This is a genomic window from Microbacterium sp. LWS13-1.2, assembly GCF_040144835.1.
Classification (GTDB): domain Bacteria; phylum Actinomycetota; class Actinomycetes; order Actinomycetales; family Microbacteriaceae; genus Microbacterium.
This window is the reverse complement of record NZ_CP151632.1, coordinates 3499250-3554200: the sequence shown is the minus strand read 5'-3', so window position 1 is coordinate 3554200 and position 54951 is coordinate 3499250. Positions and strand designations below refer to the sequence as shown.

Sequence of the window (54951 nt, the reverse complement as noted above, 5' to 3'; positions counted from 1 at the left end):
ACACCGCGCGCCGCTGGCGTGCCGTGAGCTCGCAAGACCTGGCCCCCGTGCCGCTCTGAGCACCGGCATCCGTCGCGATCACCTCTGGGAGGACCCCGTGCAGACCCCGGCCCCCGACGTCACCGTCGTCATCGTCAACTACGAGACCCGCGACGACACGATCGCGTGCGTCGGCTCGGTGCTCGCACACCTGGGCGGCCTCGACGCGCAGGTCGTCGTGGTCGACAACGGATCGGGCGACGGCAGCGCGGCGGCGCTGCGCGCGGCGCACCCCGGCATCGACGTGGTGGAGGCCGGCGAGAACCTCGGGTTCGCCCGCGCAGTCAACCGCGGTGCCGCCCTCGCGCGCGGCGAGTTCGTGCTGCTGCTCAATCCCGACGCCGTCATGCTCGAGCATTCGCTGCCACGGATGATCGGTTTCGCCCGCGAGAATCCGCAGTACCGCCTCATCGGCGGGCGCACGCTGCGGGCCGACCTCACGCTCGAGCCCTCGTCGTGCTGGGGCGCACCGACGCTCTGGTCGCTCAGCATGTACGCGACGATGCTGTCGACCGTCTTCCGGCGCTCCCGCCTGTTCGACCCCGAGTCGCTGGGCACGTGGCCGCGCGACACGATTCGCGAGGTGCCGATCATCACCGGGTGCCTGCTCCTCATCCGCCGGGACGACTTCGTTGAGCTGGGCGGCATGGACGAGGACTTCTTCCTCTACGGCGAGGACGCGGAGTTCAGCATGCGGGCGGCCGCACGGGGCATGGCGCGCGTCGTCTATCCCCCGGCGGCGATCATCCACACCGTGGGAGGGTCGTCGGCGGGCAGCTCGAAGGGCTCGATGGTGCTCGCCGGCAAGGTCACCTACCTCGAGAAGACCTGGCCGCCGCGACGAGCGGCCGTCGGGGTGCTGCTGCTGAAGACGGGCGTCGCCGTGCGCGCCACGCTCGAGACCCTGACCCGCCGTGCGAACCGGCCGTGGACGACGGTGTGGCGGCGTCGCGCCGACTGGGCGTCGGGCTACCCCCACGCCGAGGCCGCGCTGTTCGGCCGCGGGCTGCCCGAGCCCGCCGCCACCCCCGGTCGTTGAGCGGAGGGCGCTCCAGCGCCCGCCCCGGTCGTTGAGCGGAGGGCGCCCCAGCGCCCGCAGTCGAAACGCGCCGGATATGCGGGATCGTCGGGGCCGGGGTCTACGCCAGGTGCGGCGCGTTTCGACTCGCTCGTTCCTCGCTCGCTCAACGACCGGCAGAGGTCGGTCGTTGAGCGGAGGGCGCCCCAGCGCCCGCAGTCGAAACGGGGCCTCCCCCGGTCGTTGAGCGGAGGGCGCTCTGGCGCCCGCAGTCGAAACGGGGCCTCCCCCCGGTCGTTGAGCGGAGGGCGCCCCAGCGCCCGCAGTCGAAACGCGCCGGATATGCGGGAATGCCGGGGTCGGGGTGTGCGCCGGGTGCGGCGCGTTTCGACTCGCTCGTTCCTCGCTCGCTCAACGACCGGCAGAGGTCGGTCGTTGAGCGGAGGGCGCCCTGGCGCCCGCAGTCGAAACGGGGCCTCCCCCGGTCGTTGAGCGGAGGGCGCTCTGGCGCCCGCAGTCGAAACGCGCCGGATATGCGGGATCGTCGGGGCCGGGGTCTACGCCGGGTGCGGCGCGTTTCGACTCGCTCGTACCTCGCTCGCTCAACGACCGGGAGCAAGGGGCCGCGCGGGGCCCGGCGTCAGGTCGAGACCCGCTCGGCGTCGACGTGTTCGGACGCGGGCACCGATAGTGCACGCGGGGACGCAGCATCCGTCGACCCCAGCACCCATGTCCGCACTTGCGTGACGAAGCGCGAGACGTCGAACTCCGCGGCGCGGGCCCGCGCGGCATCCGGATCGATGCGGTCCAGACCCGCCACGGCCGCGGCGAGCTCGACGGGGTCGTCGGGATTCACCGTGAAGCCGGTCACGCCGTCGATCACCGACTCGGCGGCACCGCCCACGCGATTGACGATGACGGGGCATCCCGCCGCCATCGCCTCGACGGGGATGATGCCGAAGTCCTCGACGGGCGGGAACACGAAGGCGAGTGCGCGCTGGAAGAGCGCCCGCATGAGCGCGTCCGACACGAAGCCCAGCATGTGCACGGGCACCGACGCCGATGCGGCGAGCGCCGTGAGGTAGTCGCGTTCGGGCCCGGTGCCGGCCACGACCACGGGCACGCCCAGCCGATCGGCCATCCGGATCACCGCGTCGTGGCGCTTGTACGGCACCAGTCGCGACGCCGCCATGAGATAGCCGCGCTCGGGGAGCGCCTCGAGCACCGCCTGCTCCTCGGCAGTGAGCCGCTCGGCCCAGTCGCCGCCCTCGATGATCTCGCGGGCCTTCACCGGCGGGTGGATCACGCGGGCGTCGCGCTCCCACGAGCGGAGGATGCGTCGGCGCACGAACTCGCTGTTCGCCGCCAGGTCGCCGGCGTGCGCCGCCGCGGCGCGGTCCACGCGCTTGAGGACGCTGCGTGCGGCGGCGAGCGCCGCGGAGCTCCCGCGCCGGTCGAGCTCGGGCTCCCACAGGTACCGCGCCGGCGAGTGGACATACGAGAACTTGGGCACACCATCGCGCCGCGTACCGAAGTCGCAGTGGTGCGCGAAAACATAGCTGCTCGTGAGCACCCAGTCGGGCAGCGAGCCCACCGTCGCCGCCCGCCACGTCGCCGGCATGAGGGGCAGCCCCATCGCCTTGTGGCGGCGCAACGGCGTGCGCGCCATCCACGACTCGTGCACCGAGCTGCGGGGGAACCGCTCGCCGTCATCGCTCCACAGCGCGAACATCCGTGAGTCGGGCAGGGCCATCCGGAAGGCGTCCAGCACCTGTTCGGCGCCGCCCGAGCGTTCTATCCATTCCTGGACGATGAGACCTGACATGTTCCTACGACCTCTCGGGTGGTTCAGTAGGCGCCGTCGCTGTGCAGTACGGCTTTGGCGGTCTTCGCGAGCACGACGATGTCTCCGGTGATCGACCAGTTCTCGACGTAGTACAGATCCAGCCGTACGCTGTCCTCCCACGAGAGGTTCGAGCGGCCGTTGACCTGCCACAGCCCGGTGATCCCCGGGCGGGTGAGCAGCCGGCGACTGACCGGGCCCTCGTACTGCTCCACCTCGCTCGGCAGCGGCGGACGCGGGCCGACCAGGCTCATGTCGCCGCGCAACACGTTCCACAGCTGCGGCAGCTCGTCGAGCGAGTACGCACGGAGGAAGCGGCCGGTGCGGGTGACCCTCGGGTCGTCCTTCAGCTTGAACAGCACGCCGTTGCCCTCGTCGAGCGCGCGCAGCTCCGCGAGGCGCGCCTCGGCGTCGACCACCATCGAGCGGAACTTGAGCATCGTGAACCGCGTGCCGTGGGCGCCGACCCGCTCCTGCCGGAAGATCACCGGACCAGGGCTGCCGAGGCGGACGGCCACCGCGATGGCGGCGAACACGGGCGCGAGCAGCACGAGCGCGACCGTGACGACCGAGATGTCGAACAGGCGCTTCACCACGTGGCTGTACCCCGAGTAGCGCGGCAGGTCGACATGCACCATCGGAAGACCGTTGATGGGCCGCATGTGGATGCGGGGGCCGGCGACGTCGGTGAGCCGCGACATGAGGATCAGCTCGACCTGCGAGTTCTCGAGCTCCCATCCGAGCCGCCGGATCGCCTCGTTGCCGCCGGGCAGGCTGCCCGCCACGATGACCGCGCGCGCCCGGCGATTCTTCGAGACCCGCGCGACGTCGTCGAGCGGCACGAACGGCAGCACCTCCGTCGACTGCTCGACCGGGCCCGCGTGCGGCGAGCCGGGCGTGCTCACCGCGATCGCGCGGTAGCCGATGCGGTAGTGGCTGCGCAGCTGCGACACGACGCGTAGCACGTCGCCCTGCTCCCCGACGACGATCGCGCCCGTCATGCAGCGCCCGGCGCGCCGGAGCGCGTGCAGATACGTGCGCCACACACCGCGACCGACGATCAGCAGCACGAGTCCCAAGGGCAGCGCGATCGCGAGATAGCCGCGAGCCGGCTGCAGCTGGAGCAGGTAGGCGACGACCGCGAAGGCGCCGAAGGTGAACAGCGTCGACTGCAGCACGCGCTGGTACTCCACCATGCCGGTGCCGGTGTTGCGCAGCAGCCGGCTGCGGGTCGCGGCGAGCGCGATCAGCCAGACCACGATGAGCGCGATGCTGATGAGCCCGTACGCCACGTCGGTCGTCGAGACGGAACCGGCGCGCACCGGGTCGCCGAACCTCAGGAGCTGGGCGGTGAACACGGCGACCGCGATGGCCGCGGCATCCGTCGCGATCATCCCCCAGGCGAGACGGCGACGCCAGCCCAGCCTGCGCGGCTGCGGCGCGATCTCGGCGACCGTCGAGAACAGCTCGACGGGAGACGCCGGTCGGGCCGTCGAACGAAGATCGAGAAAAGCAGATGACACGGGCGTACCCCCAAGAACGCAACCGACACGCATGACGGGGCCATCGGCCCCAGTGCCCGTCGATGCGATCCCCGCTCGCGAAGGCCACGCTAGCGGTGCCGCTACGGCGATACCAGCGAGGTCACCACCTGTTTACACAGGCTTCGGGTGCGCGTGACACGCGCGAAACACCGTCGGTATCACGCACCGCGCGCGAGCGTGATGATCCGCTCGTGGCGAGCGGTCCACGAGTTCGCCTCGATGAAGGCGGTCCTCGCGGAATCCTCGGCGGGACCCGCCTGCAGCGCCGCGTCCAGCACGTCGACGAAGTCCGAGACCGCGGGCGTCAGCCACACGCGGTCGCTGATGTCGCGCACCGGCGGAAGGTCGATCGACAGCACGGGCAGGCCGGCCGCCAAGTACTCGTAGAGCTTCAGCGGACTCATCGCCTCGGTCAGCGGCGTGCGCCGGTGCGCGACGAGCGCCAGATCGCAGTTGCGCAGCGTCGCGATGAGCTCCGCGCGGCCGACGCTGCCGTGCACATGCACGTTGGCGAGCGCCCGCAGCGGCGCGATGTACGCCGCATCGGGCAGCGGACCCATCAGCACGGTGTGCACGTCGGGCCGGGCACGCGCGAAGTCGGCGATCCCCTCGACATCGAGCCGGCTGTCGAGCGTGCCGACGTACACGGCCCGCGGTCGCGGCACGCGGGCGAGCCAGGCCGGCTCCGGAGGCGGCGCCGGCAGCCATTCGGCGGGCTCGACGCCGTTGGCGACCACCTCGTGCGGCCCGGTGGGCTCGATGCGCTCGAGAATCTGCGCCGAGACGGCCACGACGCTGCGACCGGACGCCGAGATGCGGCGGTACGCCTCGCGGAAGGCTGGCCAGTACTCGCTGCGCCCGGGAGAGCTCAGCCAGTCGTCGCGCGCGAAGAACGTGGTCTGCCGTGCCCAGTCGAAGGGCGAGAAGCCGGCGACGAGCGGATTGCAGGTCAGCGCCACCGGGTCGCTGAGCCCCCGGCGCTGCGCCTCGCGCCGCAGCGACGCGTCGTACTCCGCGTACTCGGCGGCGACCTCCGCCGGCTCGAGACGGTCCGCGCGCCGGCGGCGGGCGGGCGAGTGGAGCCAGATCCGATCGGATGCCGGAAACCGGGCGTCCCGGTCGAGCACCGGCGACATCGTGACGCGGGGCAGCCAGCGGAACGGGTTCGCCACCACCATGCGGCCGACGTTCGGGCTGCGCATGAGGCTGGAGACGATGCGGTCGGGCGGCCGCATCATGCCGCGGCGCACGGCATCCGCGTACGTCTCGAAGGAGAAGGTGAACACGAAGTCGTCGGTGCCTTCGGCTGTGCGTCCGGCCGCCGTGCGGTGGATGCGCGAGTCCGCTTCCGTCACCCGGACACCAGCTCTCTCACCACGCGCGCCGGCGCGCCGACGGCGACCGTGCGCGGCGGGATGTCGCGCGTGACGACCGCGTTCGCGCCGACGACCGCGCCCTCCCCGACCGTCACGCCGGGCATCACCACGACGTTCTGGCCGAGCCATGCGCCGCGGCAGACCCGCACCGGGCGGGGTTCGGTCAGCGGCTGGTCGCGGATCGGCACGTCGACGAGGTCGAAGCCGTGGCTGTGGTCGGAGATGTACACCCCTGCCGCGATGCCGACCGCCTCTTCGATCACCACGCTGCGCACCGCCGAGATCGACGCGCCGCGCATGCGCACGCGGTCATGGAGCTCGATCACGGGCCCGGGCTCGTCGCGCGAGGGGACCATCAGCCACGAGCCCGCGCCGATGAGCACGCCGGCGCCGACGGCGATCCGGTCGGGGTTCGCGATGCGCGCGGGCAGCATGATGCGCGAGCCCGCGCCGAACGACTGGAAGCCCCCGGCGACGAGACGGCTGTATGCCGAGTCCCGCAGCCGCTGCGCCCCCAGCAGCACCCCATACCCATTGATCCGCCCCACGCCGCTCAGATTAGCCGCCGCGATCGGCGCCACGAGGAGGGTGCCGGAGAGTTAACGCGCGTGTAACAGCGGCGTCGCTTGCGTCGGTCAGTCTGTACCACGAGGGTGCCGCAGTGTCGCCGCTGGATCCGTCGGCTGTTGAGGCTGTGGGGAGTGGACGGAACTCGCGGGGCGCGAAGGCGTCAGGACCGAGGGGAGTCCGTGATGACCGAGAGTGACGTGAACGTGCCACGGGCGGGGGCGCCCGCGAGGGAGGGCGGCGCGGCAGAGAGCGGGACCGAGTTCGTGCGCAGGCTGCGCCGGTCGGCGACGGATGCCGCGGGCCGCGGCATCCGCTTCTATCGCTCGCCCGTCGATGTCGCCGAGGTGTCGTACGTCGACCTCGATGCCGACGCGCGGGCTCGCGCAGTCGAGTTCGCCCGCGCCGGCCTCACGCCCGGCGACGTGGTGATCCTCGCCTTCGAGCCGGGCCTGCCGTTCGTGCGTGCGCTGCTCGCGTGCCTGTATGCGGGTGTCGCGGCGGCCCCGGTGCCGATCACCGCGATGCGGAATCCGGACGCCGTGCGCCAGCGCCTGCTCGCGATCCTCGAGGACGCCGGGGCGAAGGCCGTGCTCACCGAGACCGGGGCCCTGGACGGACTCGGCCTCGCCGGCGAGACGTCGATCGCGGACGCCGCCGTGATCGCCGTCGACGGACCTGCCGCCGCCTCTGCGGAGGACTGGAGGATGCCCGACATCGACGAGTCGGCGCTCGCGATCCTGCAGTACACGTCGGGATCGACCGGGCTTCCCAAGGGCGTCATGGTGTCGCACGCGAACCTGTACGCGAACCAGCAGGCGATCGGTGGCATCGTCGGCATGACGGCGGACTCGGTCACCGTCGGCTGGCTGCCGCACTACCACGACATGGGCCTCATCGGGCAGATCCTGCAGCCCCTCTTCACCGGCGCGATGCTGCACATGACGTCGCCGTCGCAGTTCCTGCGGCGGCCGGTGCTGTGGCTGCGGCTGATCAGCGAGCACCGGGCGACCCACACCGTCGGGCCGGACTTCGCCTTCGCCCTGTGCAGCCGTCTCGTGACCGACGACCAGCTCGCCGAACTCGACCTGTCGTCGCTGCAGACCGTGATCACCGGCGCGGAGCCGGTGCGCATCGACACCCTCGACGCGTTCACCGCGCGGTTCGCGGCGGCGGGGTTCCGCGGCGAAGCGTTCGTGCCGGCGTTCGGCATGGCCGAGACGACACTGCTCATCACCGCGCACCGCGACACCGTGCCGCCGCGGGCGATCGTCGTCAGCGCCGAAGCGCTCGAACGCGACGAGATCGCGGCCGCGGGCCCCGGTGAGCGCACCGCCGAGCTTGTGCCGTGCGGTGCCCCCGGTGCCGGCATGGAGATCGCGATCGTCGATCCGGCCACGGCCATGGAGCTCCGCGACGGACGCATCGGCGAGATCTGGGTGCGCGGCACGAGCGTGACGCAGGGCTACTGGCGCCGGCCCGACGAGACGGCGGCCGAGTTCGGTGCGACCCTCGCCGGCGTCGCCGACGAGGTGTACCTGCGCACCGGGGACCTCGGCGCGATGGTCGACGGCGAACTCGTCATCACCGGCCGCCTCAAGGACCTCATCATCGTCCGCGGGCGCAACATCTATCCCCAGGACCTCGAGCACAGCGCGGCGGAGCTGCTGGGTGCAGGATGCCTCAGCGCCGCGTTCGAGCGCCCGGGCGTGGCGCCCGAAGTCGGCATCGTCGCCGAGGTGGATCCCTCGGCGACCGCCGAAGACCTCGACGCGCTCGCCACGGCGCTGCGCGCGCGGGTCGCGACGGAGTTCACCCTGCCCGCCCTGGGCGTGGCGCTCATCCGCAAGGGCACGCTGCCGCGCACCACCAGCGGCAAGGTGCAGCGCGCACTCACGCGCCGGCTCCTGCACCAGCAGCGACTGCAGCTCGTCCACCTCGACGGGTTCGAAACGGTCTCGGCATGACCGCGGTCGCCACCGGCTCGGATGCCGGCACCCTCGCCCCCGTGCGTGCGTTCGACGCCTTCCTCGGGAACCCCGCCGACGACGAGGCGGTCGTCTCGACGAGGCGATCGGTGCTGCTCGACGAGAGGTCGGCGTTCCCGGAGGACGAGATCGCGGCCGTCACCGCGTTCGGACTGCAGCAGTGGTACGTGCCCGCGGCCCATGGCGGGAATCTCGGCGACGCGCTCGTGCCGCTGCTCATGATCCGTCACCTCGCCCGGCGCGACTTCACCGTCGCCGCCGTGCACGGCAAGACCTTCCTCGGCGCGATCTGCGCCTGGGTCGCGGGCGGCGAGATCGCGACCCGCATGGCGGGCCTCGTCGACACCGGGAGCCCGGTGTCGTGGGGGCTGACCGAACGCGGCCGCGGCTCGGACCTGTCGCGATCGGCGACGTCCGCGCAGATCGGCACCGGCACCGTACGCGTCGACGGCGGGAAGTGGCCGATCAACAACGCCGTGCGCTGCCGGGCGATGACCGTGCTCGCCCGCTCCGACGAACGGCCAGGGCCCCGCTCGCTGTCGCTCGTACTGGTCGACAAGGAAGAGGCCGACCCCGCCACGATCGGGTACGACGCCAAGGTCGCCTCGCATGGCCTGCGCGGCGCCAACCTCGCCGGCATCCGGTTCGAGGGATCCGTGGTCGGTGCGGACGCCGTCGTCGGCCCCGCCGGGCACGGACTCGAGATCGTGCTGAAGAGCCTGCAGCTGACCCGGCCGTTCACGACCGGCCTGTCGCTGGGCGCCGTCGACCGGGCGCTGCAGACCGCACTCGATGCCGCCGCCGTGCCGGATGGCGCGCGCGGCCGCCTGCTCGACTCGCCGACGTCACGGCGTGCGCTGGGCATCGCCGTCGCCGACGCGCTGCTGGTCGAGTGCCTGATGCTGGTGGGCGTGCGTTCGGCGCACGCCGTGCCCGGCGAGATGGCGCTCGTGAGCGCGCTCGTGAAGTTCCTCGGCCCGGACACCGCCGACCTGCTCTTCCGCGACCTCACCCGTCTGCTCGGGCCCCGAGCGCTCATCGTCGGCTCGGAGGGCTCGGGCGGGCTGCATCCGTCCGCCTTCGGCGCGTTCCAGAAGGCGGCGCGCGACAGCCGTGTCGTCGGGATCTTCGACGGCAACTCGGTGGTCAACCTCAACATGATCGTCAACGAGCTGCCCAACCAACTGCGTCCGGCAGCGCCGCCGCCGCTGCCGGAGGTGCTCGCGCCGCTCCGCGCGGACGTGGAGCACGACGCGCTCGACACGGCATCGCTGCGCCTCGTCACCCGGCACGGATCACGGCTGCTGCGTTCGCTGCCGGCGCTCGTCGACGCGGTGGATGACGGTCGCACATCCCGTGCCGCGGTCGACGCGGCGCGCTGGATCCTCGGCGAATACACCGCGCTGCTCGCCGAGGCCGGCGACCTGCCCCGGCAGTCGCAGCCCGATCCGCTCGCCTTCCACCTCGCCGAACGATTCGCGCTCGTCTTCGGGGCCGCGTGCGCCCTCGCCGTCCATCTCGCACGGGCGGGCACCATCCCGGGTCCGCTCGGGGAGAGCAATGCGTGGCTCGCGGCCGTGCTGCAGCGGGTGGCGCACCGGCTCGGGACGGACACCGTCGAGACCGCGGTCGCCGACGCCCTGCTCGACGCCGCGCTGCGCGCGCATGCCGGCGGCGCGGTCACGCTGCTGCCCTCGTGGACGGAGCGATCGTGAGCATCGCCGAGAGTGTGGAGCACGCGCGTCCCGCCTTCCAGCGCGACGTCTCGGCGGGACTCGACGCGCTCGAACCGCTCATCGGACGCCTCACCGTCGGCGGCACCGCCGTCGGCGGTACCGCGCCCGACGGCGACCACCTGGTGACGAGCGCGCTGCGGACCTACCGGTTCGACACGACGGCTCAACCGGCATCCGACATCGTCCCGGTGGCTGCTGTCCCGGTGGCTGGTGTCGCCCGGGCCATCGCGATCCGGGCCGCGGTGCCTGCGGCGGCGCTCGGAGCGCTCGACGCCGCGCTGCGCGAGTCCGTGCACTACTCCCACAGCCGTCATCTGTACGGCGGGACCGTGCTCGACATCCCGCATGCCCGCTCGCTGCTGGCTGCGACTCTGGCCGACGCCCTGACCGCCGATGCGCTCAGCAGCGCCGCCGTGTGCCTGGCGGACGCGCACGCGCCCGCGGCCCCCGTCGCGGTCGCGCTGAGCGCCCACCTGATGTGCCTGCTGCTGGCCGAGGCGGCCCAGCAGGTGTCGGTGCTCGCCGGCTCGACGTTCTACGCGCGGATCGCGCCGTTCGAGCTCATCGAGCAGCATGTGCGCGACCTCGCCGCGCTTTCCACCCTCGTACCGGACCTCGCCGACGCACTGCCGTCGGCGGCCGCCGCGGTGGACGCCTGGTGCGGCGACACGGGTGCCACGGCGCCGCGCGCGCTCCTGCAGCCGGACGTCGCCGCGGCGATCGCTTCCGACGCGCCTGGCGCCGTCGAGGCGCACGCCGATCTCGCGGCCGCTGCCGGGGCTGCTCTCGCCGCGGTGGAAGCGGGCGGGCATGCGACGGCAGACCCGCACCAGGCGCTCGAACTCGCGCATCGGGTCGCGCTGCTCACCGCGGCCGCAGCCGTCATCGACGGCTGGAGGCAGGCGCGCGGCTCGGAGGCTATCGCGGGCGACCCCCTCGCGATGGAGGCGTGTCTCCGACGTATCCGGGGACGCGTGGTGCGACGACAGCCTCCGCTTCCCACCGACCTCGTGGCGCGGCTCGTCGCGCACGCCGAAGCCCGCGCCGCAAGCGGCGAGGAGATGGCGATCGGTCCCGCACGCGCGACCGTGACGCCCCTGTGACCAGCGAAAGGACGACACCATGCCCGCACAGCTGACCGCCACCGAGATCGAGCAGTGGCTCGTCGGACGCGTCGTCGCCTACGGCAAGATGCAGGCCGACGACTTCACCGTCGACACGCCGCTCGCCGAACTCGGGCTCGACTCGGTCTACGCCCTCACGCTCTGCGGAGACATCGAGGATGAGTTCGAGCTCGAGGTCGACCCGACGATCGTGTGGGATCACCCCACCATCCGCGAGCTCGCCGAGGGAATCCGCCAGCGTGTCGACGAGTGACCCCGCGACCGGTGCACGCCGAAGCCTCGTCTCGGCGCGAGGGGTTCACGTCGTGATGGGCCGCATCCCCGCGCGCGACGACATCGACCACGACCTCGTCGACGCTGCGCACCTCCTCGGAGCGGATGCCGCAGCCCTCGGTTCGGTCGACGAGTCACGGCTCCCGTCCTTCCTGACCGCGAGGAGGTGGGTACGCGACATCGTCACCGGACGCCTGGGGCGCGCCTGGCGAGGGTTCGAGGCGACTCCGCGCGGCGTCAAGCCACGACTCGCGGGCTCGACGCTGGACGTCAGCATCGCTCACGCCGGCGACCGGCTCGTGGTCGGGGTCGTCGAGCACGGCCGCATCGGCGTGGACATCGAGCTCGTCGCGCCGGTGTTCGACCAGCCGTCGCTGGCACGTCGCCTGTGCACGCCGGCGGAGCGCCGCCACGCCGACGGCCTGGAGTCCACCGGCCGGAGGGCATGGCTCACCCAGCTGTGGGCCGTCAAGGAGTCCTATGCCAAGGCGGTCGGCGAGGGGCTCGCACTGGATTTCCGGGAGCTCGCGGTCGCCCACCTGCGTAACAACCACACTGTCCGCGGTGTGCTGACTCCCGCATCGGGCGTCACTCATGCAAGGATCGCTGTCAGCTGGGTCGATGCTGCCCCTTCCCGTTCACGGTCGTCCGTCAGGGCGATCGTCTAGTCCCATCCCTGGAAGGGCACTCTCATGCGTATGTCTGTCATCGGCTGCGGGTACCTCGGCGCCGTCCACGCCGCCGCTATGGCCTCGATCGGTCACGACGTGGTCGGCATCGACGTCGACCGGCGGAAGGTCGACGCCCTCTCCCGCGGCGAGGCGCCCTTCTTCGAGCCCGACCTGCAGGAACTGCTCACCGCCGGAGTGGAGTCGGGCCGCCTGAAGTTCACGACCGACATGGCCGAGGCCGCCGGCGCGAAGGTGCACTTCATCGGCGTCGGGACGCCGCAGCAGAAGGACGGCTACGCCGCCGACCTCACCTACGTGAACGCGGCCGTCGACGGCCTGCTCCCCTACCTGTCTGCCGGTGACGTCGTCGCGGGCAAGTCGACGGTGCCCGTCGGCACCGCGGCAGACCTCGCACCGCGCATCGAGGCGACCGGTGCGACGCTGGTGTGGAACCCCGAGTTCCTGCGCGAGGGCTACGCCGTCAAGGACACCATCGACCCGGACCGCCTCGTGGTCGGCGTGGACGCCGGCGACGACGGCGAGCGGGCCGCCGACATCCTGCGTGAGGTGTACCACCCGGCCGTCGCCAAACAGACGCCGTTCATCGTCACCGACCGCGCCACCGCCGAGCTGGTCAAGGTCGCCGCCAACGCGTTCCTGGCCACCAAGATCTCGTTCATCAACGCGATGGCCGAGATCGCCGAAGTCACCGGCGCCGACGTCACCCAGCTCGCCGACGCGATCGGACACGACGTGCGCATCGGCCGCCGCTTCCTCGGCGCCGGCATCGGCTTCGGCGGCGGCTGCCTCCCCAAAGACATCCGTGCGTTCTCCGCCCGCGCCGAAGAACTCGGCCGCGGCGAATCCGTCGCCTTCCTCCGCGAAGTCGACGCGATCAACCTCCGCCGCCGCGACCGTGCCGTCGACCTCGTCATCAACGCGTTCGGCGGCTCCGTGTTCAAGAAGAACGTCACCCTGCTCGGCGCCGCGTTCAAGCCCTACAGCGACGACATCCGCGACTCCCCCGCCCTCGACGTCGCCATCCGCCTGCACGGCCTCGGAGCCTGGGTCACCATCACCGACCCCGCCGCCATCCCCAACGCGCAGCGCCTGCACCCGCAGCTGAACTACGTCGAAGACCGCGACGAAGCCCTCCGCGAAGCCGACGCCATCGTGCTCGTCACCGAATGGGACGAATACCGCCGCGACCTCACCCCCGAACACGCCTCCACCCTCACCGCCGGCCGCGTCGTCATCGACGGCCGCAACGGATGGGACGCCGCCGCCTGGCGGGCCGCCGGGTGGACCTACTACGGCATGGGACGCCCATAACACCCGGCTCCGTCGCGACCGGCGCGGCCGGAGCTCATACCCCGGCGTCGGTCGTTGCCGGGAGCTCCTGACGAGAGCGCCTGACGAGAGCCCTATTCTCGCCGCGCGGACTGCGGTATTGTCGCACTGTTCTCGACGGTGAGACAGCTCCCGACAGGCCCACCAAGAGCCTGGCTGTCGGCGTCGAGTATTCCGTGACTTGTGCGCAGGCGTTCGTACGCCCTCCGCGAGTCGCTGGGGGACGGAGTACGACGTGAAGCGTGCACTCATCACCGGTATCACCGGTCAGGACGGCTCTTACCTCGCCGAGCTGCTGCTCGGAAAGGGCTACGAGGTCCACGGCCTCATACGCCGGGCGTCGACCTTCAACACGCATCGCATCGACCATCTCTACGTCGATCCCCACGACCCGAGCGCCAGGCTCTTCCTCCACTACGGGGACCTCAGCGACGGGGCGGGCCTGGTGACTCTGCTCATGAAGATCCATCCGCACGAGGTCTACAACCTGGCCGCGCAGTCGCATGTGCGGGTGTCGTTCGACGAGCCCGTGCACACCGCTGACACGACGGGCATCGGCACGATCCGTCTGCTCGAAGCGGTACGCCTCTCAGGCATCGACACGAAGTTCTACCAGGCCTCCACGTCGGAGCTCTACGGAGCCACGCCTCCCCCTCAGAACGAGCAGTCGCCGTTCTACCCGCGGTCGCCGTATGCGGCGGCCAAGCTGTACAGCTTCTGGATCACGAAGAACTACCGGGAGGCGTACGACCTCTTCGCGGTGAACGGCATCCTCTTCAACCACGAGTCACCCCGCCGCGGCGAGACCTTCGTCACGCGCAAGATCACCCGCGCGGTCGCCCGCATCCAGGCCGGTGAGCAGAAGGATCTCTATCTCGGCAACCTGGACTCCATCAGAGACTGGGGGTATGCGGCGGAGTACGTCGAGGGGATGTGGCGGATGCTGCAGGTCGACGAACCGGACGACTTCGTCCTCGCCACCGGCATCGGCTACACGATCCGAGACTTCCTCGCGGCGGCATTCGGGCACGTCGGCCTGGACTGGCAGGAGTTCGTCAAGTTCGACGAGCGCTACCTGCGTCCGACGGAGGTGGCCGCCCTCATCGGCGACCCCACGAAGGCGCACGAGAAGCTCGGCTGGAAGACCACGCTCGACGGGATGGCGGTCGCCGAGCTGATGGTCGACGCCGACGTGGAGGCGCTGGACAAGCGTCCGGAGTGGATCGACGCCGTCAACCTGGTCTCCTGGACATCCGAGCCCTCACTGGTCGGCAAGTGACGGCCACCACCGACGCTGTGCAGTACGTCCCGGCGCCGCTGGATCGGGATGCGACGTTCTACGTGGCAGGTCATCGCGGGCTGGTCGGCTCGGCGATCGTGCGCCGGCTGGAGAGCGCCGGGTTCACGAACATCGTCGGCAAGACGTCCGCGGAGCTGGACCTGAAGGACCGCGACGCGGTGTTCGACTATCTGGCGGAGATCAAGCCGCGCTACCTGGTGCTGGCGGCGGCGAAGGTCGGCGGCATCCTGGCGAACAGCACCTATCCGGTGGACTTCCTCAGCGACAACCTCCGCATCCAGTCGAACGTGATGGATGCGGCGGTGAAGTACGAGGTGGAGCGGGTCGCGTTCCTGGGGTCCTCGTGCATCTACCCGAAGTTCGCGGAGCAGCCGATCCGGGAGGACGCACTGCTTACCGGGCATCTGGAGCCGACGAACGACGCGTATGCGATCGCGAAGATCGCCGGCATCCTGAACGTCCAGGCGGTGCGTCGCCAGTACGGGCTGCCGTGGATCTCGGCGATGCCGACGAACCTGTACGGACCGAACGACAACTTCTCCCCGAACGGCTCGCATGTGCTGCCGGCGCTGATCCGCCGGTATGACGAGGCGGCGAAGTCCGGCGCGGCGTCGGTGACGAACTGGGGCACCGGCACCCCCCGGCGCGAGTTCCTGCATTCGGATGACATGGCGGATGCCGTGCTGCACCTCCTCGAGCACTACGACGGGCCGGAGCAGGTCAACGTCGGCACCGGGTCGGACGTTACCATCCGCGAGATCGCCGAGACCATCGCCGGCGTAGTCGGGTACGAGGGCGACACCGAGTGGGACACCACCAAGCCCGACGGCACCCCGCAGAAGCTGCTCGACGTCTCCAAGCTCGCCGACGCCGGGTGGACAGCGAAGATCTCGCTCGCAGACGGGCTGGACCGCACCGTCGCCTGGTACCGCGACCACATCGGCAGCCTCCGCCGATAGCCCGTGGGCTGCCGCCACATCGTCGTCTTCCGCATCCACGGGCTGGACCGTTGCTGCGTGGTCGCGCGGCGGCGACAGCCGCCGATGTCGGAGGCCCTCGGCATCATAGAAGTAGCGAAGAGATCGGCGATCCGGTCCCTCCGCGACGACTGATCCGCGATGTGCCCCGCGGCTCGGATCGGCGAAACCCGTTCGGGAACGGCCGCGCATGGCGCGGCGAAAGGGCACATCGTGGACGACGCGGAACGCGACAGGGTCGAGGCGCAGCGCGCCGGCGCGCTGGCCGACGAGCTGCGTCGCCTCCACGCCGAAGAGGCCGCTCTCCACGGCCGCAAGCTGCGCCTCCTGGCCGACGCGTTTGCTCTCGCTGAGACGCAGCAGGCGCGCATCCCGTCGGCACGCACGAAGGAACGCGACATGCCGCTGCGCGCACTGGCGGCCGAGCTCGGACTCGCCGTCAAGGTCAACGACCGCACGATGCAGTCGCACATGTGGGACGCACATCGGCTCACCACCTGGTTCGCGGCCACCGTGACAGCCCTCGAAGAGGGGCGCATCTCGCGCGCCCACGTGAGCGCGATCCTCGACGGCGGCGGCGCGATCGACGAGCCCGCGGCACGGGCCGAGTTCGAACGCGCGGTTCTCGAATACGCAGAGACGACGACGCCGGCGCGCACCCGCGCCTACGCCCGGCAGCAGGCAGACATCCGCAACCCGCTCACCCTTCAAGAGCGCCACGACCTCGCGGTGCAGGGCCGCCGCATCTGGGTGACCGACCTCGACGACGGCATGTCACTGCTGAACGAGCTGCTCCCGACCGCGCTCGCCCACGGCATCCTCGACCGCACCACCCGGCAGGCCAAGCTCATCAAACGCGTCGACACCGCACGCCGGCGCGCGTTCCGGATGACGCAAGACGCGACGGATGCCGCAGCCTCTGGCGCGACCGACAGCAGCAGCGAGACCGCTCCCGACGAAGGAATGTGGTTCGACCAACGGACGATCGACCAGATCCGCGCCGACCTCGTCGCCGACATGCTCCTCACCGGCGCTCCGGTGATCGATCCGACACTCGACGCTGCGCCGGGCGGTCTGGGCGCGATCCGCGCGACGGTGCAGATCACGGTGCCTGTCACGACCCTGACCGGGGTCACGAGCGGCGGGGCCGAACTCGACGGCGTCGCGCCCGTCGACCCCGCCACCGCGCGACGCCTCGCCGGTGACGCGCCGGGTTGGGACCGCGTGATGACCGATCCGGTGACCGGGATGGTCCTCGCGGTCGACCGCTACCAACCCTCCGCTGCACAGCAGCGGTACCTCAACGCCCGGGATCCGCACTGCCGCTTCCCCGGATGCCGAAGGCCGGCGCGACTGTGCGATGACGACCACACGCACGACCATGCCCGAGGCGGTCCGACCGACATCCGCAATCTCGCCTGCCTCTGCAGACGACATCACACGCTGAAACACGCGACCGATTGGACGGTGCGCCAGCTCCCCGGCGGCACCCTCGAGTGGACCAGTCCGGCCGGCCGGCCGTACCTCGACCATCCTCCTCGGCGCGTCGGCTTCGTGCCGGGCGACGAAACCGCCGCCCCATTCTGAGCGCCGAGCTCGAGCAGTTCAGCGTGAAAGACGTACCCGGTGAAGACGTACCCGGTGAAGACGTACCCGGTGAAACGTGAACGATATGCGCGGTGAAAGACGTGCCCGGCGGCAGGCGACCGCTACGTTGGAGCCGTCAGCAGAATCTGTCTCGCCACGGAGGACTCACCCATGTCTCAGCGCCCGCTCGGCGTCACGCTCGTCGCCATCATCGCCTGGATCTCCGGCTTCCTGCAGATCGTCGGATCGATCTTCGTGATCATCGCCGGTCTCTTCATCACCTGGCCGGCGATCCTCGGCTGGATCAGCCTCATCATCGGCGCCATCACCCTCGCCGTCGGCGTCGGGCTCTGGCGCGGCAACCCCACCGCCCGCACGATCGCGATGGTCGTCTTCGCCATCACCATCGTCCTGCAGGTGCTCGGACTCTTCTCCGGCGCCAGCCTGTGGTCTGTGATCGGCGGGTCGCTGCTGTCGCTCATCGGACTGATCCTGCTGAGCACCCGCGACGCCCGCAGCTACTTCGGTCGCTGACGCGCGGCACCCGTCACTTCGGCGCCGCACGCCGTTCGATGAGCTGCACGATGGCGAGGCCGATCGTCGCGCCGAGCACGTTCGCAACGATGTCACGCAGACTAGGGGTGCGCTCGGCGAGAAGCAGCGCCTGCCCCGACTCGATCACCAGCGTCGTGGCGAGCGCCAACGGCACCACCAGCCCCCGCTGCAGGGGAAGAGCGAGCGCCAGCAGGACTCCGAACGGCACGAACAGCAGGACGTTCGCGGACGTCTCGATCACGTCGTAGGTCAGCCAGGGCACCACGGAAGAGATGGCCCGCAAGAAGCCCGACGCGCCGCGGTCGACGGGTACGGGCCAGAACGCGATCAACGCCAGGATCACGGCATAGACGACGAGCAGACGGATGCCGCGCCGCTGACCCCGTCTGACATGCACCGCCGCGACGGCCGCGGTCGTCGGGGCGGCGGACGCGAGCGCGGGCGCATCGGTCATCAGCCCGCCACCAGCCACACCACGCCCACGGCGACGAGGAACGCCGCCGCCAGGCAGATGACCCACATCGGCGCCCCACCGTACTCACGCAGCAGCCACGGCTCGTGTCCGATGTCGTAGCGCCGCCGTCGTCTCGATCGTGGCATCGCGGGCCCCCATTCCCCGAAGTCGGAACGTCACGCGACCCCCTCGTCACAGGCCCCACCCTACGCTCGGCATGTTGCCACCGGTCGACAGGAAGGTTTCGCAACGGGTCTCGCGCTCAGGATCGCCTGAGCCGCATCGTATGGTGGATCGATGACCGACTCGCCTCTGCCCCGCTCTGCGCGCACCGGCGGCACCGTCTTCGCCGTCGTCCTCGGCGTCGTCCTGCTGGTCGCGATCCTCGGCGCCGCATGGGTCGGCATCCGCGGCGCACTCGCCTACAGCCACCTGCGCGACGCGCAGCAGACCGCTGCCGCCGTCCGCGACAGCCTCGCCGACCCCGCCGCCGCGGGCGACGCGATCGCCGCCCTCGCGACCGACACCGGCGCTGCTCACGCCCTCACCTCCGACCCGGTGTGGAAGCTCGCGGAAGGCGTCCCGTGGGTCGGACCCCAGCTCGCCGCCGTCGCCACCGTCGCCGAATCGCTCGACGGTGTGGCGGGCACCGCCCTGCGTCCGCTCTCCGAGGTGGCCGGCACTTTCCAGGTCGATGCGCTGCGCCCACAGGGCGGTCGCCTCGACCTCGCGCCGCTGCAGCAGATCAGCGGCGCCGCCCAGACCGCGACCGACGGGGTCGGCGCGGCTGCGGCATCCGTCTCGGCGATCGACCGCACTGCGCTGGTCACCCCCGTGCGCACCGCGGTCGACGAGGTCGAGGGCCTCCTGACCGAGGCCGGGACCGCCACCGACGCGCTCGCGCGCGCCGCGCAGCTCATCCCGTCGATGCTGGGCGCCGATGGCCCTCGCAACTACCTCGTGCTCTTTCAGAACAACGCCGAGTGGCGCTCGCTGGGGGGCATCCCCGGTGCGATGGCACTCATCCACACCGACGGCGGCGCGCTGAGTCTGGCGGCGCAGGAATCGTCGAGCGACTACGACCGCTACGACGACGCGGTGCTGCCGCTGGACGACGAGATCACCGCCATCTACGGCGAACGCCCCGCGCGGTTCATCCAGAACGTGACCCAGGTGCCCGACTTCGCGGTGAGCGCCGCCCTCGCGCGTGAGATGTGGGCCCGCGAGCACGGCGGGCAGCAGGTCGACGGCGTCATCGCACTCGACCCGGTCGCTCTGTCGTACCTCCTGCAGGCGACCGGCCCGATCACCCTGCCCACCGGCGACGTGCTCGCGGCCGACACCGCCGTGCCGCTGCTCCTCAACGAGGTGTATGCGCGCTACCCGCGACCGGCCGACCAGGACGCCTTCTTCGCCGTCGCCGCGGCTTCGGTGTTCGCGAAGCTGTCGGGCGGCGACGTCGACCCCGCGGCGCTCGTGACCGCACTCACCCGGGCCGGCGACGAGGACCGCCTGCTGCTGTGGAGTGCGCACGAGGAGGAGCAGGGCCTCCTGGCAGACACCACTCTCGCCGGCGGCCTGCCGGGATCGGACGACGACGCCGCGCGCTTCGGCGTCTACGTCAACGACGGCACCGGCTCGAAGATGGACTTCTACCAGAACGCCTCGGCCACCCTCGCCTGGGACGGCTGCAGCCTCGACGCCGCAGGCCGGGCGACCGGCGACGCCGTGCTCACCGTCACAATCGGCAACACCGCTCCGGCCGACGCCGCCAACCTTCCGCCGTACATCACCGGGGACAGCGGCTTCGGCGTGCCGGCCGGCATCACCCGCACCATCGGCTATCTGTACCTGCCCGAAGGCTTCGACCTGATCGACGCGACGATGTCGGACGGGTCGGGATTCGGCGGCGGAACGCACGACGGACGCCGCGTCCTGAGCTTCGCGATCGACCTCCCACCCGGCCAGACGGCGACCGCAACTGTCGTCGCGCGGGCCGCCGCACCCGTCGCCTCGACCCTCGAAGCCGCCATGACTCCCACGCTGACACCCCCCGCCGCGGTTGCCGCCGTGTGCGGGGGTTCGTAGACTGCTCTCGATGCCCCACATCATCAGTACACCTATGCCCCGGTTCCTCCCCCAAGCCGCTCTCGTCGCGACGCTCGCACTCGGAGCGGTCATCGCTGTGCCCACGGCGGCGAACGCGTCGACGATCTATCCGCCGTCGGGCTCGTGCACGACCACGCCGGCGACGGCGCAGGCGGGCGGCACCATCGTGTTCGCGTGCGCGGCCGAGACCTTCTCGTCCGACGAGACGGTGACGATCACCGTCACCGGTGAGAACGGCGCCGGCGCGAGCATCGGCATGGTGCGCTTCGCGATCACCACCGCCAGCGACACGACGTCCTCCGCCGAGGACGGCTCGCTCGCCCCCATCGACATCGCCCTTCCCTCGAACGCGACGGGAACGTACAACATCGCGGCCGTCTCGTCGACGTCCGCCGGCGGCACCGCCGCCGTCACGATCACCGGCGCCGACGGACTGCCCGCGACCGGTCTCGACCAGGGCCAGACCATCGGCCTCTGGATCGGCGGCGGCGCGCTCCTGCTCGCCGGTGCCGCACTCGCGATCGTCGCCGCGGTGCGGCGCTCGCGCGACTCGCGCTGACCCACGGCTCGCGCTGACCCGCCGTGTCGACCTCGCTCGAGCGCACGTACCGGTACCTGCGGATCGGCATCGCCGGCACCGTCGTCGCGATCTTCGTCGCGATCGCACAGGCGGCGACCACCTACGGCTGGCTCACGTCGGTGAGCGACTACTTCTACACGCCCGCCCGCGACGTATTCGTCGGCGCACTGATCGCGGTGTCCCTCGCACTCTTCGCGCTGTCGGGTCGCGGCACCGAACGGGCGCTCCTCGATGCCGCCGCGCTGTTCGCACCCCTCATCGCCCTCGTGCCGACGACGCTGTCAGCGGATGCCGTGCCCGGCGTGGTCGTCGACTGCACAGCGCGCTGCTTCCCGCCGCAGTACGAAGCGGATGCCGCGAACGGCGTGCCCGTGTACCTCGTGCTCGGCGCGCTCGTACTTCTCGTCGCCCTCGTGCTCGCCGCACTCGGTCAGGTCTCGCTCGCCGCCGTGTGGCCGTCGCTGCTGGTCGCCGTGGTCGTGCTCGCCGTCACGGCACTCACGTGGGTGTTCGCACGCGACGCCTTCCTGCAGCAGGCGCACTTCGTCGCGACAACGGCCTTCTTCGCGCTGTTCGCGGCGGTCGCGGTGCGCAACGCCTTCCCCCGCCGGGGTCCGCAGCCGACGCCGGCGTTCCGTGTGCTCTACACGGTCATCGCCGTGGGACTCGTTCTCACCCTGATCGCGTACGTCATCCTGCTGCCCGGCGCCGACGGATCCGGCATCCCGATCGTGCTCATCGTCGAAGCGGTCGCGCTCATCCTGTTCTTCGCGTTCTGGGTGGTGCAGGGCATCGAGAAGTGGTCCGACCCGGATCCGACGCTCCTCTGACGCGTCCGGCCGTCACTCGGCAGCCGGGAAGAGCGTCGCGCAGCTCGGGTCGATCGTGACGGTGGTCGCGGTCGCCGTGGGGCTGTGACGCAGTCGCAGCGGAGCGAGGTCGCCGGGCGGCAGCGCGACCGTGAATGCGGTGGTCACCGTCTCGCCCCTGCCGACGAACACCGTCTTGCTGAGCGCGGTGTTGCCCTTCTCGACGCCGCTGCGCTCCCACCGCGCGACGTCGCCCACCGCCGGGACGGTGTGCGTGATCTGAGCGCCGGGAGGCGCGAAGAACAGCACGTCGAGGATCATCGTGGTGCGCGGCAGACCGAATCGCCAGTTGCGGAGCCCGAGCGTGTACGGGCTTCGGATATCGTCGCCGATGCCGTTCGCCAGCGTCATCGTGGTCGTGATCGTCCGCGCCGCGGCGTCGCACGTCGCGATGATCGACGTCGTCAAGTGATACTCGAGCTTGCCGACGGAGGAATCGTTCAGGTAGATCCCCACCTGCGTCTGCGTCGTGGTGTCGCCGGCCAGCGCGCCGTCCACACCCAGCTCGACGGCGAGCGCCTGCGCCGCCGGGTCGACGAACGCGAGGTTGACCCGCTGCTCTGCGGCAGCCTTCTCCAGCGCCCCCAGCATCAGCAGGGGGTCCCATGCCGAGGTCGTGAGGTGTGCGAACACCTGCTTCGCGGCATCCGCGAAGAACTGATCGGAGTCGCGGCTCTCGGGATAGCGCTCATACGCGTCGCGGAGCAGCACCGTGACGGCGTTGTCTGCGGTGAGCTGTTCCCCCGTACCGAGCGTCACGGGTCCGGCGACGCCGAGCATGTACGAGAGCACGACGGGGTCGATCGAGACGACACCGTCGAACGTCGCGCCGGTCGTGTGGGTCCACAGGGCCTGGAAGAGCTGCACCGTCGTCGGGAAGTCGGGCGTGAAGGTGTAATCCTGCGAATGCTTCGCGAACGTGGGCAGATACAGCCCAGTGGTCTCGGCGGGCAGCGCCACGTACACATCGTCCTGCGTTCCGGCGTCGTAGAACGTCTGCGAACTCGCCTGATCCACGTACCCGAGCTTGCCGTCGGTGAGGGTCACGATCATGCTCGCCGCCGGGTTCCCGCCCGTGGCACGGATCTCGGCGTTGTTCTGGAAGATCAGGAGGTAGGTCTTGGTTCCTCCCGAACCTGCCATGTCGAGCAGCGTCGGCAGGTACGTCTCGGCTACTCCGAGTGCCGGAGTCGCGATGTCGATGAAGGTGAGGATGTCCGAGATCGACGCGCTCACCTCGGGAAGGAGCGTCGCCGTGTCGATCGGCGCGACGATCGACTGCGCGTCGGCGAAGGCTGCCGCGATCTCGGGGATCGAGCTCTGCACCTGCCGGAACGGCTCGAGGTCGATCCCGCCGCCGTCGAGCGTGAGGTCGTCGAAGTCGGTGACCGACAGGAACTGCAGTCCCGGTGTCAGGGCGCGCTCGACGAGGACGTCGACCGCATGCGTCACCCGCCGCACCGCATCGACGTTCTGCCCGACGAACGGGACGCGAGTGGCGAGGTCCCACAGTGGGCCATCGACGGTCCGGACGGCGAGCGTGACGTTCGCCTGGATCTCGTCCGTCGCCGCGAGAAGCTGCGCCTCGTCGGCCCCGTCCAGGCTGTCGCGGAGTTCTGCGATGCCGGCTGCCGCCCGCTGGACCGCGGCGCGGGCCCGCTGCGCCTCGGACCAGAACTGCATCGCGAGCGCGCCGGCCACCACAGCGGCCGCGAGCAGCGCGGCGAGGACACCGAACAGGATCCAGGGCCACACGCGCCGCCGGCGCGTCGGAACAGGCATTGCCCCGGCATCGTAAGCAACCCCAGTTCGCGCACCCTCGGATACGGTGCGCGTGACGTTCCCCATCGCCACGATCCCCATCGTACGCGCGGCCCGTCAGTAATACAGGGGGCTCCTCAACAGGGGGCTCGTGAAACGGCGGAGTGGGACTCAGGCGGCGCCGGTCTCGGCGTCGAGCACCTCGACGACACGCCGCACACCGGCGGCCGGGTGAGCGGTCACGAGGATGGGCAGATGGTCGCTGAGCCCCTGGGGCAGCGTCCGCACACGGTCGATCTCGAACCCGACCGACGTCGCGAAGTCGTAGTGCCCGCGGAAGAAACGGTAGCGCGTGTACGTGCGCGAATCCGAGAGGTTGAGCTCATAGCCCTGCTCGCGCACGTGCTGGCCGAGCCGTTCCTTGAACACCGGGTAGTTGTAGTCGCCGACCATGAGCGCCGGGAGCCCGTCGCCCAGCTGCTGCAGCTCGCCCAGCGCGGTGCGGATCTGGTGGCGCCGGAGCGAGTTCAGCGCCGTCAGCGGCGCGGCATGGAAAGAGGCCACGATGATGTCGAGGTTCTCATCGATGTCGTGCAGCCTGACCCCCAGCATCCGCTCCTCCGCCGGCTTCAGCACCCGGTCGTGAAGCGACTTCTTGAGCGCGAGGGCGCGCACGTCGACGGCGCGATAGGTGTTCTCGCGGTAGTACAGCGCGAGGCCCAGCCGGTTGCGCTGGGTCGAATCCGCCAGCCGCAGACCCGAGATCACGTCGGGGATGTCGGTCGTGTCCGCCTCTTGCAGGCAGAGCACATCCGCACCGTGCCGCTCCACCAGGTGGGCGAGTTCGCCCGCCGCCCGGTGCTTGCGCAGGTTGTACGAGATGACCTTCATATCGAGGCCAGCCTATGCCGCCGACGTTGCGGGCGGATGACCTTGACAAGTCCACATCACGACCTCACAGGGAGCGTGGATCCTCCGATGTACGAAAACCGGATGCCGCGCCTCTGGAGTGGTGTGCCGAGAACCCGGGAGGACCCCATGGCCGCAACATCCACATCCGCCGTCCGCGCCGATCTCGCCGACGCCGTCGCCGCGAGCCGCACCGCGCGCGAAGCCGCCGAGCGCGAGCTCCGCCTCAGCGTCGCCCTCCGCGCCCGCGCCGGAGAGGCGCTGGAGCGGACTGCACGACGCCCCGGCCTCGACGAGACCGAGCGTGCGCGACTGCGCGCCGAGTACGCCGCCGCCGACGCCGTGGTCGCCCAGCGCCGGGCGGCCGTCGACAAGGCTCTCGAGTTCGAGCGCGCCGCCGCGGTCGTCGCCCGGGCGTTCGAGACCGAGGCGGCATCGGCGAGCCCACTCGCGGCCGCACTGCTCGAGCTGGTCGGCTCGAGGGGGGTCTCGCGCGGTCGCGCCGCGCGCGCCTCCGTGCGCCGCACGACGCCGGCCGTGCGGCTGGGGGGAACGCGCCCTCGCACGGCATGAGCGCACCCGCGCCGATGTTCTCGTAGAGTCGCCTTCGTGGCCACCTCGCGACGGACGATCACCCTCCTCGCCGCCACGGGTCTCGTCGCGGTCGCCGGCGTCGTCGTCGCCGCGATGCTCCTGACGGGTCGGGATCCCGAGCCGCCGGGGCCGGGAACGACCGTCGTCGCCTCCGCCTCTTCGAAGGCTGCGGATGCCGCCTCCCGTGCCTCTGCGGGAAGCCCGGAGCACGACGCCGCGCACTATCTGAGCGACCAGCCCACGGCCGTCTGGCTCACTCCCGAGGGCGATCCGGTCGATGTCGTCGGCGACCGCATCGCAGCGCTCGCGTCTGAGGCGCGCGCGCAGTCCGCGCGTGTCGCGGTGGTCGTCTACGGCCTTCCCGAGCGCGACTGCGGCGGACAGTCCGCCGGCGGACTCGACGGCGACGCCTACGACGAGTGGACACAGGCCATCGGGGATGCGCTGCGTGACGCCGCCGACACGTCGCCCATCGTGATCCTCGAGCCCGACAGCCTCGCGCTGGCGCCGGAGTGCGGCAACGTGCCGGAGCGCGTCGCGCAGCTCGGGGCGGCGGTCGACGCGATCAGCTCCGAGACAACCTGGATCTACGTCGACGGCGGCCACTCCGACTGGCTGCCGGCCGCCGAGATGGCCGACCTCATCGCGCAGGTCGACCGGACCGCGGACGACGGCCGCGGCATCCGCGGATTCGCGACGAACGTGTCGAACTTCATGCCGACCTCCGACGAGGTCGCCTACGCGCACGACGTGGCAGCGCTGCTCGATGGGCTGCACGCCGTCATCGACACCTCGCGCAACGGCGCCGGCTCGAACGGCGAGTGGTGCAATCCGCCCGGCCGCCTCGTCGGAGAGCCAGGCGGCACGATCGGCGACGACGTCGTCGACACCAACCTGTGGATCAAACCGCCCGGCGAGAGCGACGGCGAGTGCAACGGCGGCCCGGCGGCCGGCCGGTGGTGGGACGAAGCGGCGATCGAGCTCACGCAGGACGTCATCGCCTCGGATTGAGGCCGGACCAGGCATTACCGGCGTTGTGTAGCATCGTGGGTACTGTGCACGCGTCGGGGGCCGCGGCTGGGGTCGGCATCGGCGCAGGTTCGATCAACCGTCCGAGAGAGGACGCCGCTGCATGAGCACCCCTTCTGACGAGCTGAAGACCGCCGTCATCATCGAGGACGACGCCGAGATCCGACACGTCCTCGCCGAGGTGCTCGAGTCGTCGGGCTTCTCGACGGTCTCGGTCGGCAACGGCATCGACGGGGTGCGCGCCGTGCTGACCTACAAACCGGTGCTCACCACCATCGACGTCCACATGCCGGGCATCGACGGCATCGAGGCGGCCAAGCGCATCCGCGCGCAGTCCGACACGTTCATCATCATGCTGACCGGCCTGACCGACGAGGCCGATGTGATCGCCGGCCTCGGTGCCGGCGCCGACGACTACCTCGTCAAGCCGTTCCGCCCGCGCGAGCTGCGGGCGCGCGTCGAGGCCCTGATGCGTCGCGCGCGCGCGAGCGCCGAAGGGACCCCCGCGCCGGCCGCGATGCCGTCGCAGGGCAGCGTGGGTCCGTCGTTCCCGAACGCCCGGCCGGCGACCACGTCCATCCCCGCCACGCCCGTCGTCGAAGAGGCTCCGGCGGCATCCGTGCCCGCACTGGTCGGCGACGGCGAGTGGCTCGTGCACCGCGACCTGCACCTGCACCCCGAGAACCGCATCGTGCTCATCGGCGACGAGGAGCTCGACCTCACGCGCACCGAGTTCGACCTGCTCGCGACGCTGCTCGAGTCCAAGCGGCGCGTCCGCAGCAAGGCCGATCTGACGCTGGTGCTGCGCGGCGAGTCCTACGTCACGAGCTATTTCGTGGGGGATGCCGACAAGCGCGCCGTCGAGGCCCACATGACGAATCTGCGGCGCAAGCTCGGCGAGAGCGCCGCGAGCCCCCGCTACATCGAGACAGTGCGCGGCGTGGGCTACCGCCTGACCTCCGAAACGGTCTGACCCGCGAACGCCGAAGCGGAGGCATCCGCTGCGCCCCAGACGAGCAGATGCCTCCGCAGGCTTCGGAGAGGGCGCCCGCCTGTCCCCCAGGCGGGCTCCCTCACCTCCTCCCCCGCGCCGTGCTCCCCAGCCGCGGCGCTTTCCCCAGTTCCGACCCGTTTCGGGTACGGGTCAGACCTTGTATCCGTGCTGACGACGGATGAGCTTGAAGAACATCGACAGCGTCTGCAGCACCGTGACGGCGCCGACGATCGGCCAGCCGATCCACAGGACCGTGGACTGCACCATGACCGGCATCATCATCCAGATCGCGACCATCGCGACGATGACGGCGACTGCCAGGATCAGCGGCGTCCAGTGGCCGAATCCACCGCCGCGCTCGGCCTTGGCCTGCATGGCCCAGTTGTCGACCTTCTTGCGCGACAGGAATCGCGTCCAGGAGCGCACGAAGTGGCTGCAGCGGATCCACATGTAGATCTCTGCCGGGATCAATGTCAGGCCGAAGAGGACGTCGCGTGCATTCCGGTTGTGCATGGTCATGGCCATGCGCGTGTTCAGCGCGATCGCGATGACCGGCGGAATGAGCCACCACAGCGAGAAGACGAAGGCACCGATCGACAGCGACGCCGCCAGCAGGGTGATGAAGGCGATGCGCACGAACATGTTCATGAGCATGTCGAAGTGCTCGAGCCAGCGGACCCGGAGGTTCGGGTGGAAGGGCTGCCCCTTGGTGTCGCCGCGCTGGCCGGGCCACATCAGCTCGATGGCGCCGTAGGTCCACTTCACCTGCTGGGCGTCCAGCGCCCGCAGAGTCGTCATGCCGCCGACGTCGGCGCGGGCGAAGGGGCTGATCTTGGTGAGGAAGCCGGCGCTCTTGATCTGCAGCGACAGCAGCGAGTCCTCGACCTCGGAGTCCTTGACCCACGGGGTCGACTGGTGGTTCTCCTTCATGACGTCACGCAGCGCCTGCGTCGAGAAGATCGAGAACTGGCCGCCGAGCACGGCCATGTTGCGCCCTCGGAGGAGGTTGTGCAGGTTGAACGCGGCGAACTGCGACCGCTGGCCGGTGGTCAGGAACTTCGCGAGCCAGCCCTTGATCGGCTTGTCGTCGATCGAGTAGATCGCCGAGATGCCGCCGATCCGGGTGTCGCTGGTCGCCTCGGACTCGAGGTACTCGACGGCCTTCGCGTCGGCGACCGTGTCGCCGTCGACACCGAGGAGGTAGTCGTAGCCCTCGACGAGCGTGTAGCCGTAGTTGAGCGCGCCGACCTTCTTGTCGGGGTTCTTCCCGATGTCGTGGACGAACACCTCGGTGAACTGCTCGCCGAGCTCGGTCACGATCTCGTGGGCGCCGGCGTACTGCGACGCGATCCTGACCGTCGCGTCCGACGTGTTGTTGACGACGACGTGGATCACGTCGGGCACGCGGGTCTGGCCGAGCAGAGCCTCGATCACCTGCGCGATCGACTCCTCCTCGTTGTACGCCGGGATGACGCAGCCGATGGTCGAACGGTGCACCGAGGTGTCGTCGAGCACCGCCTCGAAGTCATCGGCGAAGCCGTGGGCGGAGACGGTGGTGACGTCCTCCAGCGCGGCGGTCGCCTCGCTGTGGTGCGTCCGCACGGAGCGGGTGAGCGGGACCAGTTGTGTCACGTTCGTCGCTTTCGAGATCAGGGCGCCGGGGTCTCCGGCACGAGTACAGCCTCTCCTGCCGACCGCAACGCCCCTCCGAGAGCCCGCGAGCGCTTCCGCAAGGTTTGCGCAAGGCCTCCGCAAGGAACGTTGTGCCGGCTCTCGCGGCGCGGCCCGAAATGCCGGGTGGCCGGGCCAATAGAATCGCGGCATGGCTACCGGGGCTGCACGACCGACGCTCGTCGTGGGCACGCCCGACGCCCGCACGCGGTCGATCTGGCTCACCCAGCTCGTCCTCGCGGCGAGCGTGCTCATCACGGCGATCATGGTGATGGTGCTGCAGCCCGAGCTGTTCGGTCACTGGAACTTCCTGCTCGGCACCCTCTTGGTCGTCGTCCTGACGCTCGCGACGCTGGCGGCGCCGTGGTCGCGGCTTCCGGCATCCGCCGTGCTGGCGGTCCCGTTCGCCGACGCACTCGCGATCGGCCTGATGTCGACCGGCACCGAACTGCGCCTGGGCTACCTCTGGGCCTTCCCGGTGATGTGGGCGGCCATGCACTTCCACGCGACCGCCCTGGCGGCGATGCTCGCGCTGATCGGCCTCATCCTGCTGCTGGACTCCTCGATCACCCCCGGGCCCTGGGGCGCGCTGCGGGTCTTCGTGGTGCTCCTCACCCTGACCTTCATCGGGATCACGGCGCACATCGCCCTGCGCAGGACCCGTTCGCTGCGGCGCCTCCTGCGGCGTCAGGCCGGCCGCCTCACCGCCACCCTCTCCCGCCGGTCCGATCAGGAGCGGCGGACGATGGAGATCCTCAACGGCATCGACACCGGCATCGCGCGGATCTCGGAGGACGGCACCCTGCTGGCCGTCAACGACGCCTACTCGCGGCTCTACGGCCTCGACCCGCTCGATCCCACACGACCCGCGCAGTCCGTCGAGTACACCGGCCTGCGCGGGATGCCAGTGCCCTTCTCGGAGCGCCCGTTCTCGCGTGCCGCGCGCGGCGAGACCTTCACGGACGCCTCGGTGTGGCTGTTCACCGTGCAAGGCGAATGGCGCGCGCTGTCGGTCACGGCGAAACGGCTGGCCGCCCGCGGCGACGAGGACTCCAGCATCCTGCTCCTCGTGCACGACGTCACGGCGCTCACCTACGCCCAGCGTGAGCGGGAGCGCTTCACCGCGATGGCCTCCCACGAGCTGAAGCATCCGCTCACGGTCATGATCGGCAACGCCGAGCTCGCCCTCGAGCTCGACGAGCTCACCCCCCGCACGCGCGAGCGCTTCGAGTCGATCGTCGCGGCGAGCGACCGCATGCTCACGATGACCGAGAGTCTGGTCACCACCTCGCGGCGCGGCTTCTCGGGCCGCGACGAGGTCGACGACATCGACCTGCGGCAGATCCTCCTCGAATCCGTCGCCTCGTTCCGGCCCACGGCGGTCGCCAACGACATCTCGGTCGATGTCCTGGCCGACGAGGCGCTGCCGATCACCGCCGACGGCTTCCGGCTGCGCCAGGTGGTCGACAACGTGGTGAGCAACGCGATCAAGTACACCCCGCGAGAGGGCGAGGTGCGCATCGCCGGGACCGTCGAGGGCGACACGGTCGTACTGACCGTCGCCGACAGCGGCATCGGCATCGGCGCCGACGACCTCCCCCACATCCTGACGCCCTACTTCCGCACCAGCGAGGCGAAGAAGAAGTCCGGCGGCACCGGGCTCGGGCTCGGCATCAGCAACGACATCGTGCTCGCGCACGGCGGCACCCTGGAGATCGACAGCGAGGCGGGCGTGGGCACGACCGTCACGATCCGCCTGCCCCTGGCAGGGGCCGTCACGGAAGGACCCGTATGACCGACCTCATCGCCGGCTCGGGGGTGGACCTCGGCATCGCGCAGGCGGTGATCACGACGCTCGCCACGATGCTGACCATCGGCATCGCGTTCCTCGTGCGACCGGGACTGCCGACGCTGTACTGGAGCATCGCGTTCACCCTCTCGATGCTCGCGACGTACGGCGTGGTCGCCGGCGAGATCACCGACATGGAGGTGCTCCGGCGTGCGTCGCTCGGGGCGCTCATGGGCGCCCCGGCGTTCCTCTGGTCGGGCTTCCGCGCAGCCTGGGGCCTGCGCCCCCACGTCTGGGCGGGCGCGCTCCTCGCGGGAGGCTCGGCCCTGGCGCTCGCGACCGTCACCGACATGTCGTGGTTCACCGTGGCGTATCGCACGGTCTTCTTCGCGGCATCCGTTTTCGCGGGCCTGTTCGTGCTCGACTGGGCGCGCTCGGCGAGCCGACGCAGCGACAGGCTGCTGCTGCCCCTGGTGATCGTGTCGGTCGCCTTCTTCGTGACCGGTGTCGCCACCTTCGTCGCGGTTTTCGTCTTCCCCCCGTCGGGCGGGGACGACTTCACGCTGGTGCGTCTCGTCTCATCGATCGGGATGCTGGTCTACGTCGCCTGCGCGCTCATCGCCGTGGTCGGTTCCACCGCGCGCGACAGCGGCCTGGGTCGCCCCGCGACGGTGTCCACCGCCTGGCAGCAGTTCGAGCGGATCGCCGGCGACCGCCTGATGCGTGCCCAGAAGACGTCGGAACCGTGGTCCGTCGTCTATCTGGGACTCGATGATGCCGCCGACATCCGCCAGACAGGGGGCGCGGCGGCCTTCGCCCGGCTGTCCGAGCGGCTCGAGGACGAGGTGCGCACCGTCTTCCCGGCCGAGTCCGACGTCGGCTCGCCCTCGGCGGGCGCCGTCGTCGTGCTGGTGCCCCGGGGCGATGCCGCCGTCCGCGACCTGCTGCGGATCATCCTGGAGCGGATCACCCTCCTGGACGTGCACGGCGCCCTCCCGATCCGGCCGACGGCTAGCGCCGGCTGGGCACCGGTCTCGGTGCTCGGCTACGACCTCGACACGCTGGTCTACACCAGCCGCGAGGCCGCGCGGGTGGCCAGCGGGAAGGGCGGCGACCGATGGGAGCGCGTCGGCGCGACCATCGTGAGGCGCCTGATCAGTCAGTCAGAGCTACCGTGATCGTGTCGGTCGCCGTCTGCTTGGCGTACTCGCTCGAGGTCGGCGTCGTCTGCACCAGGAAGTCGTAGCTGAACTGCAGCGTGACGAACGTCGCCTCCGGCGGCACCGGGCCGACGTTGAACGTCTGCGAGTAGCTGTACGGATCGAGCACCAGGTAACCGGGACTCACGGTGGATGCATCGACCTGCGGCGCCAGAGCCTCGAGTGCCCCGGTGGGCGTCGAGGGGACGGCGGTCATCGATGCGCGCTGCAGGTACACCTTCTGCCCGTCGTCGGGCTGGACGGTCGTGATCAGCGAGATGCTGACGGGCTTGACCGCCTCTGCGGTCCACTGGTCCATCGACAGCGTCGACCAGTAGTCGACGGTGGCGGTCACCGCCCCCGCGCTGAGCTGCCGCTGGGTCGCCCCGCCTGAGAGGTCGTTGGGGACCGGGGTGGGCACGGCGGTCGACGTCGCAGTCGGCGTGCTGCCGCCCGCCTGATCCCATGGCGCCGGCCCGCAGCCGGCGAGCGCCGAGACACCGAGCGCACCCATCACGACGACACCGGCGAACCGGCTCCACTTGCGCATACGACCCCCCGAAGTCGACCCCGCCCGAAACGTTCGGTCAGTCTAGCGGGGCGCCTTCACTCGCGGTCGCGCCGAGCGCGTGTCTGCTCGGCGCGCTGCGCCAGCAGGTCGTCCGCGGGGTAGCCGACCGCGGTCAGCGTCAGCCCGCGTGCGGCGAGCACCTTCACCTCGGGCACGCGCTCCTGGGCGTCACGGATGTCGACGACGTCGTCGATGTCGAGCCGGCCGTCGCCGACGGCGACGCACGCGCCGACCAGCGCGCGCACCATGCTGTGGCAGAACGCGTCCGCCTTGACGTTCGCGACCAGCACCCCGGCGTCGTCGCGGTGCCAGTCGAACTCGAGCAGCGTGCGGATCGTGGTCGCCTCTTCGCGCGGCTTGCAGTAGGCGGCGAAGTCGTGCAGACCGACAAGGGCGCCGGCAGCGGCATCCATCGCCTCGGTGTCGAGGATTGCCCGCACCGAGGTCGTCCGATGGCGCTCGAGCGGGTCGTACCCGGTGATGCTGTCGCCGATCCGGTACTCGTAGCGACGCCACACGGCGGAGAAGCGGGCATCGAAGCCCTCGGGCGCGATGCGGGAGCCGAGCACCGCCACGTCGGAATAGGCACCGACGACGCCGGTCATGCGCGCGGCCAGGGCGGCGGCGCGGTCCTCGAGCGTCTGTGTCCCGCTTCCCGGGCGCGCCTGCCGTGCGCGCAGGCGCTCGACCTGGGCGTCGTCGAGGTCGACGTGCGCGACCTGGCCCGTCGCATGGACACCGGCGTCGGTGCGACCGGCGACGACCAGCCGGGGCTGGCCGCCGAGCACCCGGGCGAGGGCCGACTCCAGCGTCTCCTGCACCGTGCGGAGCCCGGGCTGGCGTGCCCATCCGCGGAAATGCGTGCCGTCGTAGGCGATGTCGAGGCGGATACGCACCTGCCCAGCCTAGTGAGCCGCAGCTGTCGTCCCTCAGGCTCGCGACGTAGGATTGCCGTTCCCCCACTCCTTTCGTTCGCGAGAACCCATGACGTCGACTGCGCCCACCGCCCGCTTCGCCGGGCTCGACGGCATGCGCGCCATCGCGGTGACGCTGGTTGTGGTCTACCACCTGTTCCCACCCCATGTGCTGCCGGGCGGCTTCCTGGGCGTCGACGTGTTCTTCGTCATCAGCGGGTTCCTCATCACCAGCCTCCTGCTGCGCGAGCACACCGCCACCGGCCGCGTCGCGCTCAGACGGTTCTGGCAACGCCGCGCCCGCCGCCTCCTCCCGGCCCTCGCGGTCGTCGTGGCCGTCTGCTCTGCGCTCGCGTGGCTGATCGGCGGCGACGTACTCGTCGACCTGGACGCCCAAGTGCTCGGCGCCGCCACCTTCAGCTACAACTGGGTCTCGATCGCCGGTGGTGGCGGCTACTTCGCGGCCGCCACACCGGAGCTGTTCCGCAACTTCTGGTCGCTCGCCGTCGAAGAGCAGTTCTACCTGGTCTGGCCGCTCGTCTTCCCGCTGTTCCTGCTGCTGCCGCGCGCCTGGGCACGCATCGCCGCGGCGTTCGCGCTGGCCGCCGGCTCGGCGGCGTGGATGGACGTCGTCGTGTCGAGCGGCGGGGACCTCACGCGCGCCTACTTCGGCACCGACACCCACGCGTTCGGGCTGCTGCTGGGCGTCAGCCTGGCCTTCCTGCTCGCCCCGCTGTCACGTGCGCGCTGGGCCGACTCGTCCGCGGCGCGCCGCCTCACCGGCGCGGCCGGAGTCCTCGCGGTCGCAGGGCTCGTCGCACTCACGGCGCTGCCGCTCGGCGGCGAGGCGACCGCGTTTCCCGGCGCTCTCCTCGCGGCGAGCCTGCTCAGCGCCGTCGCGATCGTCGCAGGAGTCTGGCCCGGCTCCCGGTTCGGACGCGCGCTCGACGTCCGGCCGCTGCGCTGGGTCGGAGACCGCTCGTACGGCATCTACCTGTGGCACTGGCCGCTGCTCGTGCTGGCCGTCGCCGCGTTCGCGCCCGGCGCCACCGTCGCGACGGCGCCGGTCTGGATCGGCGTGGGAGTGCTCGCGGCGACGGCTGCGGCATCCGCTCTGTCGTTCCGCCTGCTCGAGATGCCGGTGCGGCGACTCGGCTTCCGCACGTCGGCGCGCGCCCTCGCAGCCCGGCTGCGCGGCGGCCCCCGCGCGCGCCTGCGGGTGCTCGGCGTCGCGATGGCCGGCGCCCTCGTGCTCGCCGGCGCCGGCGCGGCACTCGCGGCGGCCCCCGACGAGTCCAGCGCCGAAGCCGCCGTCCGCGCCGGCCGCGACGCCCTCGCGCAGGCGATGCGCGACGCTCCCCCGGCGCCCATCGCGCCGACGCCGGCGGATGCCGCACCCACCGCTTCCGCGGACGTCACGGGCGACCAGATCACCGCCATCGGGGATTCCGTGATGCTCGCCTCGGCGGGCGGGCTCGTCGAGCGCCTGCCGGGAGTCGACGTCGATGCGGAGGTTTCGCGCTCGATGTGGGCGGGCCCGCGCATCGTGGACGACCTCGCAGCGACCGGCAGCCTGCGTACCTACGTCGTCGTCGCGCTCGGCACCAACGGGCCCGTCGACCACGAGTCGCTCGAGCACCTGGCCGACTCGGTCGGCCCCGAGCGCGGCCTCGTGCTCGTGAACGCGTACGCGCCCCGCGACTGGATCCCCGGTGTCAACGCCGAACTCGCCGCGTTCGCCGAGGACCACCGCAACGTGGCCGTCGCGGACTGGTCGGGTGCCATCGCCCCGCACGAGGACCTGCTCGCCGGCGACCGGATCCACCCGGGCGCCTCCGGTGGGCGCATCTTCGCCGACACGGTCGCGGCCGCCGTCGACGAGCTTGCGGAGGAGCGCCGCACCGCGGCGGCCGACCGCGCCGAGCGTCTCGACCAGATCTTCAGCGCCGACCTCACGCCGTAAGGGCGCGCGGGACGCAGATGCAGCGAGACCCGCCACCCTGACAGGTGGCGGGTCTGGCGATGCAAAGGGTGACCGATTACTCGGACTTCTCCTCGGCGGGAGCCTCGACGGCGTCCTCGGCAGCAGCCTCGGCGGCGGCGCCCTCCTCCGGCGACTCGGCGCCGGCCTCGGCGGCCTCGTCGGTGGCGGGGGTCTCCTCGGCGGGGGTCTCCTCGGCGGGGGCCCCATCGGCGACCGGAGCGGCCTTCGCGGCAGCGGCCTTCTTCGCGGACGGCTTCTTCGTCACGGGCTCGAGGACGAGCTCGATGACGGCCATGGGCGCGTTGTCACCCTTGCGGTTGCCGACCTTCGTGATGCGGGTGTAGCCGCCCTCACGGTCCGCGACCAGCGGCGCGATCTCGGTGAAGAGCTCGTGCACGACCGACTTGTCACCGATGACCGACAGCACGCGACGACGCGCGTGCAGGTCGCCGCGCTTGGCGAACGTGATCAGTCGCTCGGCGAGCGGACGCACGCGCTTGGCCTTGGTCTCGGTCGTCTTGATCGACTTGTGGGTGAACAGCGCAGCGGCCAGGTTCGCAAGCAGCAGACGCTCGTGGGCGGGGCCGCCTCCGAGGCGGGGACCCTTCGTGGGCTTGGGCATTCTTTGTTACTCCAGGATCAGATTCGGGGGGTCCGGAACTCAGACGGTCTCGTCGTCGTAGCCGCCGTAGAAGTGCGCGCCGTCGAACCCGGGGACCGAGTCCTTCAGCGACAGGCCGAGCGAGACGAGCTTGTCGCGCACCTCGTCGACCGACTTCTGCCCGAAGTTGCGGATGTTCATGAGCTGCGTCTCCGAGAGGGCGACGAGCTCCGACACGGTGTTGATGCCCTCGCGCTTGAGGCAGTTGTACGAACGCACCGACAGGTCGAGGTCCTCGATCGGCATCGACAGCTCGTTCGAGAGGACGGTCTCGACCGGCGCCGGGCCGATCTCGATGCCCTCGGCCTCGACGTTGAGCTCGCGGGCCAGGCCGAAGAGCTCCGTCAGGGTGCGACCGGCCGAGGCGACGGCGTCACGCGGGGCGATCGAGGACTTGCTCTCGACGTCCAGCACGAGCTTGTCGAAGTCGGTGCGCTCACCGGCACGCGTCGCGTCGACGCGGTACGAGACCTTCAGCACCGGCGAGTAGATCGAGTCGACCGGGATCTGGCCGGCCTCGGCGTACTCGTTGCGGTTCTGCGTCGCCGAGACGTAGCCGCGGCCACGCTCGATGGTCAGCTCGAGCTCGAACTTGGCGGTGTCGTTGAGCGTCGCGATGACGAGCTCGGGGTTGTGCACCTCGACACCGGCCGGCGCGGAGATGTCGGCGGCGGTGACCTCACCGGCGCCGGTCTTGCGCAGGTACGCGGTGATGGGCTCGTCGCGCTCGCTGGAGACGACCAGCTGCTTGATGTTGAGGATGATCTCGGTGACATCCTCCTTCACACCCGGGATGGTGCTGAACTCGTGGAGGACGCCGTCGATGCGGATCGACGTCACTGCGGCACCGGGGATGGATGACAGGAGGCTGCGACGCAGCGCGTTGCCGATCGTGTAACCGAAGCCGGGCTCCAGCGGCTCGATGATGAAGCGGCTGCGGAACTCCCCGATCTTCTCCTCGGTCAGAGTGGGACGCTGTGCGATGAGCACTATGTGTTCCTTTCGATCACGTGCCCGCTATATGACACGTGCGGTGGGTGAGGTGTTGAGTTTTACTCGAGGGATGCCGGAGCCGCCGCCCGCATGGGCGGGGGCTCCGGCATCCGTGAAAAAGGGGATGTCAGACGCGGCGGCGCTTCGGCGGACGGCAGCCGTTGTGGGCCTGCGGCGTCACGTCCTGGATCGAGCCGACCTCGAGGCCGGCGGCCGTGAGCGAGCGGATCGCGGTCTCGCGACCCGAGCCCGGGCCCTTCACGAAGACGTCGACCTTCTTGACGCCGTGCTCCTGCGCCTGGCGGGCAGCGGACTCCGCGGCCATGCCGGCGGCGTACGGCGTCGACTTGCGCGAGCCCTTGAAGCCCACGCCACCCGACGACGCCCAGCTGATGACAGCGCCCGACGGGTCGGTGATCGAGACGATCGTGTTGTTGAACGTCGACTTGATGTGGGCCTGGCCCAACGCGATGTTCTTCTTCTCCTTGCGGCGCGGCTTGCGCGCGGCGGACTTGGCCTGTGCCATGTGCGTTCTCTCCTAAACCCTGGGGACCGCGCCTTAGCGCGCCTTCTTCTTGCCGGCGACGGTGCGCTTCGGGCCCTTGCGGGTACGGGCGTTCGTCTTCGTGCGCTGACCGCGCACCGGGAGGCCGCGACGGTGGCGGATACCCTCGTAGGAACCGATCTCGACCTTGCGGCGGATGTCGGCGGCGACCTCGCGGCGAAGATCGCCCTCGACCTTGTAGTTGCCTTCGATGTGGTCGCGGAGTGCGATGAGCTGGTCGTCGCTGAGGTCCTTGACGCGGATGTTCTCGTCGATCTCCGTTGCTGCGAGGATCTCGTTCGAGCGGGTACGGCCCACGCCGTAGATGTACGTGAGGGCGATCACCACGCGCTTGTCGCGCGGGATGTCAACGCCGGCAAGACGTGCCATGCGGTTTCTCCTGTGGAGTGAGTGGAGGTGTGGAGCAGGATCGGTGCCCGGGCCTCCGCCCGAGGTGTCCCCTCCGGAGAGGTTCTGATCCTGCCTGTGATGTGTTCAGTTGTGGAGACTGTCGTGCGTCGCGGGGTTTCGACTCGCTTCGCTCGCTCAACCTTGATTCGGGATCGCATCAACGCTCGCTGGCGCTCGCATTGACCCGACGCGAATCAACCCTGGCGCTGCTTGTGACGCGGGTTGCTCTTGCAGATCACCATGACGCGACCGTGGCGGCGGATGACCTTGCAGTGGTCGCAGATGGGCTTGACGGAGGGGTTGACCTTCATGTTCTTTCCTGATTCGCTGTCTTCGCCGGGCAGGCTTCTCGGCTCGGTTGCTGAGCCTGTCGAAGCACTGGGGCGTTACTTCTCGACCGGTCTAGCGGTAGCGGTAGACGATGCGCCCGCGGGTGAGGTCGTAGGGCGACAGCTCCACGACGACACGGTCCTCGGGGATGATGCGGATGTAGTTCTGCCGCATCTTGCCTGAGATCGTGGCAAGAACCTTGTGTCCGTTGGAGAGCTCAACGCGGAACATCGCGTTGGGCAGCGCCTCGGACACGACGCCCTCGATCTCGATGACACCGTCTTTCTTCGCCATACGCTCGCTAACACTTGTGCAGACCGGTCGGTCTGCGGTGGATGGGGTTCGGTGCTACGACACGCCAATGAAGGCGCAACGCACCAAAGATCAAGCATACGTGATAGTGGATGCCGCGGCAACTCGGTGCCGCCGTGCTCACTGTCAGTCGAAGAGCGTCGCGAGCTCACCGGCCGCGGGCAGCGTCGAGTTCGCGATGACCTCGCCGTTGACGGCGACGGTCGGCGTGCCGATCCCCTGCGATCCGGGCTGGATCGGCGTCTGCGCGGTCATCTCGGTCACGAAGCCGGCGTAGGTGCCGTCGTTGACGCACGAGTCGATGCCCGTCACGCCGACGCCCGACGCGATGTCGAGGATCTCGCGGTTCGTGAGACCCGAGGAGCCTTCCGCAGGCTGGTTCGCGAACATCGCCTGCAGGAACGGCAGCGACGCGTCGGGGTCTGCGTCCGCGACGCAGTACGCGGCGTTCGCCGCGCGCGTGGAGAACTGGGTGCCGCTCGACTGGCTGTCGAGGATCGAGATCGGGTGGATGCCGAGGGTGATGCTGCCGTCGTTCACCATCCCCTCGATCTCCGCGCCGTACACCTGCTCGAACTGGTTGCAGACAGGGCACATGAAGTCGATGTACGTGTCGAGGCGGTCCTCGCCGTCGCCGACGAGGATGGCGCCGGTCTCGCTGTCGATGCCCGCTGACGACGGCGGGTTCACCTCGGTGGGCAGCGGCTTGGGCGTCGCCGCGTTGTTCAGCGTCACCACCAGGACGACGACGAGCACGAGGGCGACCGCGACGCCCGCCGTCACCCAGATCGCGAACCAGTTCGTCTTGCGTGCTGCCTGTGCCATCTCGCGCCTCCTAGGCGATCTCGCGCGGGGTCACGCCGAAGGGCGCAAGGCCCGCGGCACCGCCGTCGGGTGCCGTGAGCACCCAGATTCCGTCCTCGTGCACGGCCACACTGTGCTCCCAGTGGGAGCCCGCCGTGCCGTCGAGCGTCGAGACGGTCCAGCCGTCGTCCTCGACGAAGGTGGCCTGATCGCCGATCACGACCATCGGCTCGATCGCGAGGACGAGCCCCGGGCGCACCTCAGGTCCCGGATCCGGAACGCGGTAGTTGAACACCGAAGGCGACTCGTGCATCTTGCGGCCGATGCCGTGACCCACGTACTCGCGCAGGATGCCGTAGGTCCCGGACTCCGGCGAGTTCGCCTCGATGTACTGCTGCACGGCCGTGCCGATCTCACCGATGTGCTTCGCCGACGCCAGTGCCGCGATACCGGCCCACAGGGACCCCTCGGTCACGTCCGAGAGCTGCCGGCGCTCGGCGACGACCTCGGGTCGGGCGCCGTCGGGCAGCACGAAGGTGAACGCCGAGTCGCCGTTCCAGCCCTTGTACTCGGCCCCCGCATCGATGGACACGATGTCGCCGGGGGCGAGGACGCGATCACCCGGGATGCCGTGCACGACCTCTTCGTTGACCGAGGCGCAGATGGTGTGGCGGTACCCGCGCACCATCTGGAAGTTCGACTTCGCACCCCGTGCCGTGATGAGAGCGGATGCCGAGGCGTCCAGCTCCGCCGTCGTCACGCCCGGGGCGATCAGACTGCGTGCGGCGTCGAGCGCCGCGGCCGTGATCAGCCCGGGCTCGACCATGGCCCGCAGCTGGGCGGGCGACTTGTAGATCGAACGGCGCAGCGACACGGGATCAGGCGGCGGCGGCGCGGTTGAGGCCGCGCGCTTCCAGCGCCGCGATGATGCGGTCGGTGATCTCGTCCAGCGAGCCGATGCCGTCGATCCGGTCCACGATGCCGCGCGTGCGATACACGTCGAGGATCGGCGCCGTCTCGCGCTCGTAGATCGCGAGACGGTTGGCGATGACCTCTTCGGTGTCGTCGCTGCGGCCCTGCTCGGCAGCGCGCAGCGAGATGCGGGCGATGCTCTCGTCGCGCGGCACGTCGAGCTCGATGACCGCGTCGAGCTCCTCGTCACGGCCCTCGAGGAACTCGTCGAGGTGCATGACCTGGGCGACGTTGCGGGGGTAGCCGTCGAGGAGGAAGCCGTCAGCGGCATCCTGCTGAGACAGGCGGTCGCGCACGACCGCGCTCGTCAGCTCGTCGGGGACGAGATCGCCCGCCTCGATGATGGCCTTCACCTGCTGGCCGAGCTCCGTGCCCGCCGAGACGGCGCCGCGGAAGACGTCGCCCGTCGAGACGGTGGGGATGCCGAACGCCTCCGCGATGCGGATGCCCTGCGTGCCCTTGCCGGAGCCCTGCGGTCCGACGATGAGAAGACGGGTCATCGGAGAAGCCCTTCGTAGTGGCGCTGCTGGAGCTGTGCGTCGATCTGCTTCACCGTCTCGAGGCCGACGCCGACGATGATGAGGATCGAGGCGCCGCCGAACGGGAAGTTCTGGTTGGCGCCGACCGTGGCCAGTGCGATCAGCGGCAGCAGTGCGATCAGACCCAGGTAGATCGAGCCCGGGAGCGTGATGCGCGTCAGCACGTAGTCGAGGTACTCGGCCGTCGGACGGCCCGCACGGATGCCGGGGATGAAGCCGCCGTACTTCTTCATGTTGTCGGCGACCTCGACCGGGTTGAACGTGATCGCGACGTAGAAGTAGGTGAACCCGACGATGAGCAGGAAGTACAGCGCCATGTACAGCGGGTGATCGCCGCGCACGAGGTACAGCTGGATCCAGGCCACCCAGGCCGGGACCTCTTCGCCTGCCTGCGGCTGGTTGAACTGCGCGATGAGGGCCGGGATGTACAGCAGCGACGATGCGAAGATGACGGGCACGACGCCGGCCATGTTCACCTTGATCGGGATGTACGTGTTGGTGCCGCCGTACGTGCGGCGACCCACCATGCGCTTGGCGTACTGCACCGGGATGCGGCGCTGGGACTGCTCGACATAGACCACGAGCGCGACGACGACGATGCCGACCGCGAGCACCAGCAGGAAGACCTCGAAGCCCTTGGACTGCCAGATCGCCCACATCGAGGCGGGGAACGCCGCGGCGATCGAGGTGAAGATCAGCAGCGACATGCCGTTGCCGATGCCGCGCTCGGTGACGAGCTCGGCGAACCACATGATGAGGCCGGTACCGGCGGTCATCGTGATGATCATCAGGAGCTGAGCCCACCACACGTCATTGGTGAGGAGCTGCTCGCACTCGGGAACACCGGTGGTCCCGAAGAGCTGGCCGCTGCGGGCCACGGTGACGAGCGTCGTCGACTGCAGGAGCGCCAGCGCGATCGTGAGGTAGCGCGTGTACTGCGTCAGGCGCGCCTGGCCCGACTGGCCCTCCTTGTAGAGGGTCTCGAAGTGCGGGATGACCACGCGCAGCAGCTGCACGATGATCGTGGCCGTGATGTACGGCATGACGCCCAGCGCGAAGATGGACAGCTGCAGCAGTGCGCCGCCCGAGAACAGGTTGACCAGCGACAGCAGTCCCTCGGTGCCCTCCGAGGCCCGCAGACACGTCTGCACGTTCGGGAAGTCGACGAACGGCGCCGGGATGTGCGCACCGAAGCGGTACAGGGCGATGATCGCCAGGGTGAATGCGATCTTCCGCCGCAGGTCGGGTGTGCGGAAGATCCGCGCGATGGCGCTGAACAAGAGGATTCCTCCAGAGGGGGGCATCGGCACGCAGACGTGCCGACGTCCAGGGTAACCCAGTGGGGGCCGGAGCAAGCTCCGACCCCCACTGTGCGCGTATTACTTGACGGTGCCGCCCGCGGCGACGATCTTCTGCTCGGCGGAACCCGAGACCTTGTCGACCGACACGGTGAGCTTCACCGAGATGTCGCCGGTGCCGAGCACCTTGACCTTCTCGTTCTTGCGCACTGCACCCTTGGCGACCAGGTCGCCGACGGTGACGTCGCCACCGGCCGGGTACAGCTCCGCGAGCTTGTCCAGGTTCACGACCTGGTACTCGACGCGGAACGGGTTCTTGAAGCCGCGGAGCTTCGGGGTGCGCATGTGCAGCGGCATCTGCCCACCCTCGAAGCCGACCTTGACCTGGTAGCGGGCCTTCGTACCCTTGGTACCGCGACCCGCCGTCTTGCCCTTCGAGCCCTCACCGCGACCCACACGGGTCTTCGCCGTGTTGGAGCCGGGGACCGGACGCAGGTGGTGCACCTTCAGCACGCCCGGGCGTGAAGCCGGGACGTCCTTCTTGGGAGCAGCCTTCTTCGAGGCGGCAGCCTTGGGGGCGGCATCCTTCTTGGCAGCAGCCTTCTTGGCAGGAGCCTTCTTGGGCGCCTCAGCCACGACGGCTTCGTTCTTCTCGGCCTTTTCAGCCATCAGTCGATCTCCTCAACCTTCACGAGGTGGGCGACGGTCCGCACGTAACCGCGCGTCTGCGCGTCGTCGGGACGGACGACGGAGTCGCCGATCCGCTTCAGACCGAGCGAACGCAGCGTGTCGCGCTGGTTCTGCTTCTCACTCACCTTGGACTTGACCTGCGTGACCTTCAGACGCGCAGCCATCAGACACCTGCCTTCGCAGCGGCCGCGGCCTCAGCCTCGGCACGGACGAGACGGGCGGGGGCGACCTGGTCGAAGTCGAGACCGCGACGCGCGGCGACCGCACGGGGCTCCTCGAGCTGCTTCAGGGCCTCCACCGTCGCGTGGACGATGTTGATCGTGTTCGACGAGCCGAGCGACTTCGACAGCACGTCGTGGATGCCGGCGCACTCGAGCACGGCACGCACCGGGCCACCGGCGATGACACCGGTACCGGCAGCGGCCGGGCGCAGGAGCACCACACCGGCAGCGGCCTCACCCTGCACGGGGTGCGGGATGGTCGAGCCGACGCGCGGCACGCGGAAGAAGTTCCGCTTGGCCTCTTCGACGCCCTTCGAGATCGCCAGGGGCACCTCACGGGCCTTGCCGTAGCCGACGCCCACCACACCGTTGCCGTCGCCGACGACGACGAGCGCGGTGAAGCTGAAGCGACGACCACCCTTGACGACCTTCGACACGCGGTTGATGGTGACGACGCGCTCGAGGAACTGGCTCTCGTTGCGGTCGCGGCCACCGCGGTCACCGCGGGTCTGGTTGCGCTCGCGTCCACCGCGGCGCGGCTCGCGCTCGCGCTCGGCGGGCGCCGTCGCGGCGGCCTCGGCCGGAGCCTCGGCAGGTGCCTCTGCGGTCACGATGTTCTCCTTGTTGTCACTCACAGGTTCAGACCTCCCTCGCGGGCGCCGTCGGCGATCGCCGCGACACGGCCCGCATAGCGGTTGCCGCCACGGTCGAACACGACGTCCGAGACACCGGCGGCCTTGGCACGCTCCGCGAGGAGCTCACCGACCTTGCGTGCCTTGGCGGTCTTGTCACCGTCGAACGTGCGCAGATCGGTCTCGAGAGTCGAGGCCGAGGCCACGGTGTGGCCCTTGCTGTCGTCGACGACCTGCACGAAGACGTGGCGGGCCGAACGGGTGACGACGAGGCGCGGACGCAGCTCGGTGCCGACGACCTTCTTGCGCAGGCGGGCATGACGACGCGAACGCGCCTGAGTCTTTGTCTTGACAGCCATGGTTACTTACCACTCTTTCCGGCCTTGCGACGAACGACCTCGCCGGCGTACCGCACACCCTTGCCCTTGTACGGCTCGGGCTTGCGGATCTTGCGGATGTTCGCGGCGGCCTCGCCGACGGCCTGCTTGTCGATGCCCGAGACCGTGAGCTTGTTGTTGCCCTCGACGGTCAGGGTGATACCCGCGGGCGGGTCGACCAGGACGGGGTGCGAGAAGCCAAGAGCGAACTCGACCGCCGTGCCCTTCTGCGCGACGCGGTAACCCGTGCCGACGACCTCGAGACCCTTGGTGTAGCCCTGGGTGACACCGATGATGTTGTTGTTGATGAGCGTGCGGGTCAGGCCGTGGAGCGAACGCGAGGCGCGCTCGTCGTCGGGACGGGTCACGATGACCTGGCCCTCTTCGACCTTGACTTCGATGGGACGGGCCACGGTGAGCGCGAGCTCGCCCTTGGGGCCCTTGACGGCGACATCCTGGCCATCGACCGAAACGGTCACGCCGGCGGGGATGTCGATCGGAAGACGACCGATTCGCGACATGTCAGATCACCACACGTAGGCGAGGACTTCCCCACCCACGCCCTTCTGCTCGGCCTGGCGGTCCGTGAGGAGGCCAGAGGAGGTGGACAGGATCGCGACGCCGAGGCCGCCGAGGACGCGGGGGATCTCGGTGGACTTCGCGTAGACGCGGAGGCCGGGCTTCGAGACGCGCTTGATGCCGGCGATCGACCGCTCGCGGTTCGGGCCGTACTTGAGCGTCAGCGTGAGGGTCTGGCCGACGCGGGCGTCGTTGATCTCCCACGCGGAGATGTAGCCCTCCTGCTTGAGGATCTCGGCGATGTGGGTCTTGAGCTTGGAGCTCGGCAGCGACACAGAGTCGTGGTGCGCCGAGTTCGCGTTGCGCAGACGGGTCAGCATGTCTGCGACCGGGTCTGTCATTGTCATTTGTTGATTCCTTTGTTCACGAGGTATCGGCTGGCGTTACACGCCAGACGACCTTCCATGATTGCCGTATTCAGTTGTGGGATGCGGGATGCCGCACATGGCGGCATCCCGCGAGGATCACGCCTGCGCGTCGTCCGACTTGAACGGGAAGCCCAGGTGGCGCAGAAGCGCGCGGCCCTCGGCATCCGTCTTCGCCGACGTCACGATGGTGATGTCGAAGCCGCGGACGCGGTCGATCTTGTCCTGGTTGATCTCGTGGAACACGGACTGCTCCTGGAGACCGAACGTGTAGTTGCCGTTGCCGTCGAACTGCGCACCCGACAGGCCGCGGAAGTCGCGGATGCGGGGCAGGGCGAGGTTGACGAGACGGTCGATGAACTCCCACGCGCGGTCGCCCCGGAGGGTGACGTGCGCGCCGATGGCCTGACCCTCGCGCAGCTTGAACTGCGCGATGGACTTGCGGGCCTTGGTCACGACCGGCTTCTGACCGGTGATCTTGGTGAGGTCGTCGACCGCGCCATCGATCACCTTGCTGTCGCGAGCTGCCTCGCCGACACCGGTGTTCACGACGACCTTGACCAGGCCGGGCGTCTGCATGACGTTGGCGTAGCCGAACTCGTCCTGCAGAGCCTTCTTGATCTCGGTGTTGTACTTCTGCTTCAGGCGCGGCTGGATCTTGCCAGCCGGCGCGGCAGTTGCGGTGCTCATCAGAGGTCCTTGCCTGACTTCTTCGCGTAGCGCACGCGGACGGTGCGCTTCACGCCGTCCTTCGTCTGCTCCTCGACCCGGTGGCCGACGCGGGTCGGCTTCTTGGTCGAGGGGTCGACGACGGCGACGTTGGAGATGTGGATCGGGGCTTCCATCGTCTCGATGCCGCCCGTCTTGGTGCCGCGCTGCGACTGGCCGACGCGGTTGTGCTTCGTGACGAAGTTCACGCCCTCGACGATGACGCGGTTCTGGTCGGCGAGGACCTCGAGGACCTTGCCCTGCTTGCCGCGGTCGCCGCCCTTGTCCTGCTTCTTGCCGTTGAGGACCTGAACCAGGTCACCCTTCTTGATCTTGGCCATGGGGTCAGATCACCTCCGGTGCGAGCGAGACGATCTTCATGAACTTCTTGTCGCGAAGCTCACGGCCGACCGGTCCGAAGATACGGGTGCCGCGGGGCTCCCCGTCGCTCTTCAGGATCACGGCGGCGTTCTCGTCGAACTTGATGTAAGAGCCGTCGGCACGACGGGTCTGCTTGACGGTACGGACGATGACGGCCTTGACCACATCGCCCTTCTTGACGTTGCCGCCCGGGATCGCGTCCTTGACGGTGGCCACGATGATGTCACCCACGCCCGCGTAACGGCGGTTCGAGCCGCCGAGAACGCGGATGGTGAGCAGCTCCTTGGCGCCCGTGTTGTCGGCGACCTTGAGGCGGGACTCGTTCTGAATCACTTGGCCTTCTCCAGGATCTCGACCAGACGCCAGCGCTTCGTGGCGCTCAGCGGGCGGGTCTCGTTGATGAGCACGAGGTCACCGATGCCGGCCGTGTTGCCTTCGTCGTGCGCCTTCACCTTGGAGGTGCGGCGGATGACCTTGCCGTACAGCGGGTGCTTCACGCGGTCCTCGACCTCGACGACGATGGTCTTGTCCATCTTGTCGCTGACGACGTAGCCGCGGCGGGCCTTGCGGTAGCCGCGGGCGTCGACGTCGCGCACATCGTGCTCGGACGACTCGTGACCCTTGGTCTCGACCGCGTCGGCGGCCTTCTTCGTGTCAGCCATTACTCGGCCTCTTCCTTCGCGGCCTCGTCAGCGGCATCCGCCTTCTTGGCCTTCGTCTTCTTCGCCTTCGTCGCCGTCTCCAGCGGAGCGGGAGTGGCACGGATGCCGAGCTCGCGCTCACGGATCACGGTGTAGAGCCGCGCGATGTCGCGCTTGACCGCACGGATGCGGCCGTGGCTCTCGAGCTGGCCGGTAGCCGACTGGAAGCGCAGGTTGAACAGCTCTTCCTTGGCCTTGCGCAGCTCCTCGACGAGGCGCTGGTCTTCGAACGTGTCGAGCTCGCTCGGAGCGAGCGTCTTGGTGCCGATCGCCATTACGCGTCGCCCTCCTCGCGCTTGATGATGCGTGCCTTCAGGGGCAGCTTGTGGATTGCGCGGGTCAGGGCCTCACGAGCGAGTTCCTCGTTGACGCCGGCGACCTCGAAGAGGACGCGACCCGGCTTGACGTTTGCGACCCACCACTCGGGCGAACCCTTACCGGAACCCATGCGGGTCTCGGCCGGCTTCTTGGTGAGCGGACGGTCGGGGTAGATGTTGATCCACACCTTGCCGCCACGCTTGATGTGACGGGTCATCGCGATACGAGCGGACTCGATCTGACGGTTCGTCACATACGCGGGCGTGAGGGCCTGGATGCCGAACTCGCCGAAGGAGACCTTCGTGCCGCCGGTGGCCTGGCCGGAGCGACCCGGGTGGTGCTGCTTGCGGTACTTGACCTTGCGGGGAATAAGCATTACGCCGATGCTCCTTCTGCCACGGGGGCCTCGTTGCGGCGGTCGCCACGGTCGCCACGGTCGCGGGGGCCGCGACGGTCGCCGCGGTCGCGGGCCGGCTTCTGGTTGGCCTGCTCGCGAGCGAGCTCCTTGTTGGTGAGGTCGCCCTTGTAGATCCAGACCTTCACGCCGATGCGGCCGAAGGTGGTCTTCGCCTCGTAGAAGCCGTAGTCGATGTTCGCGCGCAGCGTGTGCAGCGGCACACGACCCTCGCGGTAGAACTCCGAGCGGCTCATCTCGGCGCCGCCGAGGCGGCCGGAGACCTGGATGCGGACGCCCTTGGCGCCGGCGCGCTGGGCGCCCTGCAGGCCCTTGCGCATCGCGCGGCGGAACGCCACGCGAGCGGTGAGCTGCTCGGCGATGCCCTGCGCGACGAGCTGAGCGTCGGCCTCGGGGTTCTTGACCTCGAGGATGTTCAGCTGGATCTGCTTGCCGGTGAGCTTCTCGAGGTCGGCGCGGATGCGCTCGGCCTCGGCGCCGCGACGACCGATCACGATGCCCGGGCGGGCGGTGTGGATGTCGACGCGAACGCGGTCACGGGTGCGCTCGATCTCGATGTTGCTCACGCCGGCCCGGTCGAGCTGGGTCTGCAGGAGCTTGCGGATCTTGATGTCCTCGGCGACGTAGTCGGCGTAACGCTGACCGGGCTTCGTCGAGTCCGAGAACCAGCGCGACACGTGGTCGGTCGTGATACCGAGGCGGAAGCCGTAGGGGTGGACTTTCTGTCCCATTACTTGCTCGCCTTCTTGGTCTTGGCAGCCGGCGTCGTGTCGGTGACCTCGGGGGTCGACAGCACGACGGTGATGTGGCTGGTGCGCTTCTTGATCTGGAAGGCACGACCCTGCGCGCGGGGGCGGAAACGCTTGAGCGTCGTGCCCTCGTCGACGTACGCGTTGGCCACGTACAGGTCCTGCTCGTCCAGGTACTCGCCGTCCTTGTCTGCCTTCACGCGAGCGTTCGCGATTCCGGCGGCGACGAGCTTGTAGATCGGCTCGCTCGCGCTCTGCGGCGCGAACTTGAGGATGGCCAGGGCCTCCTCAGCCTGCTTGCCCTTGATGAGCGCGACGACACGACGAGCCTTCTGAGGGGTCACGCGGATGTGTCGCACGCGTGCGATGGACTCCACCATTTCTCTCTCCTCTGCCCCCGCGTCAGCGGCGGCGGCCCTTCTTGTCGTCCTTCACGTGGCCGCGGAAGGTGCGGGTGGGCGCGAACTCGCCCAGTTTGTGGCCGACCATGGTCTCGGACACGAACACGGGGATGTGCTTGCGTCCGTCGTGCACGGCGATGGTGTGACCCAGCATGGCCGGGATGATCATCGAACGGCGCGACCAGGTCTTGATGACGTTCTTGGTGCCGGCTTCGTTCTGGACGACGACCTTGCGAAGCAGGTGCTCGTCGACGAAGGGGCCCTTCTTAAGGCTGCGAGGCATCTTCCTCTACTCCTACTTCCGCTTCTTGCCGGCGTTGCGACGACGGACGATGTACTTGTCGCTTTCCTTGTTCGCGTGACGGGTGCGGCCTTCGGCCTGACCCCACGGCGAAACCGGGTGACGACCACCGGAGGTCTTACCCTCACCACCACCGTGGGGGTGGTCGACCGGGTTCATCGCGACACCGCGGACGGTCGGGCGGATGCCCTTCCAGCGGTTGCGGCCGGCCTTGCCCCAGTTGATGTTCGACTGCTCGGCGTTGCCGACCTCGCCGACGGTCGCACGGCAGCGCGCGTCGACGTTGCGGATCTCGCCCGAGGGCAGACGCAGCTGGGCGTACGGGCCGTCCTTCGCCACGAGGCGAACCGACGTACCGGCCGAGCGCGCCAGCTTCGCGCCGCCGCCGGGGCGGAGCTCGATGGCGTGGATCACGGTACCGGTGGGGATGTTCTTCAGCGGCAGGTTGTTGCCCGGCTTGATGTCAGCCGAGGCGCCCGACTCGACGATGTCGCCCTGCGACAGCTTGTTCGGCGCGAGGATGTAGCGCTTCTCGCCGTCGAAGTAGTGCAGGAGCGCGATGCGCGCGGTGCGGTTGGGGTCGTACTCGATGTGAGCGACCTTGGCGTTGATGCCGTCCTTGTCATTGCGACGGAAGTCGATGACGCGGTACTGACGCTTGTGGCCACCACCGATGTGACGCGTGGTGATGCGGCCCTGGTTGTTGCGGCCACCGGTCTTGCTGAGCGGGCGGAGGAGCGACTTCTCAGGCGTCGATCGGGTGATCTCGGCGAAGTCGGCCACCGACGAGCCGCGGCGACCCGGGGTCGTGGGCTTGTACTTGCGAATAGCCATATCTCTAGTCCTCTATCCCGACCGTCAGCCGACTGCCGTGAAGATGTCGATGGTGCCCGACTTCAGGGTCACGATGGCGCGCTTGGTGTCCTTGCGCTTGCCGGTGCCGAAGCGGGTACGACGGGCCTTGCCCGTGCGGTTGAGCGTGTTGACCGCTGCGACCTTGACGCCGAAGATCTTCTCGATCGCGAGCTTGATCTCGGTCTTCGAAGCGCGGGGGTCGACGAGGAAGGTGTACTTGCCCTCGTCGATGAGCCCGTAGCTCTTCTCCGAAACGACCGGCTTCAGGATGATGTCGCGCGGGTCCTTGTAAACGGCGGTCATGCCGAGGCCTCCTCGGTGACGGCGGTCTTCGACGCGATGAACGCGTCGAGGGCGGCCTTGGTGAAGACGATGTCGTCCGAGACGATCACGTCGTACGCGTTGAGCTGGTCGAACGGCAGCACGTGGGCGAACGAGATGTTGCGCACGCTCAGCACCGCGAGGTCGTCGTCGCGGTCCACGACGACGAGCACGTTCTTGGTCGCTCCCAGTGCGTTGAAGACCGTCGTAGCGGCCTTCGTCGACGGGGCGCCCTCGATGCCGAAGGTGTCGATGACGTGCAGACGCTCGCCACGAGCACGATCGCTCAGCGCGCCCAGCAGGGCGGCGGCGATCATCTTCTTGGGCGTGCGCTGCGAGTAGTCGCGCGGCTTCGGGCCGTGCACGATGCCACCGCCGGTCATCTGCGGCGCGCGGATGGAGCCCTGGCGGGCGTTACCCGTGCCCTTCTGCTTGAAGGGCTTGCGGCCGGCGCCCGAGACCTCACCGCGACGCTTGGTCGAGTGGGTGCCCTGGCGAGCCGCCGCGAGCTGCGCGACGACGACCTGGTGGATGAGCGGGATGTTCGTCTTGACGTCGAAGATCGAGGCCGGGAGCTGGACCGAGCCAGCAGCCGAGCCGTCTGCCTTCACGACGTCGAGCGCGAGAGTCGAGTCAGCCATGTGATCAGGCACCCTTCACTGCGTTGCGGACGTAGACGATGCGGCCACGCGCGCCGGGGACGGCGCCCTTGACGAGCAGCAGACCCTTCTCGGCGTCGACGGCGTGCACCTTGAGGTTGAGGACGGTCACGCGCTCGCCACCCATACGGCCGGCCATGCGCATGCCCTTGAAGACGCGGCTCGGGGTCGACGAGGCGCCGATCGAACCGGGCTTGCGGTGGTTGCGGTGCGCACCGTGCGAAGCGGAGACGCCCTTGAAGTTGTGGCGCTTCATGACACCCGCGGTGCCCTTGCCCTTGCTGGTGCCGACGACGTCGACCAGCTGGCCGGCCTCGAACGTGCCGTCCACCGTGAGCTCCTGACCGAGTGAGTAGTCAGCAGCGTCCGCGGTGCGGACCTCGGTGAGGTGACGGCGCGGGGTGACACCCGCGGCCTCGAAGTGAGCCGTCAGGGGCTGGTTCACCTTGCGGGGGTCGATCTGGCCGTACGCGATCTGAACGGCCTTGTAGCCGTCCTTCTCGGGCGTGCGGACCTGGGTGACCACGTTCGGCGCGATCTCGATGACGGTGACGGGAACGAGCTTGCCGTTCTCGTCCCACACCTGGGTCATGCCGAGCTTGGTGCCCAGCAGGCCCTTGGAAACCTTGTTGTTGATGTCAGCCATGTCGAACCTCAGAGCTTGATCTCGATGTTGACATCGGCCGGGAGGTCGAGACGCATGAGCGAGTCGACAGCCTTCGGCGTCGGGTCGACGATGTCGATCAGACGCTTGTGGGTGCGCATCTCGAAGTGCTCGCGGCTGTCCTTGTACTTGTGGGGAGAACGGATCACGGCGATCACGTTCTTCTCCGTGGGAAGGGGCACGGGGCCCACGACCGTCGCGCCCGCACGGGTCACGGTGTCGACGATCTTGCGTGCCGACGAGTCGATGACCTCGTGGTCGTACGACTTCAGGCGAATGCGGATCTTCTGTCCCGCCATTGTCTGCTCACTCTCTTTCTCGCGTCATACCCCAGTGGCATTGGACGCACGTGGCGCTTTGCGCCTGGCACTTGCGCACCGCTGTTCTGCTGTCAATCCGGGTGTCGCGCCGAAGCGCTGCTCCCGGTATCCGTTCTCCGCCCGCGCGCGAAGCATGGCTCCGCAGTGGGTGGATTCGAGATGTGGTGGTTCTGCTGCCCGCGGCCTAGGACCCAGCGCGTTGCGCTTGCCTATGCACTGCCCTGGCAGTGATCCGACGCACGCCAAGAGGGGCGTCGGAATGTGGAACCTCACTAGTCTACGTGCAGCCCGGGCGTGTCGCAAACTCGGGCGTGTCGCGGCGCGGGTATGCTCGGCCGTTTCCCAGACGGGGCGCCGGCGGGGTGCCGCTGACCACAGCAGAAGGGGCGGCCGCGCTGTGCGCGACCGCCCCTTCTCCACCGATGAGTCGGTGGTTACTGCGTGCTCGCGTGACGGCGACGGTAGGCCGCGATCGCCACGACGGCGATGCCGGCGAACAGTGCCGCGCCGCCCGCTGCGACGACGATCGGGCTGACGCCGCCACCGGTCACGGCCAGCGCCTCGGTGTCGGTCGACGCCGGGGTGCCCCCGCCGACCGGCGGGTTGGCGCACTCTGCGGATGCCTCGGGGTACTGGACCTCGGTCGAGTACGACGGGTTGACCTCGAAGCGGACGGTGACGCCGGCGCGGGTCCACGCGAAGTTGCCGTCGGTCTCGACGTACTCGCCGTTCACGAGCTCCCAGCCCGGCCACATCTTGGGCGCGGTCGCCGAGGCACCCGGCCACAGCAGCTCGCCGCTCAGCGGCTGGTTCTCGACGACGTAGTCCTCGCCATCCGGGTTCACGAACGTGATCGTGACGGGGGTCTCGCTGTCCGCCTCGAAGCCCTCGGGCAGCGTCACCGCGTAGCCGAGGTAGGGCACGTCGCCCACGCAGACAGAGTCGATGTCACCGGGAACGAGCGGGCAGTTCTCGTCGATCTCAGCCTCGGTGAGGTCGCGCTCGGTGACGACGTCCTCCGAAGTCGGCTCGCCGAGCACCCAGGTCTCGGTCTCCGCGTTCCAGATGTACTCCGTGGTCGTGGTGGTCGTGGTGACCGTCGCCGTCGTGGTCGCGCAGTCGAAGGTCGTCTTGCTGGACTCGCTCTTCAGGGGCTCCGGCTGCTCCGGTTCCTCCGACTCGCAGTCATCGGTGAGCTGGGCGAGGTCCGGGACGGTCCAGCTGACCTTCACACCCGCCTCGAAAATCGTGCCGGGATTCGGCAACGCGGTCCAAGTCGTCGTGCCGTCGCCGTTATCCTCAGAAGTCCAGTTCACGTCCTCGCTGCGGGTGATGAACCCATCAGCAAGACATGTCGGCGGAGTCACCGTAAGCGTAGGCGTCACGACGGTCGGCTCACCCTCGGGGTGGTCGCCCTTGCAGACGATCCAGTGCGACACCTCGGACTGCACACCGCTGCCCGTGGGCGGCGAGGCATAGGCGACTCCTGCCTCGGGGCTCTCGACCACGTTGTTGGTCGTGGCGCCCTTGACGATCAGCGCCACCCAGCCGTCGTAGCCCCACGACTCGTCGAACTCGCTCAGCGTCACCGTCAAGCCGTCATCGGTGATGGAGCCGTGCGGGGTGCGGTCGCTCTTGTCGTGAGCGAAGCAGTCGGCGTTGAAGGCGGCGTAGCGCGCCTCCCAGTACGAGGCCTTGTTCGCCTCGGGCGTGAAATCCTCCAGAACTCCGATCTCGCCGACGATCGTGACCGCATCGCCGTCGTCCGCGGGCGGCGCGGCGGACGCGCCGGCGGTGACCAGCGGGGCCACGACGAGTGCCGCGGCCACCAGCGCCCCAGCCAAAGCCTTGAAAGTTCTCTTGCGCACTGCAGACACAGTGTTCCTCCCCTAATCGGCGCCGAGCGCCGTCCCAGCGGTGCGCAGAGCGCACCGTACTTCCCAGCGACGCACCGGAGCACGCCGTACTTCCCAGCAGCGTGCGGGGGCACGCCGTACTTCTCTGCGACGCGCGGAGGCACGTCGTACTCGTCCGGCACGGGGGTGCCGATCTTCTTCCGACCTTGATGCGGTGCGCGGGGGCACACGTTGTCCGGACCGTGAGGGCCGGTTCCCGGATCACCTGGCGGGGCCGCGTGAGACCGGATTTCCGCCGCCTTTCCCGAAGGCTGCGAAAACGACGGAGGACCGCCGTTCGTGCAGGCTATCGCTCCCCGGCCGAATGCGCGAATCGGCGCGCGGAACGCGTGCGGCAGACGCGCTCGAGCCCCTCGCGTTCGGGGTGCGAGGGGCTCGAGCTTCCGGCCCGTCAGAGCAGGCCGGAAGTGGGTGGGAGAGAGCGGGCCTTGGGGCGGTCCCGCCCTCTCTCACGTCAGATGGTCGCCTTGACCTCTCCGCGGCGGCGGCGGGCGATGATCAGCATCGTCGTGCCTCCAAGCAGAGCGAACAGGCCCATGATGACCAGCAGTGGCGGCAGTTCCCCGCCACCGGTCGCGGGCAGCGGCGGCTGCGCCGCGGGGCACACCTCGACCGACTGCGACGCGGAGGCAGGCTCGTCGTTCGACGGGGTGACCGTGGCGGTGTTCGGGTGCGTCGCGCACGCGCCGTCGACGGTCGACAGGTCACGCGAGTACGTGAAGACCTTCTCGCCGTCGACCGCGTTCAGCGCGACCTCGTCGCCGAACTCGACCGCCGTGTCGGACACGGTCGCGCTGGCATCCGTCGTCGTGGGCGCCACGTCAGCGAAGTCCACGTCGGCGGTCGCTTGCGCAGCACCCGAGGTGCCGAGCAGCTCCTCGGCGTCCCAGGCGATGTCCACCGTGTTAGTGACGGCCGTCTCGGCGGTCGCGTCGGCCAGGATGCACTCGTACGGGAACTCCACACTCGCGCCGGCCGGGATCACGAGGTCGTCGGTCCCGGCGACCTCGCACTCCCCACCCGGCAGAGTGTCTTCCAGCGTGATGGCGACATCCACGTCATTCGGGTTGGTGACCGAGATGCTCCCCCACACCGCGAAGTTCGAGTCCATGGCGACCGTCGGCGTGACGGTCACGGTG

General features: G+C 69.6%; 64 protein-coding genes (2 of these 64 only partly in view). 21 read left to right on the top strand and 43 right to left on the bottom strand.

Going from position 1 to position 54951, the window contains the following annotated elements:
- Both MRBLWS13_RS16450 and MRBLWS13_RS16445 read left to right on the top strand, forming a co-directional pair.
- Positions 1-59, top strand: the final stretch of a protein-coding gene (locus MRBLWS13_RS16450) for a glycosyltransferase (protein ID WP_349426395.1). Its footprint begins 886 nt before the window's first position; only the last 59 of its 945 coding nucleotides appear in the window; the start codon falls outside the window, past its left edge; it ends in the stop codon at positions 57-59.
- A 38-nt stretch (positions 60-97) separates the two neighbouring features.
- On the top strand, positions 98-1078 hold the full coding sequence (locus MRBLWS13_RS16445; protein WP_349426394.1) for a glycosyltransferase family 2 protein: 981 nt from the start codon (positions 98-100) through the stop codon (positions 1076-1078).
- Between the two features lie 619 nt (positions 1079-1697).
- Here MRBLWS13_RS16445 and MRBLWS13_RS16440 read toward each other — a convergent pair.
- From MRBLWS13_RS16440 to MRBLWS13_RS16425, 4 genes are all read right to left on the bottom strand, one after another.
- On the bottom strand, positions 1698-2882 hold the full coding sequence (locus MRBLWS13_RS16440) for a glycosyltransferase (protein ID WP_349426393.1): 1185 nt from the start codon (positions 2880-2882) through the stop codon (positions 1698-1700).
- Between the two features lie 23 nt (positions 2883-2905).
- A complete protein-coding gene (locus MRBLWS13_RS16435; RefSeq protein WP_349426392.1) occupies positions 2906-4423 on the bottom strand; it encodes a sugar transferase in 1518 nt (505 codons plus the stop codon).
- Between the two features lie 179 nt (positions 4424-4602).
- Entirely contained in the window at positions 4603-5799 is a 1197-nt protein-coding gene (locus tag MRBLWS13_RS16430) for a glycosyltransferase (RefSeq protein WP_349426391.1), read from the bottom strand.
- Positions 5796-6368 carry an acyltransferase gene (locus MRBLWS13_RS16425; protein WP_349426390.1) on the bottom strand — a complete coding sequence of 191 codons (573 nt, stop codon included), beginning with the start codon at positions 6366-6368 and terminating at the stop codon, positions 5796-5798. Before MRBLWS13_RS16425 ends, MRBLWS13_RS16430 begins: the two co-directional genes overlap by 4 nt.
- 204 nt (positions 6369-6572) lie before the next feature.
- Here MRBLWS13_RS16425 and MRBLWS13_RS16420 point away from each other — a divergent pair, with 204 nt between their 5' ends.
- From MRBLWS13_RS16420 to MRBLWS13_RS16375, 10 genes are all read left to right on the top strand, one after another.
- Positions 6573-8354, top strand: coding sequence for a fatty acyl-AMP ligase (locus MRBLWS13_RS16420; RefSeq protein ID WP_349426389.1), 1782 nt, complete (start codon positions 6573-6575; stop codon positions 8352-8354).
- Positions 8351-10090: an acyl-CoA dehydrogenase family protein gene (locus tag MRBLWS13_RS16415; RefSeq protein WP_349426388.1), complete on the top strand. Its 1740-nt coding sequence runs from the start codon at positions 8351-8353 to the stop codon at positions 10088-10090. Before MRBLWS13_RS16420 ends, MRBLWS13_RS16415 begins: the two co-directional genes overlap by 4 nt.
- Positions 10087-11214: an acyl-CoA dehydrogenase family protein gene (locus MRBLWS13_RS16410; RefSeq protein WP_349426387.1), complete on the top strand. Its 1128-nt coding sequence runs from the start codon at positions 10087-10089 to the stop codon at positions 11212-11214. Before MRBLWS13_RS16415 ends, MRBLWS13_RS16410 begins: the two co-directional genes overlap by 4 nt.
- A 19-nt stretch (positions 11215-11233) precedes the next feature.
- A complete protein-coding gene (locus tag MRBLWS13_RS16405; RefSeq protein WP_349426386.1) occupies positions 11234-11488 on the top strand; it encodes an acyl carrier protein in 255 nt (84 codons plus the stop codon).
- Complete coding sequence (locus MRBLWS13_RS16400) at positions 11475-12176, top strand: 4'-phosphopantetheinyl transferase superfamily protein (protein WP_349426385.1); 702 nt, start codon at positions 11475-11477, stop codon at positions 12174-12176. Before MRBLWS13_RS16405 ends, MRBLWS13_RS16400 begins: the two co-directional genes overlap by 14 nt.
- Before the next feature lie 24 nt (positions 12177-12200).
- A complete protein-coding gene (locus tag MRBLWS13_RS16395; RefSeq protein WP_349426384.1) occupies positions 12201-13511 on the top strand; it encodes a UDP-glucose/GDP-mannose dehydrogenase family protein in 1311 nt (436 codons plus the stop codon).
- A gap of 253 nt (positions 13512-13764) precedes the next feature.
- Positions 13765-14808 carry a GDP-mannose 4,6-dehydratase gene (gene gmd, locus MRBLWS13_RS16390; protein ID WP_349426383.1) on the top strand — a complete coding sequence of 348 codons (1044 nt, stop codon included), beginning with the start codon at positions 13765-13767 and terminating at the stop codon, positions 14806-14808.
- Positions 14805-15788 carry a GDP-L-fucose synthase gene (locus tag MRBLWS13_RS16385; protein ID WP_349426382.1) on the top strand — a complete coding sequence of 328 codons (984 nt, stop codon included), beginning with the start codon at positions 14805-14807 and terminating at the stop codon, positions 15786-15788. Before gmd ends, MRBLWS13_RS16385 begins: the two co-directional genes overlap by 4 nt.
- Positions 15789-16019: 231 nt before the next feature.
- Positions 16020-17393: a DUF222 domain-containing protein gene (locus MRBLWS13_RS16380; RefSeq protein ID WP_349426381.1), complete on the top strand. Its 1374-nt coding sequence runs from the start codon at positions 16020-16022 to the stop codon at positions 17391-17393.
- 171 nt (positions 17394-17564) lie between these two features.
- Entirely contained in the window at positions 17565-17927 is a 363-nt protein-coding gene (locus tag MRBLWS13_RS16375; RefSeq protein WP_349426380.1) for a DUF2127 domain-containing protein, read from the top strand.
- Between the two features lie 13 nt (positions 17928-17940).
- Here MRBLWS13_RS16375 and MRBLWS13_RS16370 read toward each other — a convergent pair whose 3' ends face one another.
- On the bottom strand, positions 17941-18402 hold the full coding sequence (locus tag MRBLWS13_RS16370; protein ID WP_349426379.1) for a VanZ family protein: 462 nt from the start codon (positions 18400-18402) through the stop codon (positions 17941-17943).
- Entirely contained in the window at positions 18402-18548 is a 147-nt protein-coding gene (locus tag MRBLWS13_RS16365; protein WP_349426378.1) for a hypothetical protein, read from the bottom strand. The genes MRBLWS13_RS16370 and MRBLWS13_RS16365 overlap by 1 nt, the downstream gene beginning before the upstream one ends.
- A 151-nt stretch (positions 18549-18699) precedes the next feature.
- On the opposite strand from MRBLWS13_RS16365, the gene MRBLWS13_RS16360 reads away from it, so the two are divergent.
- The 3 genes from MRBLWS13_RS16360 to MRBLWS13_RS16350 are packed head-to-tail and all read left to right on the top strand — an operon-like array spanning position 18700 to position 21921.
- Positions 18700-20490, top strand: coding sequence for a DUF4012 domain-containing protein (locus MRBLWS13_RS16360; protein ID WP_349426377.1), 1791 nt, complete (start codon positions 18700-18702; stop codon positions 20488-20490).
- Positions 20491-20500: 10 nt separating this feature from the next.
- Positions 20501-21070 carry an LPXTG cell wall anchor domain-containing protein gene (locus tag MRBLWS13_RS16355; RefSeq protein WP_349426376.1) on the top strand — a complete coding sequence of 190 codons (570 nt, stop codon included), beginning with the start codon at positions 20501-20503 and terminating at the stop codon, positions 21068-21070.
- 23 nt (positions 21071-21093) lie between these two features.
- On the top strand, positions 21094-21921 hold the full coding sequence (locus MRBLWS13_RS16350; RefSeq protein ID WP_349426375.1) for a hypothetical protein: 828 nt from the start codon (positions 21094-21096) through the stop codon (positions 21919-21921).
- 12 nt (positions 21922-21933) lie between these two features.
- On the opposite strand, the gene MRBLWS13_RS16345 is transcribed toward MRBLWS13_RS16350, so the two are convergent.
- Both MRBLWS13_RS16345 and MRBLWS13_RS16340 read right to left on the bottom strand, forming a co-directional pair.
- Positions 21934-23742, bottom strand: a complete 1809-nt coding sequence (locus tag MRBLWS13_RS16345; RefSeq protein WP_349426374.1) for a DUF4012 domain-containing protein — start codon at positions 23740-23742, stop codon at positions 21934-21936.
- A 150-nt stretch (positions 23743-23892) separates the two neighbouring features.
- A complete protein-coding gene (locus tag MRBLWS13_RS16340) occupies positions 23893-24612 on the bottom strand; it encodes an endonuclease/exonuclease/phosphatase family protein (RefSeq protein ID WP_349426373.1) in 720 nt (239 codons plus the stop codon).
- A 147-nt stretch (positions 24613-24759) separates the two neighbouring features.
- Between MRBLWS13_RS16340 and MRBLWS13_RS16335 the strand changes: the two genes are divergently transcribed.
- From MRBLWS13_RS16335 to MRBLWS13_RS16325, 3 genes are all read left to right on the top strand, one after another.
- Positions 24760-25203, top strand: coding sequence for a hypothetical protein (locus MRBLWS13_RS16335; protein WP_349426372.1), 444 nt, complete (start codon positions 24760-24762; stop codon positions 25201-25203).
- 36 nt (positions 25204-25239) lie between these two features.
- Entirely contained in the window at positions 25240-26235 is a 996-nt protein-coding gene (locus tag MRBLWS13_RS16330) for a glycoside hydrolase family 6 protein (RefSeq protein WP_349426371.1), read from the top strand.
- A 121-nt stretch (positions 26236-26356) separates the two neighbouring features.
- Positions 26357-27226, top strand: a complete 870-nt coding sequence (locus MRBLWS13_RS16325; protein WP_349426370.1) for a response regulator transcription factor — start codon at positions 26357-26359, stop codon at positions 27224-27226.
- Between the two features lie 171 nt (positions 27227-27397).
- Here MRBLWS13_RS16325 and MRBLWS13_RS16320 read toward each other — a convergent pair whose 3' ends face one another.
- Positions 27398-28816: a glycosyltransferase family 2 protein gene (locus MRBLWS13_RS16320; protein WP_349429085.1), complete on the bottom strand. Its 1419-nt coding sequence runs from the start codon at positions 28814-28816 to the stop codon at positions 27398-27400.
- Positions 28817-29069: 253 nt separating this feature from the next.
- On the opposite strand from MRBLWS13_RS16320, the gene MRBLWS13_RS16315 reads away from it, so the two are divergent.
- Positions 29070-30713, top strand: a complete 1644-nt coding sequence (locus tag MRBLWS13_RS16315; RefSeq protein WP_349426369.1) for a PAS domain-containing sensor histidine kinase — start codon at positions 29070-29072, stop codon at positions 30711-30713.
- Complete coding sequence (locus tag MRBLWS13_RS16310; protein ID WP_349426368.1) at positions 30710-31885, top strand: hypothetical protein; 1176 nt, start codon at positions 30710-30712, stop codon at positions 31883-31885. The genes MRBLWS13_RS16315 and MRBLWS13_RS16310 overlap by 4 nt, the downstream gene beginning before the upstream one ends.
- On the opposite strand, the gene MRBLWS13_RS16305 is transcribed toward MRBLWS13_RS16310, so the two are convergent.
- Both MRBLWS13_RS16305 and truA read right to left on the bottom strand, forming a co-directional pair.
- Positions 31863-32456: a hypothetical protein gene (locus tag MRBLWS13_RS16305; RefSeq protein WP_349426367.1), complete on the bottom strand. Its 594-nt coding sequence runs from the start codon at positions 32454-32456 to the stop codon at positions 31863-31865. The genes MRBLWS13_RS16310 and MRBLWS13_RS16305 overlap by 23 nt on opposite strands.
- A gap of 56 nt (positions 32457-32512) precedes the next feature.
- Entirely contained in the window at positions 32513-33373 is an 861-nt protein-coding gene (truA, locus tag MRBLWS13_RS16300) for a tRNA pseudouridine(38-40) synthase TruA (RefSeq protein WP_349426366.1), read from the bottom strand.
- A gap of 88 nt (positions 33374-33461) precedes the next feature.
- Here truA and MRBLWS13_RS16295 point away from each other — a divergent pair, with 88 nt between their 5' ends.
- Complete coding sequence (locus tag MRBLWS13_RS16295; protein ID WP_349426365.1) at positions 33462-35354, top strand: acyltransferase family protein; 1893 nt, start codon at positions 33462-33464, stop codon at positions 35352-35354.
- A 76-nt stretch (positions 35355-35430) separates the two neighbouring features.
- Here the strand turns inward: MRBLWS13_RS16295 and rplQ are convergent, their stop codons facing one another.
- The 32 genes from rplQ to MRBLWS13_RS16135 all read right to left on the bottom strand — a co-directional run.
- Positions 35431-35997: a 50S ribosomal protein L17 gene (gene rplQ, locus MRBLWS13_RS16290; RefSeq protein ID WP_349426364.1), complete on the bottom strand. Its 567-nt coding sequence runs from the start codon at positions 35995-35997 to the stop codon at positions 35431-35433.
- Positions 35998-36036: 39 nt separating this feature from the next.
- Positions 36037-37026: a DNA-directed RNA polymerase subunit alpha gene (locus MRBLWS13_RS16285; RefSeq protein ID WP_349426363.1), complete on the bottom strand. Its 990-nt coding sequence runs from the start codon at positions 37024-37026 to the stop codon at positions 36037-36039.
- Between the two features lie 130 nt (positions 37027-37156).
- A complete protein-coding gene (gene rpsK, locus MRBLWS13_RS16280) occupies positions 37157-37555 on the bottom strand; it encodes a 30S ribosomal protein S11 (protein ID WP_018171470.1) in 399 nt (132 codons plus the stop codon).
- A gap of 33 nt (positions 37556-37588) precedes the next feature.
- Complete coding sequence (gene rpsM, locus MRBLWS13_RS16275; RefSeq protein WP_163618869.1) at positions 37589-37963, bottom strand: 30S ribosomal protein S13; 375 nt, start codon at positions 37961-37963, stop codon at positions 37589-37591.
- A gap of 215 nt (positions 37964-38178) precedes the next feature.
- Positions 38179-38295 (bottom strand): 50S ribosomal protein L36, encoded by a 117-nt coding sequence (gene rpmJ, locus MRBLWS13_RS16270; protein ID WP_005050492.1) that lies wholly within the window; start codon positions 38293-38295, stop codon positions 38179-38181.
- A 91-nt stretch (positions 38296-38386) separates the two neighbouring features.
- Positions 38387-38608 carry a translation initiation factor IF-1 gene (infA, locus tag MRBLWS13_RS16265; RefSeq protein WP_018171468.1) on the bottom strand — a complete coding sequence of 74 codons (222 nt, stop codon included), beginning with the start codon at positions 38606-38608 and terminating at the stop codon, positions 38387-38389.
- 144 nt (positions 38609-38752) lie between these two features.
- Positions 38753-39451 (bottom strand): thioredoxin domain-containing protein, encoded by a 699-nt coding sequence (locus tag MRBLWS13_RS16260; protein ID WP_349426361.1) that lies wholly within the window; start codon positions 39449-39451, stop codon positions 38753-38755.
- A 10-nt stretch (positions 39452-39461) separates the two neighbouring features.
- Positions 39462-40304: a type I methionyl aminopeptidase gene (map, locus tag MRBLWS13_RS16255; protein WP_349426360.1), complete on the bottom strand. Its 843-nt coding sequence runs from the start codon at positions 40302-40304 to the stop codon at positions 39462-39464.
- A gap of 4 nt (positions 40305-40308) precedes the next feature.
- A complete protein-coding gene (locus MRBLWS13_RS16250; RefSeq protein ID WP_349426359.1) occupies positions 40309-40902 on the bottom strand; it encodes an adenylate kinase in 594 nt (197 codons plus the stop codon).
- Positions 40899-42221, bottom strand: coding sequence for a preprotein translocase subunit SecY (secY, locus tag MRBLWS13_RS16245; RefSeq protein ID WP_349426358.1), 1323 nt, complete (start codon positions 42219-42221; stop codon positions 40899-40901). Before secY ends, MRBLWS13_RS16250 begins: the two co-directional genes overlap by 4 nt.
- 99 nt (positions 42222-42320) lie before the next feature.
- Positions 42321-42908: a 50S ribosomal protein L15 gene (gene rplO / locus MRBLWS13_RS16240; RefSeq protein ID WP_349426357.1), complete on the bottom strand. Its 588-nt coding sequence runs from the start codon at positions 42906-42908 to the stop codon at positions 42321-42323.
- Positions 42908-43093, bottom strand: a complete 186-nt coding sequence (rpmD, locus tag MRBLWS13_RS16235) for a 50S ribosomal protein L30 (protein ID WP_018171461.1) — start codon at positions 43091-43093, stop codon at positions 42908-42910. Before rpmD ends, rplO begins: the two co-directional genes overlap by 1 nt.
- Positions 43093-43785 (bottom strand): 30S ribosomal protein S5, encoded by a 693-nt coding sequence (gene rpsE, locus MRBLWS13_RS16230; protein ID WP_349426356.1) that lies wholly within the window; start codon positions 43783-43785, stop codon positions 43093-43095. Before rpsE ends, rpmD begins: the two co-directional genes overlap by 1 nt.
- Positions 43782-44141 carry a 50S ribosomal protein L18 gene (gene rplR / locus MRBLWS13_RS16225; protein WP_163618859.1) on the bottom strand — a complete coding sequence of 120 codons (360 nt, stop codon included), beginning with the start codon at positions 44139-44141 and terminating at the stop codon, positions 43782-43784. The genes rpsE and rplR overlap by 4 nt, the downstream gene beginning before the upstream one ends.
- A gap of 2 nt (positions 44142-44143) precedes the next feature.
- A complete protein-coding gene (gene rplF, locus MRBLWS13_RS16220; RefSeq protein WP_349426355.1) occupies positions 44144-44680 on the bottom strand; it encodes a 50S ribosomal protein L6 in 537 nt (178 codons plus the stop codon).
- Between the two features lie 6 nt (positions 44681-44686).
- Complete coding sequence (gene rpsH / locus MRBLWS13_RS16215) at positions 44687-45085, bottom strand: 30S ribosomal protein S8 (RefSeq protein ID WP_349426354.1); 399 nt, start codon at positions 45083-45085, stop codon at positions 44687-44689.
- Between the two features lie 117 nt (positions 45086-45202).
- Positions 45203-45793: a 50S ribosomal protein L5 gene (rplE, locus tag MRBLWS13_RS16210; RefSeq protein ID WP_349426353.1), complete on the bottom strand. Its 591-nt coding sequence runs from the start codon at positions 45791-45793 to the stop codon at positions 45203-45205.
- A complete protein-coding gene (gene rplX, locus MRBLWS13_RS16205; RefSeq protein ID WP_347978067.1) occupies positions 45793-46152 on the bottom strand; it encodes a 50S ribosomal protein L24 in 360 nt (119 codons plus the stop codon). The genes rplE and rplX overlap by 1 nt, the downstream gene beginning before the upstream one ends.
- Before the next feature lie 4 nt (positions 46153-46156).
- Positions 46157-46525, bottom strand: coding sequence for a 50S ribosomal protein L14 (rplN, locus tag MRBLWS13_RS16200; protein WP_163618854.1), 369 nt, complete (start codon positions 46523-46525; stop codon positions 46157-46159).
- Positions 46522-46854, bottom strand: coding sequence for a 30S ribosomal protein S17 (rpsQ, locus tag MRBLWS13_RS16195; protein ID WP_163618853.1), 333 nt, complete (start codon positions 46852-46854; stop codon positions 46522-46524). The genes rplN and rpsQ overlap by 4 nt, the downstream gene beginning before the upstream one ends.
- Positions 46854-47168 carry a 50S ribosomal protein L29 gene (gene rpmC / locus MRBLWS13_RS16190; RefSeq protein WP_045301493.1) on the bottom strand — a complete coding sequence of 105 codons (315 nt, stop codon included), beginning with the start codon at positions 47166-47168 and terminating at the stop codon, positions 46854-46856. Before rpmC ends, rpsQ begins: the two co-directional genes overlap by 1 nt.
- Positions 47168-47587 (bottom strand): 50S ribosomal protein L16, encoded by a 420-nt coding sequence (gene rplP / locus MRBLWS13_RS16185; protein WP_018171451.1) that lies wholly within the window; start codon positions 47585-47587, stop codon positions 47168-47170. The genes rpmC and rplP overlap by 1 nt, the downstream gene beginning before the upstream one ends.
- Positions 47587-48357 carry a 30S ribosomal protein S3 gene (rpsC, locus tag MRBLWS13_RS16180; RefSeq protein ID WP_163618852.1) on the bottom strand — a complete coding sequence of 257 codons (771 nt, stop codon included), beginning with the start codon at positions 48355-48357 and terminating at the stop codon, positions 47587-47589. Before rpsC ends, rplP begins: the two co-directional genes overlap by 1 nt.
- Positions 48357-48755, bottom strand: coding sequence for a 50S ribosomal protein L22 (gene rplV / locus MRBLWS13_RS16175; RefSeq protein WP_349426351.1), 399 nt, complete (start codon positions 48753-48755; stop codon positions 48357-48359). Before rplV ends, rpsC begins: the two co-directional genes overlap by 1 nt.
- 22 nt (positions 48756-48777) lie before the next feature.
- Positions 48778-49059, bottom strand: coding sequence for a 30S ribosomal protein S19 (rpsS, locus tag MRBLWS13_RS16170; protein ID WP_045275479.1), 282 nt, complete (start codon positions 49057-49059; stop codon positions 48778-48780).
- A 12-nt stretch (positions 49060-49071) separates the two neighbouring features.
- Entirely contained in the window at positions 49072-49911 is an 840-nt protein-coding gene (gene rplB / locus MRBLWS13_RS16165; protein WP_349426350.1) for a 50S ribosomal protein L2, read from the bottom strand.
- A 24-nt stretch (positions 49912-49935) separates the two neighbouring features.
- Positions 49936-50235, bottom strand: coding sequence for a 50S ribosomal protein L23 (gene rplW, locus MRBLWS13_RS16160; protein ID WP_163618849.1), 300 nt, complete (start codon positions 50233-50235; stop codon positions 49936-49938).
- Positions 50232-50894, bottom strand: coding sequence for a 50S ribosomal protein L4 (gene rplD, locus MRBLWS13_RS16155; RefSeq protein ID WP_349426349.1), 663 nt, complete (start codon positions 50892-50894; stop codon positions 50232-50234). Before rplD ends, rplW begins: the two co-directional genes overlap by 4 nt.
- A gap of 4 nt (positions 50895-50898) precedes the next feature.
- Positions 50899-51558 carry a 50S ribosomal protein L3 gene (rplC, locus tag MRBLWS13_RS16150; protein ID WP_194414507.1) on the bottom strand — a complete coding sequence of 220 codons (660 nt, stop codon included), beginning with the start codon at positions 51556-51558 and terminating at the stop codon, positions 50899-50901.
- 8 nt (positions 51559-51566) lie between these two features.
- On the bottom strand, positions 51567-51875 hold the full coding sequence (gene rpsJ / locus MRBLWS13_RS16145; RefSeq protein WP_106816553.1) for a 30S ribosomal protein S10: 309 nt from the start codon (positions 51873-51875) through the stop codon (positions 51567-51569).
- A 455-nt stretch (positions 51876-52330) separates the two neighbouring features.
- On the bottom strand, positions 52331-53764 hold the full coding sequence (locus tag MRBLWS13_RS16140; protein ID WP_349426348.1) for a hypothetical protein: 1434 nt from the start codon (positions 53762-53764) through the stop codon (positions 52331-52333).
- A 502-nt stretch (positions 53765-54266) separates the two neighbouring features.
- Positions 54267-54951: the end of an LPXTG cell wall anchor domain-containing protein gene (locus MRBLWS13_RS16135; RefSeq protein WP_349426347.1), read on the bottom strand. It continues 2600 nt past the right edge of the window; the window shows 685 of its 3285 coding nt (coding positions 2601-3285); its start codon lies beyond the right edge, outside the window; its stop codon occupies positions 54267-54269.

Excerpts from the sequence above, each read along its gene's own strand:
- MRBLWS13_RS16295 (WP_349426365.1), top strand. The coding sequence starts at position 33,462 with ATGACGTCGACTGCGCCCACCGCCCGCTTCGCCGGGCTCGACGGCATG.
- rplV (WP_349426351.1), bottom strand. The coding sequence starts at position 48,755 with ATGGTGGAGTCCATCGCACGCGTGCGACACATCCGCGTGACCCCTCAG.
- rpsK (WP_018171470.1), bottom strand. The coding sequence starts at position 37,555 with ATGGCACAGGCCAAGTCCGCCGCGCGCAAGCCGCGCCGCAAGGAGAAG.
- rplE (WP_349426353.1), bottom strand. The coding sequence starts at position 45,793 with ATGAGCACCGCAACTGCCGCGCCGGCTGGCAAGATCCAGCCGCGCCTG.
- MRBLWS13_RS16315 (WP_349426369.1), top strand. The coding sequence starts at position 29,070 with ATGGCTACCGGGGCTGCACGACCGACGCTCGTCGTGGGCACGCCCGAC.
- rplW (WP_163618849.1), bottom strand. The coding sequence starts at position 50,235 with ATGACCGCCGTTTACAAGGACCCGCGCGACATCATCCTGAAGCCGGTC.
- MRBLWS13_RS16395 (WP_349426384.1), top strand. The coding sequence starts at position 12,201 with ATGCGTATGTCTGTCATCGGCTGCGGGTACCTCGGCGCCGTCCACGCC.
- MRBLWS13_RS16305 (WP_349426367.1), bottom strand. The coding sequence starts at position 32,456 with ATGCGCAAGTGGAGCCGGTTCGCCGGTGTCGTCGTGATGGGTGCGCTC.
- MRBLWS13_RS16355 (WP_349426376.1), top strand. The coding sequence starts at position 20,501 with ATGCCCCACATCATCAGTACACCTATGCCCCGGTTCCTCCCCCAAGCC.
- rplD (WP_349426349.1), bottom strand. The coding sequence starts at position 50,894 with ATGGCTGACTCGACTCTCGCGCTCGACGTCGTGAAGGCAGACGGCTCG.
- MRBLWS13_RS16260 (WP_349426361.1), bottom strand. The coding sequence starts at position 39,451 with ATGGCACAGGCAGCACGCAAGACGAACTGGTTCGCGATCTGGGTGACG.
- rpmJ (WP_005050492.1), bottom strand. The coding sequence starts at position 38,295 with ATGAAGGTCAACCCCTCCGTCAAGCCCATCTGCGACCACTGCAAGGTC.
- rpmC (WP_045301493.1), bottom strand. The coding sequence starts at position 47,168 with ATGGCGATCGGCACCAAGACGCTCGCTCCGAGCGAGCTCGACACGTTC.
- rpsQ (WP_163618853.1), bottom strand. The coding sequence starts at position 46,854 with ATGGCTGACACGAAGAAGGCCGCCGACGCGGTCGAGACCAAGGGTCAC.
- MRBLWS13_RS16335 (WP_349426372.1), top strand. The coding sequence starts at position 24,760 with ATGGCCGCAACATCCACATCCGCCGTCCGCGCCGATCTCGCCGACGCC.
- MRBLWS13_RS16340 (WP_349426373.1), bottom strand. The coding sequence starts at position 24,612 with ATGAAGGTCATCTCGTACAACCTGCGCAAGCACCGGGCGGCGGGCGAA.
- MRBLWS13_RS16440 (WP_349426393.1), bottom strand. The coding sequence starts at position 2,882 with ATGTCAGGTCTCATCGTCCAGGAATGGATAGAACGCTCGGGCGGCGCC.
- MRBLWS13_RS16370 (WP_349426379.1), bottom strand. The coding sequence starts at position 18,402 with ATGACCGATGCGCCCGCGCTCGCGTCCGCCGCCCCGACGACCGCGGCC.
- MRBLWS13_RS16420 (WP_349426389.1), top strand. The coding sequence starts at position 6,573 with ATGACCGAGAGTGACGTGAACGTGCCACGGGCGGGGGCGCCCGCGAGG.
- MRBLWS13_RS16415 (WP_349426388.1), top strand. The coding sequence starts at position 8,351 with ATGACCGCGGTCGCCACCGGCTCGGATGCCGGCACCCTCGCCCCCGTG.
- rpsS (WP_045275479.1), bottom strand. The coding sequence starts at position 49,059 with ATGCCTCGCAGCCTTAAGAAGGGCCCCTTCGTCGACGAGCACCTGCTT.
- rpmD (WP_018171461.1), bottom strand. The coding sequence starts at position 43,093 with ATGGCTGCGCGTCTGAAGGTCACGCAGGTCAAGTCCAAGGTGAGTGAG.
- rpsC (WP_163618852.1), bottom strand. The coding sequence starts at position 48,357 with ATGGGACAGAAAGTCCACCCCTACGGCTTCCGCCTCGGTATCACGACC.
- rplC (WP_194414507.1), bottom strand. The coding sequence starts at position 51,558 with ATGGCTGACATCAACAACAAGGTTTCCAAGGGCCTGCTGGGCACCAAG.
- rplB (WP_349426350.1), bottom strand. The coding sequence starts at position 49,911 with ATGGCTATTCGCAAGTACAAGCCCACGACCCCGGGTCGCCGCGGCTCG.
- MRBLWS13_RS16405 (WP_349426386.1), top strand. The coding sequence starts at position 11,234 with ATGCCCGCACAGCTGACCGCCACCGAGATCGAGCAGTGGCTCGTCGGA.
- rplR (WP_163618859.1), bottom strand. The coding sequence starts at position 44,141 with ATGGCTGTCAAGACAAAGACTCAGGCGCGTTCGCGTCGTCATGCCCGC.
- rplP (WP_018171451.1), bottom strand. The coding sequence starts at position 47,587 with ATGCTTATTCCCCGCAAGGTCAAGTACCGCAAGCAGCACCACCCGGGT.
- rpsH (WP_349426354.1), bottom strand. The coding sequence starts at position 45,085 with ATGACAATGACAGACCCGGTCGCAGACATGCTGACCCGTCTGCGCAAC.
- rpsJ (WP_106816553.1), bottom strand. The coding sequence starts at position 51,875 with ATGGCGGGACAGAAGATCCGCATTCGCCTGAAGTCGTACGACCACGAG.
- MRBLWS13_RS16360 (WP_349426377.1), top strand. The coding sequence starts at position 18,700 with ATGACCGACTCGCCTCTGCCCCGCTCTGCGCGCACCGGCGGCACCGTC.
- MRBLWS13_RS16250 (WP_349426359.1), bottom strand. The coding sequence starts at position 40,902 with ATGACCCGTCTTCTCATCGTCGGACCGCAGGGCTCCGGCAAGGGCACG.
- rplX (WP_347978067.1), bottom strand. The coding sequence starts at position 46,152 with ATGGCCAAGATCAAGAAGGGTGACCTGGTTCAGGTCCTCAACGGCAAG.
- rplO (WP_349426357.1), bottom strand. The coding sequence starts at position 42,908 with ATGGCTGAAAAGGCCGAGAAGAACGAAGCCGTCGTGGCTGAGGCGCCC.
- rpsM (WP_163618869.1), bottom strand. The coding sequence starts at position 37,963 with ATGGCACGTCTTGCCGGCGTTGACATCCCGCGCGACAAGCGCGTGGTG.
- rplF (WP_349426355.1), bottom strand. The coding sequence starts at position 44,680 with ATGTCGCGAATCGGTCGTCTTCCGATCGACATCCCCGCCGGCGTGACC.
- infA (WP_018171468.1), bottom strand. The coding sequence starts at position 38,608 with ATGGCGAAGAAAGACGGTGTCATCGAGATCGAGGGCGTCGTGTCCGAG.
- MRBLWS13_RS16375 (WP_349426380.1), top strand. The coding sequence starts at position 17,565 with ATGTCTCAGCGCCCGCTCGGCGTCACGCTCGTCGCCATCATCGCCTGG.
- rplQ (WP_349426364.1), bottom strand. The coding sequence starts at position 35,997 with ATGCCCAAGCCCACGAAGGGTCCCCGCCTCGGAGGCGGCCCCGCCCAC.
- MRBLWS13_RS16310 (WP_349426368.1), top strand. The coding sequence starts at position 30,710 with ATGACCGACCTCATCGCCGGCTCGGGGGTGGACCTCGGCATCGCGCAG.
- MRBLWS13_RS16325 (WP_349426370.1), top strand. The coding sequence starts at position 26,357 with ATGAGCACCCCTTCTGACGAGCTGAAGACCGCCGTCATCATCGAGGAC.
- MRBLWS13_RS16345 (WP_349426374.1), bottom strand. The coding sequence starts at position 23,742 with ATGCCTGTTCCGACGCGCCGGCGGCGCGTGTGGCCCTGGATCCTGTTC.
- MRBLWS13_RS16365 (WP_349426378.1), bottom strand. The coding sequence starts at position 18,548 with ATGCCACGATCGAGACGACGGCGGCGCTACGACATCGGACACGAGCCG.